The sequence below is a fragment of the Bacillus silvicola genome (genome assembly GCF_050524305.1).
GTDB lineage: Bacteria > Bacillota > Bacilli > Bacillales > Bacillaceae_G > Bacillus_A > Bacillus_A cereus_AT.
On record NZ_JBNGVC010000012.1, the window covers coordinates 1668450 to 1726120 of the forward strand.

The following is a 57671-nucleotide window of genomic DNA, read 5'->3' on the forward strand; positions in this document are numbered from 1 at the left end:
ATTACTCGCTTAAACAGAAAAACTCCCTTCAAAGAACGAAGGGAGTTTATTACATGGTCATAAATTTTAGTTTAATAAATGATACATAAGGTTAAATATTGCATTATTTCTATATTTATTATAACAAAAATAAACATAACTAAACAGACTTGTAACAAAAAACCATAAAAATTAATATATGGTTATACAGTATTTTTTACTGTATGGTGATTTTAAGAAATTCCCCTTAAAATCAATTTACTCACATATCTTTATACAGTAATTGTTCCCCAATTTCTGTATATCAAAAAACCTTTCATTCATTTGAAAGGTCTTTTTGAGCCTGCACATATTCTTCTTTCGTATTCACATTTATAAACCAATCTGCGTTCGCTTGTACATCTTCACCGGCAACATATTTCACATTACATTGTGATAAAAGCTGGCCCATACTTCTTTTTTCTTCCTGAAGTAAAGCGTAAATCTTTTCTTTCACGCGATTATGGTACGCTGCAAGTAACGGTTGTTTTCTTCCATTAATAATAGGTACAATCGCATCATATTCATTACTCGTTTGCTCTAGTAAAATGGTAAACCATTCTTGCGAAACATTTGGCGCATCGCAAGGCATAATAGCGTACCAATCTGCTTCTATATATTCCATTCCTGATACAATTCCAGCAAGTGGTCCATTTCCTTTATAATGCGGAATATCTTCTATAACAGGAACTTGTACGAATTGCTCTACTCGCTCTTTTATATCGGAGTGACTAATGACTACAACTTCTTGCAACGCAGTTGTCATCACTTTCACAATATGCTCAACGAAAGTAGTCCCCTTCCAAATCGCTAACGCTTTCGGCTCACCAAATCTACTCGACATACCGCCCGCTAATACAATTCCAGTGTGCTTACTCATTGGCGATGCAGCTCAAATGTAATATGGCCTAATTCCGGTAAAATTAATTTATTCATCGCAAGGCGAACTGCTCCGCTAGATCCCGGCATCGAAAAGACTACTTTACGCCCAATTGTACCGCCAATTGCTCTACTTAACATTGCGCTACTTCCGATATCTTCTAAGTAACTTATCATACGGAACAACTCACCAAACCCGACGATTTCTTTATCTAATAGAACTGACACTGCTTCAATCGTTACATCACGTTTCGTAATACCAGTACCGCCATTTGTTAACACGACATCAACATCTTCCCTGTGATAACCAGCTAACACCGCTTGCTGAATACTTTCTTTATCATCTTTCACAATTTCATAAGAGGTCACTTTATGTCCTGCTTCTATTAATAATGCATGTAACAATTGACCACTCTTATCCGTCTCTTCCGTACGTGTATCGGAAATCGTCACGATCTTGCAACGCACTTCTTTTGGAGCTTGTTTTTTATGTTCAGTTACGCTCATTTTTTATCTTTCCTTTCTTAAAGACTTTTCTTCATTTTATCATACATATCTTTACACAATTATGTATGAAGCCAACGATGCATCATGATACAATATAAGTATATACACCCACAAAAAGGAAAATGAAAATTATTTATACTCCTAGACTTCACATCATTAGCTACTCTTTAACTCCCCTTATATTTTCTACATAGTAGATTTTATTTTAAAACTTACATTATAAAATAATTTGGAGGTTCACACACTATGGAACTATACAAAAAATTAACAACAACATTCATCCTCTTATTCGTCGCTTCCATTACTGTCGGTTTTTCGCTAAAAGGCGCGATTCCATATGCTACATTAATAAGCATTATATTCGCAACACTCTTTTTACTATGCAGTGCATTTTGCGCAGGAAAAGCACGTCAGATAAAGCAATGATTGCATATGTTCCGTAAGAAACCGACAATTTGTAAATCATGTAAAAAGGAAATACAAACGTATGAAAAAGTATATTGAGCTAGACGGAGAAGTGTATTGCAACTCATGCATCCAAATCATAAATAAAACCAAATAAAAAAAGCTTTGCGCACACAGCGCAAAGCTTTTTTTCATATATTATAGACCAGCTTGCTCTTTTAAAGTAGCTGCTTTGTCTGTACGTTCCCATGAAAGATCTACATCAGTACGTCCGAAGTGGCCGTAAGCTGCTGTTTGTTTGTAAATTGGGCGACGTAAGTCTAGCATTTTAATAATACCAGCTGGGCGAAGATCGAAGTTGTTACGAACTAGTTCTACTAGTACGTCTTCAGATACTTTACCAGTGCCAAATGTATCAACTGAAATTGATACTGGTTGCGCTACGCCGATTGCGTATGCAAGTTGTACTTCTGCTTTGTCAGCAAGACCAGCTGCTACGATGTTTTTCGCAACATAACGAGCTGCATATGCTGCTGAACGGTCAACTTTCGTTGCATCTTTACCAGAGAATGCACCGCCACCGTGGCGAGCGTATCCACCGTAAGTATCAACGATGATTTTACGTCCTGTTAAACCAGCATCACCTTGTGGTCCACCAATTACGAAGCGGCCAGTTGGGTTAATGAAGAATTTCGTTTCTCCATCCATTAATTCTGCTGGAACTACAGCTTTAATTACATGCTCTTTTAAATCGCGATCGATTTCTTCCCATGTAACATCTGGATGATGCTGTGTAGAAATTACAATTGTATCTACACGTACAGGTTTACCATTTTCATCATACTCAACTGTAACTTGCGTTTTTCCATCCGGACGTAAGTATGATAAAGTGTCATCTTTACGTACTTCAGTTAAACGACGAGCTAATTTGTGAGCAAGCGAGATTGGAAGTGGCATTAATTCTTGTGTTTCATTACATGCGAAGCCAAACATTAAACCTTGGTCTCCTGCACCAATTGCCTCAATCTCAGCGTCAGTCATTTGACCTTCGCGTGCTTCTAGTGCTTGGTCAACACCCATAGCGATGTCAGCAGATTGCTCATCGATAGATGTTAAAACTGCACAAGTTTCTGCATCGAATCCATATTTTGCGCGTGTGTAACCAATGCCTTGAATTGTTTCACGAACGATTTTCGGAATATCTACATAAGTAGAAGTCGTAATTTCCCCCGCTACCAATACTAAACCAGTTGTTACAGTTGTTTCACAAGCTACACGTGCATTTGCGTCCTTTGATAAGATCGCATCTAAAATTGAATCAGAAATTTGGTCACAAATTTTATCTGGATGTCCTTCAGTTACAGACTCAGATGTGAACAGATGACGTTTTTTTGTCATGTGGTAAACCTCCCTACAGTAATTGTATATATTGTACGGAACTCATCCTTAATTTGCCACAAACTGCGACATACATTTATTCTCCCACACAAGCATACAGAAAAACCTTTCCTACTTTACATAGAGGAAAGGTTTAATTTGCTACTTGCATACTGCTTTTTGCCCTTTGCTCTTATCGTTCGAGACCATTAGCCTCGCACAGGTTTTAGCACCTATTCACCTGTATTTACCACTACAAGTGAGGTTGCTGGGCTTCATCGGGCCTGTCCCTCCGCCAGCTCGGGATAAGAGAGTATCCGTCCCAACCTATACTAAAGAAATGATATTCATTTGTCAATTAATATTCACATTTTCCTGAAAGTTTTTCTCAATACGTATTAGGATGAAATATTAATAAGGAACTAATCCATTCACACAAACAAAAATAAATAAATAGTATACATTATTTATATAATTGTGTTATACTCTTGATGGGGATTACGAGAAATATTTCATTAAATGAAAAGGATGGTATATAAATATGAGTACTGTGAATGTCCAAATTGGTTTACATGAATTATTGAACGGAAGCAATGCACAGATTCAACTAAGTGTTCCGCAATTAGTGGAAAAAGTATTAATGCGAAATGAAGGGAAATTAACTTCTACTGGTGCCGTTTCTGCTTCAACAGGAAAATACACAGGACGTTCTCCTAAAGATAAATTTATTGTGAAGGAAGCATCGGTTGCTGACAAAATTGCTTGGGGAGCTGTGAACCAACCGATTTCTGAAGAACATTTTAATAAATTATATACGAAAGTTTTAGAATACTTAAAAGAAAAAGAAGAGTTATTCGTCTTCAAAGGATTTGCTGGCGCTGACCGCAGCTATCGCCTACCAATTCAAGTTGTTAACGAATACGCATGGCATAATTTGTTCGTACATCAATTATTTATTCGTCCAACTGAAGAAGAATTAGCAACTCATGAATCAGAGTTCACAATTGTTTCTGCACCAAACTTTAAAGCAGATCCAGCAGTTGACGGTACAAATTCTGAAGCGTTCATTATGGTTTCATTTGAACAACGTATCGTGCTAATCGGTGGTACAGAATATGCTGGAGAAATGAAAAAATCAATCTTCTCTATTATGAACTTCTTACTACCTGAACAAGACATTCTTTCTATGCATTGCTCTGCAAACGTAGGTGAAGAAGGCGACGTAGCACTATTCTTCGGTTTATCTGGAACAGGTAAAACAACATTATCCGCTGATCCAAACCGTAAATTAATCGGTGATGATGAGCACGGTTGGTCTGATAACGGCGTATTCAATATTGAAGGCGGTTGCTACGCGAAATGTGTAAACCTTTCTCATGAGAAAGAGCCACAAATCTTCGATGCAATCAAATTCGGTTCAGTTTTAGAAAACGTTGTCATTGATGGTCAAACACGCATCGCTGACTATAACGATACTACTTTAACAGAAAATACACGTGCTGCATACCCTATGCATGCGATTGACAATATCGTACTGCCAAGTGTTGCAGGACATCCAAATACAATTATTTTCTTAACTGCTGATGCATCTGGCGTATTGCCTCCAATCAGTAAGTTATCAAAAGAGCAAGCTATGTACCATTTCTTAAGCGGTTACACTAGTAAACTAGCAGGAACAGAGCGCGGCGTTACATCTCCGCAAGCTACATTCTCAACTTGCTTCGGTTCACCGTTCTTACCACTTGATGCATCTCGCTATGCTGAAATGCTTGGTGAAAAAATCGAGAAACATGATGCGAAAGTATTCTTAGTAAACACTGGCTGGACTGGTGGCGAATACGGCGTTGGTAAACGTATGAACTTAGGTTATACTCGCGCAATGATTCAAGCAGCATTAAGCGGAGAACTTGCAAAAGCTGAAACTGCGAAACACGATATCTTCGGTCTTGAAGTTCCACTTCACGTACCAGGTGTACCTGACGAAGTATTAATGCCTGAACAAACTTGGGCTGATAAAGATGCTTACAAAGTGAAAGCAATTGAACTTGCAAACGAATTCAAAGCAAACTTCAAAAAGTTTGATAGCGTTTCTGAAGATATTATTAACTTAGGCGGCCCAATCGCTTAAGTATAAACTTTCTGTTGGAATAACCCTTTTACTCATATGAATAAGTGTCGTGTAACCGTAAAGTTCCGCGTACTCACCGACAAAACCCAATGCGGCTTAACGGTTACACACACTTACATAAAAAAGAAGCTTACGTGAAAAACGTAAGCTTCTTTCTATATCTTATATAAAGTGAAACTTTAATCTCTTCATCTGTGACTTAGCTCATAAAATTCCATACCAATAACTCATGAAATTACAGAAAATTCATTTTATAATCATTCATTTTTAATTTTTATGATAAATTTTACATATACAGGAAAGGAGGAGGACTATAAAAATTTTTTTCGTACAGGAAAAACTTTATTAAGTTATGGAGCGATCCAAATGTTTTGGGGACTTGTGATGCTTAATGTTAATTTATTTGAGCATACAAGTGAAACGATAAAATACATTATTCTAATTACCGGAATAGTTTGTTGTATTGTATCTAACTTTTTTAAAGAACCTAAGAGTCATACTAATAAGTGATTTACTGTTAACTTAGTGGAAGCAGAAACCTGCATTTTATGCAAAGTTACGCTTCCTGTTGTACTATCCATCCCTGGATCCTCTATTCTATCTAAAAAAGAGTTTTTTTATCTTTTTATCTTTTTTTAGCTCTTTGTTAATTCTTTCTCATCTTTCATACTATAATAGCCTAAATTAACAACAATTAAGAAATAACCGCCCAAAATGCCTACTGCAAATGCCCACATAACCATATGGTGCTCAATTTCGTACATAATCACAGCGCCCAAAATGGCAGCTGCAAAACGATTAAACATACCGAGCGTCGGCGCTTTTGTCTTCTTTACGATACTATCTCCAAGCTTTTCAATTCGTCTCCCTAAAAGCCAAACACAGTACATACTTACAATAAGTCCAATTCCAGCACCTAGAAAATGAGCTGAAAACGGTGTTAACATCCAGCCTAATAACAGAATACCTAGTAGATAATACGATTGAATTTTAAACGATCTTAATGACATACTAATCATGCTGTACCCCTCTTCAGTAGTTTTTATCTATCCAACAAAAGCTGTATAACTCATTTCTTTCGAGTTCATACTACTTAAAATTCATTCCAAATTAAAAACAACATAAACAATGTGTTTATGTTGTTCAAATATTTTCAGGAAATAATATTATACAAGATTTCAAACATTATATTCTCATGATTTGTGACGTTTTTCCAAACATTTTTCGTCCATTTATGAAAAAAGTGATATCAATCTATGAACATACGGATATGATGTAATAAGCACATAAATAAAGGGGGCGTCTAATGATTTATTTTTTAATGGCTCTCATTCACCTCATTATCCCTGCACTTATTGGACTTTCATTGTATTGGTACACGAAAAATCATAGTATTTTCTACGCTGTCCTCGGTGTTCTTCTTCCAGGTATTATTCTTATCACACTCTTCCGTATTCCATTTTTAAACTTAATTCCACTTATTACTGCTATCTTATTTCTCGTCTTCTTACCAAAAATAAAAAAATAGGAAAGCAGATCATAGGTGATCTGTTTTCCTATTTTGATATAGGTTCCCCCGCAGTAGGATGAACTTTTACTTTCTCCGATTTCACAAACCATAGACCGAAGAAAATAATAATTCCACCGATTATTTGTTGAAACGATACATATTCATTTGCCCATATGGCCGCAAATAAGACAGCAACGAGCGGCGTAATATACATATATACCATCGTATGTGATGCTCCAATTTTTTGAATACCAACATACCATATCACTAAACCAAATACTGTTACAAAGAAAATAGAATATAGTAAAGCAAATAGTGTCATTCCGTGCGTAATGTGAAATGGCATTAAAAATACATGTGGACCACTTAACAATAAGAGCGGAATCGCACCAACTAGTGCAGACCATGCAGTAACACGTAGTGCTGAATATTTTTTAATTAATGGTCCTGCTAAAACAGGATAAAGCCCCCAGCATATCGATGTAATTAGCCCAATTCCATTTCCATAAAAAGAACTAGCAAGTGAATGCCCTGCTACTAAAACTAATGCTACACCAAAAAAGGCAATCATTGAACCGATTAACTTTCGAGAAGAAAACTTTTCTTGTTTCAAAAAAATCGCAAATACAGTTGTAAAGATAGGTGAAATAGAAATGAGTAAAGAGGCATTTGTAGCGGATGTATATTTGACAGTTTCCATAAATAATGTTTGATACAGTACAATACCTACAACGCTAACGATGATTAATCTAGGTATATCCTTTCGCTCCATATAAACCGACTTTTCAATAAAAAATGTAAGGAGTAACATAAGCGGTGCTGCCGATATCATCCGAAGTGCAGTAAACTCAATTGCTGTAAATTCTAAAAGTCCATATTTCGCAATTGTAAAATTAATCCCCCAAATAATAACGACACTTAAAATTAATAACTCAATCCCCCATCTTTTCATGCGCAACCCCCTCCGCAAAGAAGATTATACAGAAAATTCAATCATATGTACATTTCATTATGTGAAAAAATTCATAAGAAAAAGGAGCATATTATACACTCCCTCTCTCTTCATTATACTCGAACATGTAACTTCATATTTGGATTATAAAACTGGCTTGGGCTCTTCAGCTGAAAAGTCCCTCCACCTTCATGCCAATCAACTGTTAACTTATCATCCATAAATACAAGCTTTGTGCGGTCTGCAATAAAATTTAGTACGCTTGATTCGATATCTACATCGCGCTCATCTTTCTCTGAAACGGCTACTAAATCAATAATCCCACTCATGACACAACCGCAACCTTCATTATCATAAAATAACTTTATATATTTCGTTTCACTTGGAATCGTATCCATAATCTTTTTATATGCTGCCTCTGTTACAGTAACGTACATGTGTGAACCTACATCCTCTCTTCTCGCATCATTTATATATTGTACCACCATTTTTCTTAAATTTTATATACAGAAAATTAAGACTACTATACAATATATGTGATAAAGTGAAACTTTAATCAGGGGGATATCCATCCCCCTCTGATTATTAGCCCTCGCCAATCAGGCTTTTACGGGCAGTTAATACACGATAACGGAGGTTGTATCACTGATGTTCAAACTACAGCGATATCCCACTTTCTTAGGTCTATTAGGTAGCTTTTTTATTTCTATCGGAATGGTATTACAACATATACTTCCCTATTCTCCTTCTATTGGCTGGATTCTAGGTTTTATTTGTTTCCTATCCGCTTCTTATTTTTCCATAAAAAACAAAAACAACTAACAAAGTAAGAATTATCTTAAGGAGGATTACTAAACATGCCAGCCTTAAAAGAAATAGAACAATCACTTAATCATTTATTCCAAATTAAAAAATACGGAAAAGACAGTGCCTTTAGTCGCTTCATTCCAGCTACATATGATCAAATCCAGTTTCCATGGCAACAATTTTTCGAAGCAAATTTTGTTGAGCTATTTAACGGTCTTATGATAAGAGGTGCTGAAAATGTAAACACAACCTTTTTAGCTGTGTTCCCAACTGATGATGTTCTCGAAAAATTCATTTCACAATCCATGCCAGGTGATTTACTCTTCATGCACCATCCACTTGTGATGGAGTGTGGTGATCCACTCGGAAAATCAGGGCACGGATTTATTCCAATTTCATCAAAATATTTGCAGGCAATAAAGGAAAAACAACTTTCTATATATACATGTCACGTTCCAATGGATTTTCATCAAACGCATGGAACTAGCATTTCAATCGCAAAAGCACTACAAGCCAATGTAATTGACGGATTTGCTTACGGTGGTCCAGATAACGAACCGGTCGGTCTCATTTGTGAAATAGATGAAACAACAACAGAAAAACTCCAAAAACGTCTAAAAAAGCTCTTTAATATTCCTTATATAGACTTCGAAGGTAAACAACACGATTCCATCAAGAAAATTGCAATTATCGCTGGCTGCGGCGATGTCGTATCTTTAATGAAAGAAGCAGAAGAAAAAGGTGCTGAAGCATATATTACAGGAGAAATCCATTGTCATATCGACAATGATTACGGCAAGCATAAATACTCGCTCATTATGGATTACGTAAAAGAAACAAACATGTCACTCATCGGTGTGTCACACTCTGCCTCTGAATATTTAGTGAAAGAGACATTGATGTATGATTGGTTTAAAGAGAATTTTGATGCGGACGTTACTTTGCTTCCACAGGAAAAATGGTGGTTATAAAACCTTAGTTATCGAACTAATAAGACCTCCCCTATTTTTAAAATCTATATACACAATACAATTGACCACACAAAAATATAGAATCTACAATATATATATAGTGGTTCTACTTTTATAATAGATTTTCAAAAATATAGAAAGGAGAAAGTACATGTATCAACGCAATTGTTTTAGCTGTGACGGTAGACGTAACAGTAGTTCTATCGGAAGCACTGGACCTACTGGCGCTACAGGACCCACTGGTGCTACAGGACCTACTGGCAATGCCGGACCTACTGGGGCCGGTTTGCAAAGTACTACCGCTTTTAGTCTAGCAGCCGCTCCTAACTATAAAACGGGACAAGTTGTGACTTACACGAGTAGCGGCTATGTTGTAAAAAAAGATGCACCTCAAGGTTTTCCGAATGTATCTCCAGATTATATCGTATTAGTAGAAGCTGGTCCTACTGGAAGCACTGGACCTACCGGCATTACTGGGACTACCGGGGGCACTGGACCTACTGGCATTACTGGTCCTACTGGAAGCACTGGACCTACCGGCATTACTGGGACTACCGGGGGCACTGGACCTACTGGCATTACTGGACCTACTGGCATCACTGGGACTACCGGGAGCACTGGACCTACTGGAAACACTGGGACTACCGGGAGCACTGGACCTACTGGCATCACTGGGACTACCGGGAGCACTGGACCTACTGGCATCACTGGGACTACCGGGAGCACTGGACCTACTGGCATTACTGGACCTACTGGAAACACTGGATCTACCGGAATCACTGGGACTACCGGGAGCACTGGACCTACTGGCATTACTGGACCTACCGGAAACACTGGATCTACCGGAATCACTGGGACTACCGGGAGCACTGGACCTACTGGCATTACTGGATCTACTGGAAACACTGGATCTACCGGAATCACTGGGACTACCGGGAGCACTGGACCTACTGGCATTACTGGACCTACTGGAAACACTGGATCTACCGGAATCATTGGGACTACCGGGAGCACTGGACCTACCGGCATTACTGGACCTACTGGAAACACTGGATCTACCGGAATCACTGGACCTACTGGCATTACTGGACCTACTGGAAACACTGGATCTACCGGAATCACTGGACCTACCGGGAGCACTGGACCTACCGGAATCACTGGGACTACCGGGAGCACTGGACCTACTGGCATCACTGGGACTACCGGGAGCACTGGACCTACCGGCATTACTGGGACTACCGGAATCACTGGACCTACCGGGAGCACCGGACCTACCGGGAACACCGGACCCGCTGGAAGCAGTTCAGCAAAAAGCATCCTTTTCCAAGGAACTAACACTGAGTTTCAACGTATAGCAGGTGCTCCAGCAGTTGATTCCAATATTATTCCTTATGTAGTTGCTGGATCTGGAAATATAGCTGGTTTTTCTGCATCTATAAATGTAAATAATTTGCCTATAGAAGTTTATACAATTCAAATCTGCACTAATGTCCCAACAAACCTTTCCGCCCCTACCTCTAATCACGTTATATCTACTATTACTTTTACCACTACGGCCAAAATCACTGGAACAATCACATTTACTATTACTCCTTCAGACGTTGGATCACAGCTAGTCCAAGTGTATGATCCTACCCCTTTACCAGGACCTGCCACTGTTATTTGGACTAGTACAACAACTGGAAATCCAGTTTCCAGAGGAGATGCATTATGCCTTTATATTAGCCCTGGGATTACTGACAGTGCTATATACTCCATTTTTCTAATTACCTCTATTTAAACTGTACTCTATAGAAAAAACTTTAATCAGTAGGGGGATCCCTTCCCTACTGATTATTGGTTCAACCAATTGGATCTTAGCGCAAGATAAATCAAAAAAACATCACTTTTGATTAAGTGATGTTTTCTATTTATCTCTTACACTATCATTAAATCGGCAACATAATCTCAACAGTCGTTCCAACTCCAACTTCACTTTCAAAGTTCAATTTACCGTGGTGATCTTTAATAATTTTTTCCGTAACTACTAATCCTAAGCCTGTTCCAGTTTCTTTCGTTGTGTAAAAAGCTTCATTTAGCTTCGGAATTTTATCTTTTGGAATGCCGCATCCCTCATCTATAATTTGAACAATTATCACATCTTCCACTATAACTTTTACAGTAATAGTTCCGCCAACTGACATTGCTTCAATCGCATTTTTTATTAAATTAAAAAATACTTGTTTCAATCGTTTTTCATCACATGTAATTGAAGGTATATCTTTACTATAAATAGCATGGATCTTTATCCCTTGTTCTAAAGCTGGCTTTTCCATAACTCTGATAACATAAGAGATGATTTCTTTAATATTATGAGTTTCGGATTCTACCGATTTAGATTTCTCAAACCCATTTAGTTCTGTAGCAATCGTATGAATTCGCTCTACTTCCTGTCTCATAATTTCACTATAAATCTTATCTTCTGGATATTTTTTCGCTTGCTTATTTACAAGTTTTTTCAATTTTTCTAACGGTCTTCTAATCTTATCACCAATTACTGTTGCCATTTTTCCAACCATCGCCAATTTTTCTACCTTTTGTATTTCTTTGTCCATCATTTCAAGTGTACGAACGTAAGATTGGAATCTTAAAAATATAATCCAACATATAATAACAAACACGCTATATAATGCTATTGGGATAAGAATAATAAAGGATTGAACAACGAATCCCATAAGTGCATATTTTCCAACAATAGTTCCGGCAACTAACCAAAAGTACCTCTTATTCACAAATATCGGTGCAAATAAAATAAAGAATCCTTCTACTATATTCCCGCCATCAAATTCCATATCACTTCCGTAATAAATAGTGAAGTTATTAATAAAATCCAATATATTATAGCCAATTAAAATAATATACTTCACAATATAAGGCTTTTTCCGTTTCATAAAATAAAGTCCTATAAAGAATAATCCAATCATCAAACTATATAGCCATAGACCTAAGCCTTCTCCAAAAACATCTGCTAGTTTTTGATTTTCATCTGATAAAAGGACACTAGCCTTTTCAGTAAAATCATACGCAAAAAATATAACGAAGAATAAGCTTAAAAACATTTTTAATGCCTTTATCTCTTCTTTTTCAAATATATTGTCTTTTTCCATATGATAACTCCTTTAACAACACCTCTTAATCTTGTGTCACATCGCGCCCACATTTTTTCGGGAGCAGTATTTCTACTCTCGTTCCTTTCTTTACTTCACTAGAAATGTGTAATTCTCCAAGATGCTCCGTAATAATTCGCTCTGCTACCGTAAGACCTAATCCAATTCTATCTTGCTTTGTTGTATAAAAAGCATTCTTAACTCTTCCTAAATTATCTTTTTTTATCCCAAAGCCACTATCTACTATACTTACTATTACGTAATCTCTTTTTTTATTTTCAACTTGTATTTTTAATGTTCCACCATGTTCCATTGCCTCTAAAGCATTTTTAATAACATACAAAAATACTCCTTTTAATTTGCGTTTATCACATTCAATTTCACTTCTATTTTGCTCTTCATTAAAGGTGCAATTTATATTTAACTCTTCCATTTTTCCGCGCATGTTTTCTACCGCTTGTACTAAAACATCACTTACAATGTGTTTTTCATAAACAGAAGGTTTACATGTAGCAACCTCCATTAATTCACTAATCATATTATTCATATTTTCTATTTCAAGAATCATTTGTCCATATGTTGCATCTTTTTCGTGTTTCTCTTTTTGTAATTGCGTAAACCCTTTTAATGAAGCAAGTGGATTTTTAATTTCATGTCCGACTGTCGCTGCCATTTTTCCGATAACCGCCAATTTTTGTGACTGACTTGCCTCTGCAATACGTCCCTTTACCGCTGAAAGATATTCTAAAAATCGATTTAAAATAATAAATGACACGAAAAGTAACACCATATTTATAACAAGAGGTATAAACAAGTTAAGTTCTCCAAATACAAATAGGTATATCATATATTTCCCTATAAGAAATGGTGCTAAGACAAATAAATATCTTTTACTCAAAAATATCGGTACGAAGAAAATGAAAATATATTCAATTACATTCCCTTCATCAAATGCTATTGTATTATGAAAAGCATACCATCCAATATTAAAAATCTCTGCGATCATGTATGCAAATAAATATGTATATTTAACTAAATATGCTTTTCCTCTCTCAAATAAATAAACACTAATACCTAATATAGCCATAATATATGCAAGCTTCCATATCACTTTATACCAATTTCCTAAAGGCATTTTATTTTCTAATATAATCACGTATGCAACCTCGTATACAATTAAAATAACATGCATTACCCATAAGAAAATCTGAGCGTTTTTCTTTTCTTCTTTAGCTGATAGAAAACTCTCTCCCACTTCAACACCCCTTCAAAAGAATACCATTTATTATAATAAATGATTTTCATAGACAAACAAAGATAAATTGAACAAATGAGGAAAATCAATCCATAGATAATATACTTCTTCAGACCATATGTAAGCATAAAAATCATGAAAAATAATACGTATAATATGGGAGGTGCTTTATATGGACGGTCGTGAAAATAAAAAAATAGAACAGTTACAATCCTTTACAAAAGACAATGAAGGAAAAGAGATGACAACAAATACAGGTGTCAAAATTTCAAATGATGAAAACTCTTTAACCGCCGGCGATCGTGGTCCTACACTTTTAGAAGATTTCCTTATGCGAGAAAAACTCGCTCATTTTGACCGCGAACGAATTCCTGAGAGAGTCGTGCACGCCCGCGGTTACGGAGCACATGGTGTTTTTGAGCTATATGAATCTTTAGAAGACTTAACAATGGCTCATTTTTTACAAGACCCATCTAAAAAAACACCTATTTTTATTCGTTTTTCCGAAGTTGCTGGATCAAAAGGTGCAAATGAAACGAACCGAGATGTACGAGGGTTTGCTGTTAAGTTTTATACAGAAGAAGGAAATTTCGATTTAGTAGGAAACAACATTCCAATTTTCTTCATTCAAGATGGTATTAAATTTCCGGATCTTATTCATGCTCTTAAACCCGAGCCACATAATGAGATTCCCCAGGGGCAAACAGCACATGATACTTTTTGGGACTTTATCGCCAATAATCAAGAATCAGCTGCGATGATGATGTGGATTATGTCGGATCGCTCAATTCCGAGAAGTTTTCGAATGATGCAAGGATTCGGCGTTCATACATTTCGCTTAGTTAATACGCACGGAAAGTCCCGATTCGTAAAATTTCACTGGAAGCCTAAGCTTGGCGTTCACTCGTTAATTTGGGATGAAGCTCAAAAACTAGGCGGTGCTGATCCAGATTATCATCGCCGTGATTTATGGGAAAATATTAATGCTGGAAACTACCCTGAGTATGAACTTGGCATTCAAATTTTAGAAGAAGAGGATGAATTTAAATACGATTTCGATATATTAGATGCAACAAAAATTTGGCCGGAAGAAGACTTCCCTGTTAAAATCATCGGAAAAATGACGTTAAATCGGAACGTTGATAACGTATTTGCTGAAACAGAACAAGTCGCACTGCATCCTGGAAGCATTGTCCGTGGTATTGATTTTACAAATGATCCTCTCTTACAAGGTAGGCTCTTTTCTTATACAGATACACAATTGGCGCGCGTCGGTACAAACTATCAAGAATTACCGATTAATCGTCCGATATGCCCGTTTCATAACAACCAAAGAGATGGTGCTTCTAAATATATAATTGATAAAGGGAAAGTCGCTTATCATAATAACTCCTTAGCTAATAATTCTCCTTACACTGTCCCTGGAACAAAGGGTGGATTTGTTACATACCCTTCTACTGTATCTGGGCATAAAACGAGAGAAACAGCTGCAAGTTTTAAAGACCACTTCTCACAAGCACGCTTATTTTGGAATAGTATGAGTCACGTCGAAAAAATCCATATTATACAAGCCTTCTCCTTTGAATTAGGAAAAGTAAAAAGTAAATCTGTTCGCCAACAAGTCGTAAGTATGATTGGTCATATTAGTACAGAATTGGCTACTTTAGTCGCAGAAGCGGTCGGGGTAACAGTACCCAATGTTCAAGAATCCAATGTCACAAAATCATCTCCAGCACTCAGTATGGCAAATACAACATTTAGTCCAAGTACATTACGGGTAGGTGTCATTGTTGCAAACGGGTATGACGGACAAAACGCACAATCTATGCTTCAGCAATTCAAACGAGTCGGTCTGCAGCCAGTAATTATTTCTGAACGATTAGGTATAGTGCAAGGAACACAAAATGTACAGTGGGATGTAAATGATACTTTTTTAACAGGATCTCCACTTCTTTACGATGGCCTACTTCTTATTGGTGGAAATATTGATGATCATTTTCTTAATAAAGCAAATTCATTTGTAGTAGAATCATATAACCACTTTAAGCCAATCGGGGCTTTCCAAAATGGAACTACTATTATTCAATCTTTAAATATTGAAGGAAAACCTGGCGTTATAACAGAACAAAACCCTACTCTATTTGCGAATGAATTTATTCAGGCAATGACAAAACGGCGCTTTTGGGAGAGAGCCTATTAAAATGTATGAGGAGGATATATCATGTTCGTTACAGTGGAAAAAGATGTACATATTTTTGTGCAAGATATGAACCCAGATCCTGACAGTAAAACTGTTTTCTTCGTACACGGATGGCCTTTGAATCACCAAATGTTTCAATATCAATTCAATGTTTTACCACAGCACGGTTTTCGCTGCGTCGCCATGGACATTCGCGGAAACGGGCAATCTGATAAACCATGGACCGGTTACACATACGATCGTTTAGCTGACGATATCGCAATTGTATTAGAAGCACTTCAAATACAAAATGCTACGTTAGTTGGTTTCTCAGTCGGCGGTGCTCTTTCTATTCGATACATGTCCCGATATAACGGTCGCCATATTTCTAAACTTGCATTAATCGATGCCGTCTCCCCCTCTTTCGTAAAAAACCAACAATCCCCTTACGGCGTACCGAAAGAACAAGCAGATACCCTTATTAATCAAATGTATGTAAATTTGCCTAAATTTCTAAATGATGTATCTTTATCATTTTTTAATAGGAACTTAGGAGCCGCTACGTTAGAATGGTTTTCTTATCTCGGTATGCAGTCCGCTTCCTATGCTCTCATCAAAATTTTGCAAGCTGCTGCAAACGAAGACGTAACGAAGGACTTAAGTAAAATTAACGTCCCAACAAAAATATTCCACGGTGTTCACGATCAACTTATTCCTTATAAAAGCGCTGAGCTAACAAAAGAGCGAATTAAAAACTCTGAAATATACCCTCTTACAAATAGCGGGCACGGCTCTCCTATCGATCAAGCGGATGAGTTAAATAAAGAACTTATTAAATTTTTAAATTCATAGTTACTTTACAAAAAAAGAATTTGCCCTTACGGCAAATTCTTTTTCTTAACTACCTTTTTCTATCGATTTAGAAGACACCGGAATGAACAATGATTTATCTATTTCCTTCTTTTCCTGTCTTTGTTCATATGGCTCTTTCTTTGTCTTTTTATACATAGAATATAGATTACTACCTTGCTCTTTCTTTATTCCTTTGATCATCATATGTAAAACGAATATAGAAACAGTAAAGAATAGTCATAGAATACGTATACGGTTCAATAATTCGTTCAAAAAAGGGAATTGACTGCATAGTGTTCGTATCAATATGTGCAATCTCCTTTGGAGAAGCTAACCTCTGTAAAAATGTAATAAAGTCAAGCTTATTCCCTAGAAACAAATCATCTAATTATACACTAAACGAAAGATTCACACACTTCTCACAAATCAATCAATAAATCGATTCTATTTTAATTTATACTAAATGTACAGGTAATACTCCCTAAACCCAGACTGTCTGGTTACCCCGTTAAATACTATGAAAAAAGAACTTGTATTGTATACAAGTTCTTTTTTTCGCTTATTTAAATAATATATCCTTACTATATTGCTTTCCGGCGAGTAAGTCATATTGAATAAACTCATATTGCTTTAACATTTCTTTTTGCTTCGCTGTTAAATTTTTTATTACTTCTCCGTCTTTTCCTATCATCAATTCGTCACGAAGTACGGGAACTTCTTCATATAACTTCGATAAAAATTGATAGAACGGTACCTTATTTAATCCAGCATAATCAAGGACAAGGTTTGAAAAATAAATTGGACTTACTAAACCTAAATTGTCATTTGGTATATCAAAATTGGCATACATTAATAATGGCGTTTGTGCCATTGCTAATCGTTCACTTGGCGTTTTTTCATTTGTTATATAGCCAGTCTCTTTATAAAGAGATTTATTTGTTCCTAGTGATGGGAGATGATCTCCAAAAAACACCAATAATGTAGGTCTATCTAGACTATCTAGTTGCTCTATTAAATATTGAAGAGCTTCATCTGAACGTCTTAAACCTTCTGTATAAGTCTCTAATTCAGCCCTCGATTCTTCATTTTCTAATCCACTAATCTCGATTTGATTTTCGCCAAATCTTCCTTCTGTAAATGGAAAATGATTTTGCATCGTAACTGCATGAACAAACGTAGGTTTCTTTTGTTTCTCTAATTCAGCTATTATCTCTTTACTTATAGATAAATCGCTAATATAATCTCCATCAACTTCTACATTTTCCATCGTATCTTGTGCATTAAAATTATCAAAACCTAACACTTTATATACATCATCGCGTTTAAAAAATGAGCGACCGAACGAATGAATAGCGCTCGTGTAATACCCTTCTTTTTTCAATGTTCGAGGAATGGATGGAATTTCTATTTTATTTGTAACGACTTGCTGATATGGTATAGATCCTGGTTTTAACAAACTCATTGAATAACTCGTTAACGCCTCAAATTCAACATTCGCAGTATTCCCTCCAAATGTTGGCGAAATAGTTTGTCCACCTGGAAAACTTTCTATATAATGATGCAAATTCGGTAAAGGATCTTCACTAAAGGAAAGATTCGTTAATTTCGTTGGATCCCAAAACGATTCACTCATTACAAAAATAATATTTGGTTTCTCTTCTTGTTTCTGTACCCCTATATTGCTACCATATTGTTTCTTTATGTCGTTTGCTATTTGAAGCATATTTTCTTTTGAATAATCTTTCGGCTTTTCAATGACTGTCGTATCTAAATTACTTATAAAGCCTAACACAAAACCATTCGAAGCATAATTTTCATTTTGATTCCACAAAACGAACTCTATACCCGACTTTTGAAACCATTTATTCATAAACGTATTCGTAAAATTACCATACGCATATAAAACAAAAACGGATCCTACTACTAATAAGGCTCTTACTCCTGGATGAATCTTTACACTTTGAATATATTTTCTAATATATATCCCCGCTATAATACAAGCTACAATACTTACGATAACGACAAAAATATAACTCCAACTAAAATATTCCATCACCATCGGTATAACAGATTGCATATGGCCAATCTGTGTAAAATCAGAAGGATATAGAGGCTCTCCTCTAAAAATAATTTTAAAGTGATTTACAATAGCCAAAATAATTAATACACTGCTTGTCAAAATAGTACTCAAAAAAACTTTTCCAAGTACGTTGTACACCAAGACATATATCGCATAAATTAAAATTAAGCTAAATATAAACTGTGCATTATAGCTGTAAATCCAATTCATTGTATTGAATAGGTCCATATTATTTTGCATAAAAATAAAAAGTAGAGTAACCGCATGAGCTACTAAAAAAGTTCTAATATAAATCCGAATAATCGGTTTAAATTTATTAACTATACCTTTATTTAAATATGCAACATACAGTAGTACAACCCACATCAAAATTGTCATTGTGCTTAAAACAATTTTTTGATTTAACATATCTTTCATCGCATCTAAACTAAAATATTTTAAAATCAAGAAAAGTGTGGGTACAACATATAAGGTTACTAAACCACTTAAAAGCGCTGAAATTAATATACTTCTTCTTGGCTGATGAAATGAAGAATTATCCCTCAATTCATTCCCTCTTTTCTGTTTATTAATTTCACCCCGCACCGTAATAAAATATTACTTATATAAACATAACATATTATGTACACAACGTCTTCTCATGTACACCCTCCGTATAGTGTCATCTGTTACCTTTTGTACATACCGAATAGAAAAAAGAGATTTCCTAAGAAAGGAAATCTCTTTTTCTTTTTCATTACCCAACACTTTGAACACGGCCAATTTGTCCATCTTGTAATCGAACTTTAATTCCGTACGTATGTGTTTCCGTGTTTGTTAAAATATCTTTCACAACACCGCTCACAGTTTTACTATAATCTTTATCTAATTGGATAACTACATGGGAACCGACCGAAATTTGTGATCTTGTCGGCTTCCCACCCGTTGCTTGTGTTGTTTTTTCTTGTTTCTGTGTTCTCTCTTGTTGTGCAGACTGTTGTTGCTGGATCTTCTGCTGTTCTTGCTTACGTTTTTCTTCTTCTACTCTTTGTTGCTCTTCTTGCTTACGCTTTTCTTCTTCTACTCTTTGCTGCTCTTCCTGCTTACGCTTTTCTTCTTCTACCCTTTGCTGTTCTTCTTGCTTACGCTTTTCTTCTTCTACTCTTTGCTGCTCTTCTTGCTTATGCTTCTCTTCTTCTACTCTTTGCTGCTCTTCCTGCTTACGCTTTTCTTCCGCTGCCTTTTGTTGTTCTTCTTGTTTACTTTCCTCTTCTACCTTCTTATCTTCTACTTTCTTCTCATCTATTTTCTGTTCTTCCGCTGCCTTCAGCTTGTCCTCTTCATCTTTACAAGCTGTTAAAACAACTACACATAAGCCCGTAAGTACAAATAATAATAATTTCTTTAACATTAAAAAATCCTCCTATATATACATTACAAATAATGACCTTTAATAGAATAACAAATATGTATGAACCCAATTGTCGTAATTTGTCGTATGCATTGAATTTCCCATGTAACACTATATGCTACAATTGGAAAAAGGGGGGCCAATGTGAATACACCTACATTCTCATTTCCCAAAATCATTTTCCTCATTATTTACTTCATGCTATATATTCCATTCTTCATTCGAATTACTTCTCACAAGCCGTTAGAATTTGGATTGCTTTCTCATACTCTTATCCTCTCTTCCTATTTAGCAATTACCATTTTAAATTACAAAAAGAAGAACAACAACAAATGGACTAATTGTAGAATGGATAAAGGCGCTTTCTGTGTCTTAATTAGTAAAAACAAAGAAAAGACACCCATATAAGAGTGTCTTTTCCGATAGTTTTTTAGCAGAAGCAAGAAGCTCCAACTATGATTAATAAAATAAATAATACAACTAATAAAGCAAAGCCGCCGCCACAACTACTACAACTACCACCAAAGCCCATAATAGTTCCTCCTTTAGATAAGAGGAGAAAACAAGGTGTCACTCATGTATTTTAACGGATTCAATTTACTTTATGTTTTTACTCATTAATTGAGCAGGTCCTTTAAGAAAAAAAGAAAAGACACCCTAAGGTGCCTTCCTCTGACTTGATAACCAAGTTTTATGTATTAAACTTCTATCCAATATTCTTGGAATTTCAATTCTTTTTTTTCGAAAATTTCCAATCATACACCTTATGAAGTTTACAATTATTCACAGGTTAATCATACCAAATAATCGTATAGACAACGAGACTTGTATTTAAATTCCAATAGCAATTTGTATCGCAGATTTAGTTATTTTATTTTGGTTTGTTGTAATGGTTCTAACACGAAATAAATAGATTTATAGTAATTTAAAAGTAATATTTTACTGATGTATAAACCTAAAAAACTCCCTTTAGATGCCTAAGGGGAGTTTTTTTAAAATCTATATTTTATATGGATTAAGGATAACGAGGTTTATTGATAAAAACACACAAAAACCCCGAATCATGGGCTTTTTTAAGTGCCCATGATTCGGGATACAGTTCAATGCGACAGGTTCTTTTTGTTACTTATTTATGAAAGGAAAAAATGATGAAATGATTAGCATGTTTACTATATAAGAGGAAGCATCCATATTTTCCATATGATACACACGATTACTATAAAGATAAAATCAAAAAAATCTAATCTCGGCCCCTTTTTCATAGTCATATCTAGCCACATATGAATCCATTTCATTTCCTTATACTTATGAATATTTTTCTTTGCAAATCGGTAAATGAGCACTTGCATAATGAAAACTCCGGCTACGCAAATACATAATAAGATGAGAAATCCAATCACGAAATTCCTCCTTATTTTTGCAGCGCTTTTTCTACGATATGGTTCCGGAGCACCCATTCTTCAAACTGTGCACTTCCAAATTCCCAGCTAAGATCACGAGCATGTACAGAAAAAACGTAATAACCGGCATATTCGTCCATAAACATTCCTGCCTCTACATCATCTTTCTGAATACCATATACTCCAAAATTAAAATATACATCCCACACGTCTTCATGCTTCCTCTTATAAGCAATCGATTCCATATCACATTCAGTTCCGAAATAATCAAGATGTAAATGTACGCTATCATCGTATTCGTAATCCATTTTATCACCCCTTATATTTGTACTTCTTTACTACCCCAAAAATTCCTGCTATATATACTCACATATGGGCACTTACCTACATATTATGCTTGTAGATTGACTTCTAGGAGGTGTCATATAGTGAAAAAATTAATTACCGTTTTTTGCATCATGTTATTAGCTGTTTTCACATTCACTGCTTGTAGTAGCACAAAGGAAAATACGAAAGAGCAAGATCAAAAAATTCGCGTTGGCGAAGTTACCCACTCTCTTTTCTACGCACCATTATATGTTGGAATTGAAAAAGGATTTTTTAAAGAGGAAGGTTTAAATATTGACTTACAAACAACAGCTGGCGGAGATAAAACGATGACCGCCCTTTTATCTGGCGGAATTGATATTGCGCTTGTTGGTTCAGAAACGTCTATTTATGTTCATCAACAAGGAGCAAAAGATCCTGTCATTAATTTTGCGCAGCTTACACAAACAGATGGCACATTTTTAGTTTCCCGTAAAAAATTAGATTCTTTTAATTGGAACGACGTAAAAGGCGTTACGTTTTTAGGACAGCGTAAAGGCGGCATGCCACAAATGGTTGGTGAATACGTTTTAAAGAAAAATGGCATTGACCCTCGCAAAGATACGAACTTAATTCAAAATATCGAGTTTGCTAATATTGCAAATGCCTTTTCATCTGGTACGGGAGAATTTGTACAGCTCTTTGAACCGACTGCAAGTATACTGGAAAAAGAGGGAAAAGGTTATATCGTCGCGTCTTTTGGAGCTGAATCTGGCACTGTTCCGTATACAACGTTTATGGCAAAAGAAAGTTTCTTAAAGAAAGATAAAGCTGCTGCTGAAAAATTCACGCGTGCACTATATAAAGCACAGCAATGGGTTGATACTCATAGTCCAGAAGAGATTGCCAATGCTGTTTCACCACTATTTAAAGACACTTCAAAAGACATTTCAGTGAAAGTAATTGAACGCTACAAAAAACAACATTCTTATGCAACAAATCCATTATTAGATGCTTCTGAATGGAAACAGCTCCAAACGATTATGAAAGAAGCTGGTGAATTGCAAAAAGAAGTTCCACATGAAACGCTCGTCAATACAAAAATTGCCGAAAGCGTTATTAAGAAATAGAGGCGAAGTGTATGAGCTTTTTACAAATACGTAACGTTTCTCACTGCTTTTTCGCAAAAGAAAATGCCAAACTTATTCTTGAAGATATGAGTTTACAAGTAGAAGAAGGAGAGTTTATTTCTATTCTTGGTCCGAGTGGTTGCGGAAAAACAACACTCCTCTCCATCATCGCAGGGCTACTTGATCCAATTGAAGGTATCGTATTTCTAGATGGTGAACCGATTACAACTAAGACCCCATCTATGGGCTATATGCTCCAGCAAGATTACTTGTTTCCATGGAAAACAATTGAAGAAAACATTATGCTCGGACTTCATATTCGGAAGATTTATGACGAATATACGAAAGAGCATACATTAAAGCTTTTACAACAAGTCGGTTTGCATGATATAGAACTGCAATATCCTCGTGAACTATCCGGCGGTATGCGCCAACGTGCAGCACTCGTTCGAACGTTAGCGACCGATCCAAAAATTTTATTGCTGGATGAACCATTTTCCGCACTCGATTATCAAACAAAGTTAAAACTAGAAGATCTCGTCTTCACATTATTACGTAACTATAAAAAAACATCTCTACTCGTGACACACGATATTGAAGAAGCAATCGCGATGAGTGATCGTATTTATTTACTGCAGGCAAACCCTGGAAAAATTGCAAAAACGTTCATCGTCCCAGAAAGTATTCGTTCCTTATCACCGTTAGAAGCACGCCACCACCATGACTTCCCATCCCTCTTCCAAGAAATATGGAAGGAGTTGGAACGACTTGGATAATATAAAACAACTACATGAACAGTTTCGAAAAAAAGAACGCAGGCGCGCATGGTTAGCACGTTCTTTACAGCTTTTACTGCTCATCCTCTTTTTTGCGCTATGGGAAATAGCTAGTAAAAAGGAGTGGATTGACCCTTTACTCTTTAGCTCTCCTTCGAGCATTTGGGATCTCTTCTTAGCGAAATGGATTGACGGTTCACTTTGGATTCACATATGGACGACATTACTGGAAACCGGAGTAGGTTTTATTCTCGGAACTGTACTCGGAGCTATTATCGCTACTTTCCTTTGGTGGATGCCACTTTTAGCCCGCGTACTTGATCCTTATCTCGTTGTCCTAAATGCAATGCCAAAAGTTGCACTCGGTCCAATTATCATTGTTATTTTTGGTCCAAACATTTCATCTTCTATCGCAATGGGAGTAATCATTTCCATCATCATTACCATTCTCGTTATTTACAGCGCATTTCAAGAAGTCGATTCCAACTATATAAAGGTCATGGACACATTTGGCGCAAATAAATGGCAATGCTATAAACACGTTATTCTTCCTTCATCTTTCCCTGCAATTATTTCAACGTTAAAAGTGAATGTTGGCTTATCGTGGGTCGGTGTTATTTTTGGGGAACTCCTCGTTTCTAAACAAGGACTTGGCTATTTAATTAGCTATGGATTCCAAGTCTTTAACTTCACACTCGTCTTGCTCAGTGTATTGCTCACTTGCGTCCTCGCAACTCTTATGTATGTATTTGTCGAGGCGTTTGAAAAACTCCTTATCGGAAAGCGAAAAAAAAGCTGACTTAGAGCGATACGCCAGAGTCAGCTTCTTTCTTTTATCTTTGATCGCACATTTTTGATTCATTTGTAACGTTTCCATTCGCAACCGTAACTGTATGGAAACAATCTTTCACACGCACTGTAACGACATTATCTTTTCGATCTATCACATGATAATCATTAAACTTTTTATCCAATGCACTACGAATTTGCTCTCCTTCAAAAATCGGAAAACCATGAGACATTACCCAAATGAGACCAGCAACCGCAAGAATCGTTTTCATACGCTTCATTACCTCCTCGAGAGTAAACTTATAGCCCCTATAATATGCGCATTATAATTGTGTCTAATTTGTGACATTTTTATACTAATTCTATTTTAAAGCTTCAGTTCCTTCTTCTTTTTTAAAAAAGACAGAATTTTCAATCTTATAAATATAAAGAAACGCAAAGAAGTAAAATTCTTCACGTTTTCCCTTGGCTAAAATATATCGAACACATCCATCGCATTAGTGTCCACTTTATTGTTCTATAGTTTTCGAAACATCATATAATCCCGCTAACACTTCCGCTCTCATTTTTACAAGCTCAGGGAATTGATAGAAGAAGGCAATTTTTTTATATTTTAATTCTGATCCTTCTTTCACCTTTTTTGAATCTTGTAATATAAACGCTGTAAATGTATCCGCAATATCCTCTGCTACATTTGTCGTTCCATACAGTGAAACAAACTCATCATGCTTTTCCTTAAAGAATTCAATTTGAGCTTCTTCGCTTTCTTCCACTTTCTTTTCTGTCCACTCCTGCTCAATTGGTTTCCAGAATAAATTATGGAATTGATTTATATAAGAGCTCTCTTTCGCACATCCTTCTTGTAAGAAAAGAGATTTACATTTATTTTGGTATGATGAAATATCTTTATCTTCTTCAAAAGCCTTTAAGTACTTTTCATTTACTGGTATTTGTTTATTCCCCAGCGTCAATACGTGAGCCGTCTCATGAATTAATGTTTTCATCACTTGATCGATATTTACTGCAGAATCAAGCGTATCTAAACTAATGGTCCACTCTTTCGGATACTCCACACTTGGCATAACGTGGGCGACAATTCCGTCGTAACCGTCTGTTACCATGTCAAACTCTTTTATATCAGTGCGATACTTAGCTGGAATAAGAGTGCTATACATCTCCCATAACGATTCATGATAATCCCTATCTTTACGTTGCTTTAATACTTCTTCTTTCGCTTCCTTATCATCCGCAAAAGCCTTATTCAATCGTTTACGATCTAGTTTGTCGAAATAAGGCTCTATAATTTCATTACCATCAATATAATACGAAGCTAAAAAGAAATAATTTTCATCATCCTCTTTTTTCATTCCTGCTTCTTTCATATCGTTATTTGTATGCTGTTCCACTACATAATCTTCTGGTACTTCAAGCTCTGAAAGTCCATCTATCTTTTTATATACTTTTTGAAGCGTTTTATCGCCTATTTGTGTGCATTCTTCTTTCGTTTCGCACACATCTTTCTTCTCTCTTTTCGAAGTTTGCTTCGTCATATCACATCCAGCCACTAAGCTAATTGAAATAATGAAACAAACTAACCTTCCATACAGTTCTTTCATATAAACCTCCGTCGTTTCATTCTACAAAAATATGATAATCATTTTCCAACGAATATGCGATAATTATTTATAAAACTTTGAGGAGGTTACATATGATTCGTGCAGTCCTATTCGACTTAGATGGAACACTATTAGATCGTCGTCAATCTTTAGAGCGATTTATTCACGACCAATACAATCGCTTTTCTCTTCATTTTATAAACATAGAACAAGCCGAGTATTGTTCTCGTTTTCTTGAACTCGACAATAATGGCTACACGTGGAAAGATAAAGTATATGCTACTCTCCTTTCCGAATACAACATTACCACTTTAACACCAGAGCAACTGTTGCACGACTACATTACAAATTTTCAACATCACTGTATTCCTTTCTCAAACATGCATGAATTACTTCAGCAACTAACTCAGCACAATATAAAAATTGGTATTATTACAAACGGCTTTACTGATTTTCAAACAAATAATATTCGTGCCTTAAACATACATACGTATACAAATACAATTCTCATTTCCGAAGCAGAAGAAATTAAAAAACCACATCGAGAAATTTTCGAACGAGCTTTGCAAAGGCTAAACGTAAAAGCGGAAGAATGTATTTACGTTGGGGATCATCCAGAAAACGATGTACTTGGGGCTGAAAACGTAGGAATTCGTGGCGTTTGGAAGAGAGATTTATTTTGGGGTGATTTTGAACATTCACATGTGGTGGATGATTTGTTGGAAGTACTCTTGTTTTTCGAGTTAGAAATTAAGTAAACTTTTTAAACAATACGATAGTAAATGAAATTATATCGACGTTTCGACAAGGAATATCGATTTACCGAAAAAAACTGATAATAGTAAGAGGAGACTTTGATTCAAAAAAAGAAATCGGCCACTTTACTTCGTAAAACAGCCGATTTCTTCTATATGTTTCATCGTACGCGCTAATACATCATCGCGCATAATAAAGCTAAATTTTCTATCCGTTTTAATGTTATCAGGAATGTCTGTTAATAAAACAGATCCTTTCGTTTCTTCGTAATGCGTATGTGCTTCTACCGCACTAATTGTTGCAAAATAAATGTTTTTAATGATTATTTTGTCTTTTCCGGATACTTTATATTGTCCTAAGTAAGTTAAATCAGAAACTATGCCGCCGGTTTCCTCATGAACTTCTCGAACTGCCGCTTCTTCCGGTGTTTCCCCGAGTTCTACTTTACCACCTGGAAATTCAAGACCGCGGCGTAAATGATGCGTTAATAACCATTGATCCCCGTACCGGCATACAACCCAAACATGCTTTGGCTCAGGAGAAAATGGGTAACGTTCAAACGATAATTGTACAGTGTTGTGGTAATAATCTTTAAATTTGTACATGCCATTACTCCCCTATTGATGGTTACAAGCTTTCCCTACCACAAATTGTAGCATATTCTCGCTTTTCTGCATAATATTATCCAATTATAATCCATTGATTATTCCCATTTGTGCGACTAATTCTTTCGTTTCGTGATTCCCTAAGTCATAAATCATTTTATATGCTTCTTGTAGTTGTTCATCATATCGATCATTATTTGAATCATGATGATACTCAACGAATGGAACGTGGGAGCGTACAAACGAACCTAGATCCTCTTCATATGCTTGATCAAAATACTCCCTTAACTTTGTAATCTCCTCGTCATTTGCATAAATTTCAAAATTATATGTGTCCGCCGTCTTCACTTGTGAAATTTGACCATTTCCAACTGATACATAATATGTTTTTTTATTCTCCATGTAACACCCTTCTTTCATCCTTTTAATTTCTATTGTTTTCATCAATTACAAAATTATGTAAAATAAAGAAAAGGAGGGGTTTCATGTTCAAAATATTAGTTATCGGGATTATAATCGTCCTAGTCATCCTAGTACTCTCCGTCATGACGATTAATAAAGGCTATGCATATAAAGTGAAACTATAATCAGTGGGGGTTTTGTTCATCCCCCACTGATTATTAGTTGAACCAATCGGGCGTTTACGGGCAGTTGATCTCCCGCCTAACTTCTTTGCTCCAGCCAAATCTTGAGGTGGGAGTTTTACTGCCCGTTAATGCGGGATAAACATTCCGTTGATAAACCAGAAGATAACCCTTATACAAAAAGCAGCAAGGAGAATTCATAATATGCTTCGTATACTTCGTTTACTAATTGCGTTCATTGTAATAATCATATCCACAATTGGTTTACTAACAGGCCAACATAACTTTCTACCACTTTCGCAATTTTTCTTAGGAGCTTTAATGTTTCTCATCGCAATTGAACAAATAAAGAAAAAGGATTCAGGAACCGGATTTATTTGTATTGTTGCTGGTGCTTTCTCTTGGATTGTTCTCATCATTACATACATAAGATAGAAGGAGAGTGACTTCATGCTAAAAGGATTACGGATTTTTCTCATACTTTTCATGATTCTCGTACTCTCTCTTTGCACTTATTCTCTTATTACCGGTAATTTCATACTTCTCCCATACATGCAATTTTCTCTTAGTTGCTTCTTTATTCTTATAGGAGTTAATGAACTGAAATCTGGACGAAAATCGATGAGTATTCCGTATTTTTTCGTTGCTAGTCTTATATTCTTCGTTTTAATATCAAACTACTTTCACTACATGTAAAATGTAATTTCAATCACCTACTGAATATATCACTTTCACCAATTTGGCTTTGTCGAACAGATAATAAATTTGAGGATAATCTAAACAAAAAAAGGTGGAGAATAGTATGCTAAAAGTATTTCGTATTATATCCGCACTCATCGTCATCGCCCTCGCTCTATATGGAATGTTTAGAAACCCACTTGTTACGATGCCCTATATGCTTATTGCCTTAGCTGTTATGAGTTTCATCATAAGTGCAGAAGAAAAACAGAAACAAAATAAAGTAAATAGTACACTCTCTTTCTTTTCTGGCGTCTTTATTTTAAGTATTGTCATCCTTATTCTTGTCTCTCGATAACAATACTTCTACTAAGGAGGATACCATGCTAACAAACCTTCGAATCTTACTATCTGCTATTGCTTTTATTCTTGCTTTATTTAGCCTCTTTGCACAGATTTCTATTCTTTTCCCATACGTATTTATCCTTTTAAGCATCATATTTATCCTTTGGGGTATTGATGAAATACAGCAAATACAAAAATCGAAAGCAATCGCTTGTTTTATAGTTGCGACAATCATTTTCTTCGTTGGAATTTCCGATATACTTCCATGAAAAAAGAAGAGCATTCCTGCTCTTCTTTTTTCAACTCCTATTAAAGTATTTCTCCATTAGAACTAATAACATCTTTATACCAGAAGAATGAGTTTTTCTTTTTGCGCTCTAATGTCCCAGTTCCATCATCATGCTTATCAACATAAATGTAACCGTAGCGTTTAGACATCTCTCCTGTGGAAGCACTCACTAAATCAATATATCCCATGTCTACAAAAGAAAAAACTGCCCTTTAACAGGCAGTTTTCTTTTATCCAAACACTTTCTCAAGTTCATCTTTATCTTGGCTTAACCAGAAGTTCATTAAGCGTTGTGCTCCTTCTAAGTCATGAAGCTTCGCTTGGCCACACTGCGTTTCATTTGCAGCTGGAATTTCTGTAATTTGAACCGCATCTTTTAATGTTAGTTCTAATAAATCAATGATTTCTCGGACCGTCGGTGTTCCGCTTACTACAAGGTAATACCCTGTTTGGCAACCCATTGGTGAAATATCAATAATATCAAAATGCGGATAACGATCAATATATTTACGTAAATTAAATGCTAATAAATGCTCTAACGTATGAATAACATCTGGTTTCATCGCTTGTTTATTTGGTTGGCAAAAACGAATATCAAATTTATTTACAATACCGTCACTACCTACATTATGGACTCCGCAATGTCTTACATAAGGCGCTTTTACAATTGTATGATCTAATTCAAAGCTTTCTACTGATGGCATATAACATCTCTCCCGCTTTTAATTTAATTCCGTTATATCCAATATGATATAACGGAAATCGACATTAGTAAAGAATTATGTACGGTCGTGCTATAATACTTTAAGACTATGCTGAAAAGGAGACCATTATGAAACAGATTTTTATCGGTATTATACGCTTTTATCAAAAGTTCATTTCTCCAATGACACCACCAACATGTCGCTTTCATCCGACTTGTTCTCATTATGGATTAGAAGCGTTTCAAAAACATGGTGCACTCAAAGGATTTTGGCTTACATGTAAGCGTATATTAAAATGTCACCCTTTCCACCCGGGAGGATTTGATCCTGTCCCAGATAAAAAGGATGACAAAGTAAATTCTTAATTGTCGTAGCCATTCACAACTAAATCTAATTTTCCTGTGTCAGGATCTATAACAAGACCGTGAACAGGTACTTCTCCCGGAAGTAATGGATGGTTGCGAAGTATTGACACACTATGTTCTACACTTTCTTCTACACTAGAGAACCCTTGTAGGAATCTTTCTAAATCGATTCCAGAATAACGAAGTGTATCTAATTTCTCTTCTGTTACGCCGCGTTCTTTCATTTTTTCAATTGTACTGCTTGCTTGAATTTTTGCCATACCACAATCGTGATGACCAACTACACATACTTCATCAGCACCAAGTTCGTATACAGCAACTAAAATACTACGCATAATACTTCCGAATGGATGTGAAATAACAGCGCCCGCTACTTTAATAATTTTCACGTCACCGTTACGCATATTCATTGCTTTCGGTAATAGTTCAACAAGACGAGTATCCATACAAGAGATAATTACCATTTTTTTATTTGGAAATTTTCCTGTTTCATACTCTTCGTATTTTTTCTCTTCAACAAACTTTTCATTGTATTGTAAAATCTCTTCTAATGACTTCATAGTTAAAAACCCTCTTTTCTCTCATTTACACTACATAGATAGTGTACCAAAATATGAAAAACTCAAAAAGGATATTGTCTTATTATAAAAGCAATATATTTTCAGATAACCGACATAATTCTTTCAAAATATACACACAGCTTTGTAACAAGTCACATATACCTTACCCCTATTCACACTATAAACTAACTGTAGATAATGTAAAAAGGAGTGAATATTTATTATGTCCGACGTTCTGTTACTGAGTCGTTTTCAATTTGCAATTACTATTTTTTATCACTTTTTATTTGTACCTTTGACAATCGGACTTGTTATTTTAGTTGCATGTATGGAAACTCAATACGCCCGCACATTGAATCCAACATACCGCAAAATGGCAAATTTCTGGGGTAAATTATTTACAATTAACTTCGTAATGGGGATTATAACCGGGATTACGATGGAGTTCCAATTTGGCACAAACTGGTCTGAGTACTCCAAATATATGGGAGATATTTTCGGATCACCTCTCGCAATCGAAGCACTCGTTGCCTTCTTCTTAGAATCTACTTTCATGGGAATATGGTTATTCGGTAAAGACAAAATTTCACCAAAGTTCCGTGCTTTCTGTATGTGGATGGTTGCACTTGGAACAAATATTTCTGCCCTTTGGATTATTACTGCAAACGGATTCATGCAAAATCCTGTTGGGTACGTAGTACGTAACGGACGCGCTGAATTAAATGACTTCTGGGCTCTTGTTACAAATCCATATGCATGGAATATGTTCTTCCATACTGTAATTGGTTGTTATATTGTCGGTGCTTTCTTCGTTATGGCAATTAGTGCATATCATTTACTACGTAAAAACGAAGTAGAATTCTTCAAAAAGTCATTTAAGTTTGGTTTAATGTTAGGATTATTCGCAGCAACTGTTACACCTTTTATGGGACACCAATCTGGTGTATCAGCAGCTAAGTATCAACCAGCAAAAGGGGCTGCAATGGAAGCTGTTTGGGAAACTGGAAAAGGACAAGGTTTCTCAATCATTCAAATTCCTGATGTGAAAAATGAAAAGAACTTTGAACTACTTACAATTCCAAAACTCGGAAGTTTCTTCTATACAAACTCATTTGATGGAGAAATTGTTGGTTTAAAAGATATTCCGAAAGAAGATCGTCCAAACGTTAACCTCGTGTACTATAGCTTCCGCTTAATGGTTGCACTTGGCATGTTCTTTATGGCATTAACTTGGTTCGGTTTCTATTTAAACCGAAAAGGAAAACTAGAAAACTCAAAACGCTATTTAAAAATTACAATGTGGTCTGTCTTACTGCCGTACATTGCAATTAACGCTGGTTGGATTGTTGCTGAAGTAGGTCGTCAACCGTGGACAGTTTATAAACTAATGCGTACAGCAGAATCTGTATCACCTATATCAGTTCCACAAATTTGGTTCTCATTAATTAGTTTAATATTGTTCTACACTTTACTCTTAATTGCAGACGTATACTTAATGCTAAAGTTCGCGAAAAAAGGACCAGCAGCATTAGAAGAACCTGCTACTGAAGGAGGTACAGCTCATGTCTCATGATATGCTTGCAGTCATCTGGTTCGGTTTATGGGGCGTAATTTGGACAGTTTACTTTATTCTTGATGGCTACGCACTCGGTAACGGGATGATTTTCCCATTCGTTGCGAAAGACCGACAAGAACGAAATCAATTACAAGAAGCCATTGGCCCTTTCTGGGGTGGTAATGAAGTATGGTTAATTACAGCTGGCGGCGCAACATTCGCTGCCTTCCCAGTCACATATGCCAATATGTTTAGTTATCTATATACACCGTTATTCTTAGTATTACTTGCACTGTTTGCTCGTGCTGCTGGACTTGAATTTATGCATAAAGACGATTCACCAATTTGGCAAAAAACTTGTAAATGGGCATTTACAATTGGTAGTTTCCTAATCGCCTTCTTATTCGGGGTTACGTTCGCTAACCTTTATTACGGACTACAAATCGGAAAAAATGGCTATGAAGGAAATTTACTTAGCTTACTAAACCATTACGGTATTTTGGGAGGTCTGTTCTTCACCGCTATATTCGTCGTATCTGGTGCCCTTTGGGTTATGATCAAAACGACTGGTGAAGTATCTGATCGTGCTTATAAAATCGCAAGACCATTTTCAATGGCAGCTGCTATCATTTTAGCTATTTTCTATGTAGCAACTGCAAATCGTACAAACTTATTCCAAAACTTTACGGAATATCCGGTACTATTCATCCTTCCAGTACTCGCAATGTTAATGAGTGTACTCGCACTTATTATGGTGTATAAACACAAAATCGGCCTTGCATTTACATTCGTTTGCTTAACAATCGCAATGTTTATGACAACTGGCTTTGCAGGTATGTTCCCAAGAATGTTACCATCTCGCATTAACGACGCGTATAGTACAACGTTATACAACGCAGCTGGTAGTCAATTAAACTTAAAAATTATGTTCTTCGTTGCAATGGTTATGGTACCAATTGTTATTGGATATCAACTTTGGAGCTACAGTATCTTTAAAAATAAAATTCATAAAGACTCTGCTAAAGGATATCACTAAAATGCAAAAAGACACTTCGTTTGAAGTGTCTTTTTGGTACGTATGATTTTCGATAAGATGTTATATTTCCAATCTAACAACTATAATACAGAAGAATCATTAACAGCTCACAGTTAAATTGTATCACAGGACAAACACGTTACTTTATGCAACTTTGCATATAAAAATTATAACGTAGATTGGATTACTTGATCATACACATCGTTATCCCTTACATCCGCTGTACTAATACCACTAAACGTCCTCACATTAAATCCTGTATTCGATGATCCCGATCCATTATAAGCTTTCGTTTTTTCAATCGGCTGCACGTTATATTTATCCCCTAAATTAATCGTTCCATTACAGTTTTCAATAATAACCCCTTCCACAACTGACGGCATTTTGTCACCTACTTTCATCTCCTTACTTTCATTTTATGAAAAGCGCCTAAAAAAATAGCATGTTTCAATAAGAAAAAGCACTCAAATTGAGTGCTTTTTCTCTAAGCATGAATGGCAAGTTTGGAGACAGTTGACTTCTTCAAAATTTTATTAGGGGTAATATTTTGAAAAAGAAAGCCTTTCATATGTAGCTTAACATCGCTGGAATATATAGTGAATTGATAATCTTTATACGGAAGATTGCCAATGTTTAGTATAGATACTTTCCACTATACTAACAGTAAAAACTCACCTCCACTAAACAACAAAAAGTGCCCTCGAAGAAGACACTTTTCATAAACAGACACTATAAAACAGAATTATTTATTGTTATAGATTGTTAGATACAAAAAAGTAGAGGAAATGTTTGTACAAAATTCTGCTTTATAAAGCCTGTCTACAACTTATATTTTAATCCTCTTTTTTTGAAAAGAAATACAATATGCACAATTACATACAAAAAAGAAAAGACACTCTACTGAGTGCCTCTTCAACCACTTTACTTTTAATATATCGCCTTACATGCATTTTAACATATGTATCTATATATTTTGTTAAGAAAATTCAAAATCCTTTTTCTTTCATTTTCACTTATAAAATCATGTAATATAAAAGGTATGTCAAATTCTTATACAAGTTGAGGTGTACTATATTTATGCTGTATTTTGGAATTATTCCTCTTATATTGTTTATTATTTTTCTTATCTCGTATTTAAAAGATCCGCGAAAAATAATAAACGGCTTTTTATTTAATGCCTTTATCTGTTTTTTCCTTCTTTTTTGCGTGATCGTATCTTTGAACTCAGATAGTGCTGTCTTGCGTTACATTATATTTTTACCTTTTTTAGCACTCCTCATTATGCTTCCTTTCGGTATTATCGCTTTAATGTTTGGATTATTTCTTAATGCAAGAATTTTAATGAAGCGAGAAGGAAGACGGTTCACTAACTGTTTAACGCTCCTTGCTGCTTTAGGGATGTTATTCTTTATGTTACTCCCTATTATAAATCCAGCAAGTTTGGTCTCATCACATTTAGAGCCTATTTTTGCAGGTATTTCTCTTATAAGCGTATATTTCTTTATACACTTATCTAACTTCTTAAGCGCTTATTTTCTATACCAATTCAACAGACCAAGACGTAATCAGGATTTCATTATCGTTCTTGGTAGTGGCTTAATTAATGATAAAGTACCACCTTTACTTGCAAGTCGTATTAATAAAGCAATCGACTTTTATTGGAAACAAGCAGCTGTGAATACACCACCAACAATTATTTTCTCTGGTGGACAAGGTCCAGATGAAGGGCTTCCAGAAGCAGAAGCGATGCAAAATTATGCTGTTGAAAAAGGAATTCCTCTTGAACATACAGTGCAAGAAAATCGCTCTGTAAACACATATCAAAATATGTCGTTCTCTAAAGAAATTATGGATTCTTTAAAACCTGAAGGTAAGTATAGAAGTATCTTTACAACGAACAACTTCCATCTTTTCCGCGCTGGTATATATGCAAGACAAGCGGGTCTTAATAGCCAAGGAATCGGATCAAAAACTGCATTTTATTACTGGCCTAATGCAATGATTCGCGAATATGTCGCGATTATCGTAATGGGACGTAAGCGCCATATGAAAGTGTGCGGGACTATTTTAGGTTTCGCTTTATTCCTAACAGTCGTTAGTCTTATATTTTCTTAACAACACCCCATCCTTTAAAAGGATGGGATTTCCTATACCCATTTCAAAAATATTTTAAAGATAATATGGTGATAATATTCCCTGCATACATCCATTAAAGGAGAATTTTTTCAGATTAAATGTTAAAATAAAATTTAGGTGTGAATGATGTAACAAACAAGAAACTAGTTTGAAACGAGGAAATTACATGGAGAAAATTATCAAAAACAAGCCCAATAAGCTAAAAATCGCTTCAAAAGCTTTGATGATTATTATTGGGGCGTTTATCACAGCGTACGGATTAGAAGCAGTATTAATTCCAAATAACGTATCAGACGGTGGTGTGACTGGTTTAAGTATCGTTAGTTCAAGACTATTTGGATTGCCATTAGGGGCTCTAATCGCAGTTATTAACATTCCTTTCGTTTGGTTAGGATATAAACAAATTGGTAAAAGCTTTGCAATTTATTCTATTATCGGGATTGCTTCATTAGCAATAGGTACCGTTGTCATGCACGGAATACCAACTATTATTGAAGGCGATACACTACTCGTTACAGTTGTTGGTGGTATTATTATCGGTTTCGGTATGGGACTAGCACTACGTAACGGCGGCGCATTAGATGGAATCGATATGCTAGCTGTATTACTTTCTCGCAAGTTACCTTTTGGAACGAGTGACCTTATTTTATTCTTAAACATGTTCGTGTTTATTTTCGTATCAACAGTATTCGGTCTTCAAGGAGCTATTCTTTCGGCAATTGCTTACTTTATTGCTTCGAAAGTGATTCATATCGTTGAAGTTGGTTTAAGTGGTTCGAAAACATTTAAAATCATCACAAAAGAGCCTGAATTAATGGTAGAAACCATTCGCGATCGTTTAGGCCGAAGCGCAACGTATAACGAAGTATACGGTGGTTATTCAAGAGAGAAATTCAAAGAAATCTCTTGTGTAATTAACCGTTTAGAAGAAAGTAAAATGAAGGACCTGATTAATGAAATCGATCCTAATGCCTTCATTACAGTTTATGATGTAGCTGAAGTAAAAGGCGGTAATTTCAAGAAACGTGATATTCATTAATCGTTATACAAAAAAGAGGCAGTCCCCAAATTTCGGGACTACCTCTTTTTATTATTAAGTTGCTATCGTTGTCAGTTTTTGTCGGTAAGTCGATATATTTCAATAATCGCTGATATATTTTGAGTTGCGGTCGATATATTCTAATAATCGCTGATATATTTTGAGTTGCGGTCGATATATTCTAATAATCGCTGATATATTTTGAGTTGTGGTCGATATATTCTAATAATCGCCGATATACTTTTACTCCCCCCATCTTCCTCCATTCTTAATCCATGCCACGTATTTTTGAAAGACGGTTACTTCATGTTGAAAGCGAAGCGGAAAATACAAAAAGAGGGTACATGTACATAGTATCCATAGAATACCTACTACAAAGTGAAATTTCATCGTTGTGCTAATAAACAAGCTGAGGAATAAGACGAGGAACATAATCAAACTAAACCTTTTATATATAGTCATACTAATCTCCTCCTTATAACTTAATTGTACCAGCTAAAAGGAATTAATTCCCACACAACAAAAAAAAGACCGAAAAGCAACTTCCACCTCTCGGTCTCTCTACTATCTTCTTTTCGTAACTTTCCCTGAACCGCCAACCCTTGTTTTCGGGGGAGACGTATTCTTTGGCGGAGTTTTAATGGATGATTTCGGCTTCACATCAGATCCGCTCGATCCATCTGGCATTTTCGTAATTTTCCCTTTGCTTCCGGTAGAAGGTGGAGGCGTCGTATTACTTCCTTTTTCAGTAATACTTCCCTTATCACCTACTGATGATTTCGAATCTACATTATCGCCTCGCTTAATGATAGATCCTTTCCCTTCCTTCGTAATTGGAGGCGGGGTTTTCTTTTCTTCTTTCGTAGGTGGCCTTTCCGGGATAACCGGTTTATGATTTTGTCTATCGTTATATCCGCGATAATCACCGTATGATGATTTCCGTGAACCGAATATATCGTTTAATATACTCCCCATAATATATCCTTGTAAGAAGGATGGTTGGTAATTTTGACGAACAAATTCTTCATTACTTATTTCAATTAGCGTATCAGATGGTTTCTCTTTATCCTTTTGAAGATTATACATTTTATCAGAATAAACGAGGAACATTTGATTTTCGTCTTCTTTAGATGCTTGCTTCGGTTTCCTTTCGGCTATAAGTTCCTTTGCGACTTCAGGAACTGACCGATTGGCGGCCCTATACACGTAAGATTCTTGTTTACCTTCTTTTGCGACAGACTCAAGCGGATAACGGTCTTGAATTGACTTCGCTTGACCACTTTGACAGCCTGATAAAGCATAACCAGCAATAACAAGTAATGTAACGATAGCAAGTATAGGGATTACGAACGATTTAATCATGGTAAACAATCGGTTTGACATGATTACGCCCCCCTTATGTTGCTCTTATGATTTGTACATCAGCAGGAATAATTGTTTCTCCCTCATACATCATTGTGCGACCATTCTGCCATTCAATACGTAATAATTTTCGGTTATCAGATTGGAATTCCCATACGTGCTGTTCTTCTGAAGCAGCGAATGGTGTTTTCCCCATGACAACAACACGTCCGTTATATTGCTCTTCCATATGGTACTCTGTATCATCCATTTCAATTGTCGTCGGAATTTCATCAATTGAATCTAAACGACCATCAATCGGTGTATATAATTTGTAATACGTATTTTCACGGTCTTCAATTTTTAAATAGCGAATATCTTTCCCGTCCTGCAGGGTTAAAACAATCTCCTTACGAGAATGCATACTCGTTTTCCCAGTTAATTCGTACATTACTAACGAAACTTCGATCATATCGCCAGGAGCTAACGTTAAAAGACTCTTTTCTGGTTTCGGCGGTTCCGGGCTTTTCATTATATTTTTAATACGTTTAAATAAGCTCACAATCTACCCCTCCTTCTCTCTTTATAAACAAGCACCTAAAATAAGTGCACCAACAATATGTAATGAACCAGCTAACATCGCATGTGCTACGCTGCCTTCTTTCGTTCCTTCTTCTAAATCAAGACCTGCCATTTTTCTTAAAACAAATTCAATAAACATTTCTACAACTAATAAAATAACGAAAGAAACTGCTGAAGCAAGAAGTGCCTGCCATAAATCATTCGCTTTCGTAATCGATTGGGATAAAATATAACCTTGCGCAAATAATTTCATAACGAAACGAGTTGTTACAGCTGTATTCCCGTTTTTTATTTCTTTTAAATCATTGTATTTTGTAAAAATCGAATCAACCCACATAATTGCAAATAAAAGTACTGCACTTGCTCCAGTCCATACAAGCATGGCTAAAACATTCGTCCACGTCATTGCAAAACCTCCTCTAAAAGGTAATAGAAAACCGACATGAATTCTCTTCAGACATGTCGGCTTCTTTGTCTATTCTATATTATTTCTCATACTGCTTCATAATACGAGCTAATTCATCGTCAACAGCAGAATTTTTGTTTAAGCTTGCGAACTCATCGTCTAATGACTTTTCTTTCTTGTAAATTTCACCGCTTGCTTCTGCTTCAGCCTCTAATTGAAGAGCTTTCTCTTCCATACGGCTTAAACCAGCTTTTGCTGTATTTGAGTCAAATCCAGACATCGCCTGATTAATATTCTTTTGTGCTTTCGCCGCATTTACACGTGCTACAAGTGTTTCACGTTTATTTTTCAGCTCTGTTAATTGCTTACGCATTTCTTCTAGTTTCAGGCGAAGATTATCAGCAGCAGCTTTATTTTGCTCATAGCTCGCTTTATATTCATTCATCTTTTGCTCTGCATTTTGTTTTTCTTCAAGAGCACGACGCGCAAGATCAAGATTGCTTGCTTGAACAGCCATATGAGCTTGCTCTTCACGTTTTTTCACAAGTGCTTCTTGCTCTTCAAATAATATTTTAAATTTCTTCTCAAGTGCGATTTGAGCTGCTACACTTTTCTCAGCTTCTTGTACATCCGCTTGCATATCGCGTAAATATTGATCCGTCATCTTAACTGGATCTTCAGCTTTTTCAATTAATGAATACACATTCGACATTGTTAAATCTCTTAATCGTTTAAATACAGACATCCAAATTCCTCCTATGATATACCTCATATTTCAAATTCACTACTTGGAAATTTAAAAATCTCCCTTTACAGTAAGAATATTCATTTTTACGACCTATGTGTTTATTATAACAAAACAAAGATGTCCTTACATGTTATTTCCAAAATACATACAATATAATATGACATTCTAGATAGAATATTGTATTCCTACTATATTCTTATTATTTCTTTTCTCAAAATTAACTTATTTTTACGTACTTTCACTAAATTACATAATTGTAATGTTACTGTAAGCTAACTCGATAGTTACGTTTCAACATTTCTTATACACTAATACCAGAGGCAACACAATAACAAACATGCTTCTCATCATTTAAGGACTAATACAAAAAGTGTATTTACTATAAAACATACAAAGAGGAGAAATCATCATGAAAAAATTAGTAGGAATCGGGTTAGCTGCAGCAATTTCATTCGGAGCATTATCAGGTTGTTCTTTATTAGGAGAAAAGGCGAACGGCTTTGTACTGTACGGATCAGAAGAGCAAGTCACGCAAATTGCAGATAAAAACAAAAAAGAAGTAAAAGAAAAAGATATGTATAAAATGAAACTTACAACACTTGAAGATAAAAAAGTTCTTGTAATGGATAAAAAAACTGGTGAAGAGTTTGTTAAAAAAGAATTACTGAAAAAAGTCGATAAAAATGACGACACAAAAGCAATTGATAAATTACCAGCTGTAACAGCAGACCAAGGTGTATTATTTGCAAAAGATAAAGTAGAAAATGCTACACTTGATGGAGCAAAATTAAAATATGAAGGCAACACAATTATCGGAAGTGGCCGCGCATATGCAGATATGTTCGCAATAGTTGACGATACAACTTACGGAAATGTAAAAGGTGAGGAAAAATCTGTAGGTGTACTAAAATTCGATAAAGACCCTAGTAAAGAGTTCCCTGGAAAAGTTGGTGTAGAATCCGCTCAACTTGTTACAATTAAAAAATAAGTAAAAAAGCTTTGCGAAATTCGCAAAGCTTTTTTCTATTTATGAGCAATTTGCTCCATATCAGGACTACAAGTTTGTGACTGACATGATTTATTTAAAGAACATGCTGCGCATTTTCCTTTTTTACTTCTCTTTACAAAATTCACTAGCGTATATGTTGCATAACCAAAAATGATAGCTCCAATTATAATATTGACCATCATCGTAATACATCTCCTTCTAGAATCCGAGTAAGGACCCAACTTGGTATATAATGAACGTTAATACATAAGCAACAACTAATGGATACGCGACTGAGAAAATTGTCCATTTCATCGATCCTGTTTCGCGTCTAATAACAGCTACTGTCGCTAAGCATGGAACATATAATAAGACAAAGAACATAAATGCGTACGCTGATAAAGCAGTATAATGTGCCCCCATTACATTTCCTAGCACATCTTCTTTAACCGCATAAATAATTGCCATTGTAGAAACAACAACTTCTTTTGCTAAAAATCCTGTTAAAAGAGATGCCCCAGCTTGCCAAGTTCCAAAACCGAGCGGTGCAAATAGTGGCGCGATAAATCCACCAATCATCGCTAAGAAACTATCTCCCATATCAACACCAAATCCTGATGGACCTGCATAGTTTAATAACCAAATAACAACCGAACCACCGAAGATGAATGTACCTGCTTTACGAACAAATCCTTTACCTTTCTCCCACGTGCTGAGCCATAACGTTTTCGCTTGCGGCACACGGTAAGGAGGTAATTCAATTACGAAAATAGATTTTTCCGCTTTTAAAATAGTAAGAGACATAATTTTTGTAACTAATAGGGCAAGAACTATACCCGCCACATATAAAGAAAATACAACAGTCGCCTGACTATGAGGGAAGAACACTCCCGCAAATAATGCATATACAGGTAAACGTGCTGAACAAGACATAAACGGTGTTACAAGGATTGTAAGTAAACGTTCTTTTTCCTGTTCAATCGTTCTCGCTGCCATAATCCCCGGAACGTTACATCCAAAACCGATAATCATCGGAATGAACGCTTTTCCGTTTAAACCGAAAAATTCCATAATTCTATCCATAACAACTGCAATTCGTGCCATATATCCCGAGTCTTCTAATAATGAAATGAAAAAGAATAGTGCAAAGATTTGTGGAACGAATACTAATACCGCACCAACACCGGCAATAATACCTTCTGTAACGAGTGCTTGAATAAAATCAGAAGCCCCAACACTTGTGAGCCCAGCTGTAACCCAATCAGTAAGTTGTCCGCCAAAAAATCCATCAAGCGTATCAGATAAAGGCGTACCAATCCACGTAAACGTAACCTGAAAAATAAAAAACATAACTGCTAAAAAGATTGGAAGTCCTAAAATTTTATGTGTAATTAACTTATCGATTTTTTCCGAAAAAGGAATTTTTCCTTCTTTCTCATGCTGAATGACATTTGTTTTTAACTTTTCAATATACGCTTCACGAGTTTTGTAAATGTGCTCTTCTAACGTACAATCAAGTTTTCCTTCTAAACGAGATCGAATGGCTACAAGTTCCTTATAAATTGGTAATGCTTTCATTTCTTTTTCTACTACTTCGTTATTGCTTAAAAATTGAAGGGCTAACCATCTTGGATGCTCATAATTCGCTGTCTCTAAAAGAGCAATTACCTCTCCGATTCCTTCATCCAATTGTACACCATATGAAATAATGAATGACTTTTTCTCTTTTTGTTTCTCTTCATGAAGAGTAGCAAGTAATTCTTCACAGCCTTTTCCGCTTCTTGCAACGACAGGAACGACTGTTACACCTAATATTTCTGATAATCGTTTTACATTAATAACAATTCCTCTTTGCTTTGCCACATCAATCATATTTAAACCAATTGAAACCGGCTTACCAAATTCAAGTAATTGTAATGTTAAATGCATATTTCGCTCAAATTGCGAAGAATCCACTATATTTAACATATGATGAAATTCGTCTGTTAGTAGAAAGTTTGTAACGACACCTTCATCACGTGAAACTGGATTTAAATCATAAACGCCTGGTAAATCAATTAGTGTTCCTTGCTTATCTTTTAATTTACCAACCTTCTTTTCTACTGTTACACCGCTCCAATTTCCTACATATTCATAAGAACCAGTGAGCGCATTAAATAATGATGTTTTCCCTGTATTTGGATTCCCTAGCAAAGCAACCTTATTCACGCTAATTCCACCTTTATCATTTTCGCGTCACAATGACGAATACTAATTAACTGTCCGCGACACTCCAATGTACAAGGACCTTTAAACATCGCTTTCTGTTTCAGGCGAAGTTCGCTTCCTTCCGCGAGACCGAAAGCAGCCAGTCTTCTCTTTAGTAAATTATCTAACGACTGAATACTTTTTACTAACACTTTCTCACCAATTTTAATATCTACTAAGCTCATAACCTTCCCCCTCAGAAGAGAATGATAATTATTTTCAAAAAAATTATATCATACTCTATTTCAATTGGACTATATCTTTTTGCTTCATATTTATTAACATTTCAATACAATTATATTTCACTTATTGTCATACGAGGTTCATTTGCCATTCTCATCCATTTCGCTTACAATAAAAAATAGCAAATAAAGAATCTCGTTATCACAGGGGGAGCCTTATCGCTGAGAGGGAACACTTCGTTCCGACCCTTAGAACCTGTTAGTTAATGCTAACGCAGGGATTGTGCAAACGTCCGAAATACATACCTCTTTTTCATTTACGTATTTCGTATCCTCCTATGATAATGTTCTTTTTTGTGCAACTTGGATTTAGGGGGAGACAACATGCGTAACACCAATTTACAAGCGATGATCGAATCTGCTATTCTTGCAGCCTTCGCCTTGATTATCGACATTTTACCATTATCAATTAAACTTCCAACAGGCGGTTCCATCTCATTTGCTATGATTCCTATTTTTATTATTGCATACCGCTGGGGCTTCAAAATGGCTTTCTTAGGTGGCTTAATTTGGGGACTATTACAAATTGTCGTAGGTGATGCCTACATTCTAACACCAGTGCAAGCATTCATTGAGTACTTCGTTGCCTTTGCCTTTATCGGCTTTGCTGGTTTATTCTATCGTCCAATTCAAAAAACACTTGCCTCAGAAAACAATAATGCAGAGCATTCAAGTTTCGGTAATCGCAAAGATAAACCAAAACAAAACAAGGGAAAAAAAGCACTCGTTTACATTATCCTTGCCACATTTGTCGGCAGCTTTGCACGTTATTTCTGTCACTTTATTGCTGGTATTATTTTCTTTGGTCAATATGCACCTAAAGGACAATCAGCTGTCTTATATTCATTAATTGTAAACGGCAGTACAATGATCGGCTCTTTCATACTATGTACTGTATTACTAATTCTTTTATTTACAACTTCACCACGCTTATTCAAAAGCATCGGTGCTTATCAAATGAATAGAGCAAAGAAGAGCGCTTAATGAGCGCTCTTTTTTCACATCGTAATATCAATTAAAAATACAATAAATGCACAAAAGAAAATAAATACCATTATACTTAGCCAATTGCTATGCACGGTTCATCGACTCCTTACATAACCTCATTTTCTATTCAAAGTATACTGCTCCAAAATAAAGATTAGGTAAAGATAATATGAAAATAAATTAAAAAAGCGTAGATTATATTGTCTACGCTTTTTTCGGTAAATAGAAGTAAAATAACACACCATCTTCGGTATTCTTCACCCCATATTCAGCATTATGCAGTTCTAAAATATTCTTTGAAATTGCAAGACCAAGCCCTGTTCCACCTTGTGAACGCTGGCGAGCTGCATCCACTCGATAAAAACGATCCCAAATTTTATCTAATTGTTCTTCTTCAATGTGAGTACCTTTATTTTCGATACACACTTTTATATGATTCGTCTCGTCTATTGTGGAAATAATAATATCTTCTTTTTCTGGTGTATAACGTATTGCATTCGTAATAAAATTCACAATTACTTGTTCAATTCTATTTTGATTTCCAATGACTTCTGCTGGACATATATGTTTGTGCACACTCAGTTCTTTTTTCTCTATCTCCGGTGAAAGCTGTTCACATATTTCTTCAATCGCTCCATCTATATAGAAAGAATCCATCTTCATGTTATACGTGCCAGACTCGAATTTAGCTAATTCAAGCATATCCACAATTAGTATATCCATCTTGTCTACTTCTTTTTCCATTGCCTGAAAATAGTAGTCTTTCTTATGTTCAGCTACCCCATCTTTTAAAATGGAAATACAGCTTTTCATAATACTAAGCGGCGTTTTTAGTTCATGCGATACACCTGCAATAAATTCTTTCCTTGTGTTTTCTAACTTTCTTTCTTTTTCAATATCTTGCTCTAACTGTCCAATATGTGAATGTAGTTTATTAGATAATGTATTAATATTTTGCGATAAATCACCAATTTCATCTTTTGAAGTTATCGGAATTTTTTCTGTGAAATCCAAATGTGCTATTTTCTTCGTTGTATTATTTATTTTTAATAATGGTTTTGCAATTTGTTTTGAGTAATAGAACGAAGCTAGAAAAATAAGAATGACTACAAATGCAATAATGTAAATGTAGTAATCTTGCACCATTTGCACAGCCTCGTCTACAGGTTGTAAAGAAGCCATCGCATATATATATGTTACTGATCCGTCTTTTTCTTTTATTGGTTTAATTAATAATTTATATTTTATATCATTCTTTTCATAGTCCATTGTTTGTGTTGCATATTTTATTTGATTGCTTTCTTTTAATAATAAATTAGCTTGAAATTCTTTTATATTATCCAAAAATAAATTATTTTTATAAATTGGATTTACAGGTCCTTTTACATCAGGGAACTGTACTTTCGTAACACGTCCTCCTATATAAACATCTGATTCCTGAGCAGCTTGTTCCTGAACGGCCGGCTTCTTTTCCTTAGCAAATTGTTCTTGAGCCGCTTTCTTTTTCTCCTCATTTAATTTAATCACTTTCCCCTGAAACGCTTTTTCTAACGGTTTATTAGATCCATTTAAATTTTGCTTACTTAACGTGAAAGAGAATGGAATGAAACTATCTTCTTGTTTCACTCCAGAAACATAAATTTCTTGTCCTAAAAACTGATCTGATGATTTATTATCAATCTCCTCTATATTGACGAGATTGTATAAGGGAACCTTGAATATTTGTTGTCCAAAGTTCTTTTGTTGCCTACGGTCTATCGTTACCTCAAAATAAAAATCATCCGCATGTTTTAAATTCCCATTCTGATCTAACGTCGTAATCCACGTATTATTTTCTCTTAAAAAATCTTGCTCCAGCTTCTGAATTCCATCTGCACTTCCTGCATAATTTAAATAGTTCTTTACAAAAGAATTTAAATTTACTTTAATACCTTCCACTTTTCGATTCGCATAATATTGCTTAAAAAATATCGTTTGTCCAATAAATATCGTCGCTAAAATCAACATGCACAATGCTGTTGTGAGAGTAAATAATTTTAATACAATCCCTTTTCTCATACATTCCCCTCGAATTTATAACCGGTTCGCACTACAGTTGTAATGTACTTTGCTTTCTCTCCTAATTTATTTCGCAAATTACGAATATGGCTATTAACAGTTCGATCATCACCAGCAAACTCATATCCCCAAATTCTTGAAATTAATTGCTCTCTTGTTAGTACAATTCCTTGGTTTTTGATGAAATACACTAATATTTCAAATTCTGTATGTGTTAAAGTAATATTTACTTCATCAACAGTAACAGTACGTGACGGGAAATGGACATGAATGCCGTGAATTGATAACGTATCATCTTCATTCTCTAAAGGTTTCTTTGTTGCTTTTCTACTTTCCAACAACCTTTTCGCTCTCGCTAATAAAATAGGCGGACTATATGGTTTCGCAACATAATCATCTGCCCCAAGCTCAAACCCAAGTAACGTATCATCTTCATCTACACGTGCCGTCAGCATAATAATTGGAACCCCGGACGTCTTACGAATTCTTCGGCAAACAGACCATCCATCTAGTTCTGGTAACATAATATCAAGTATAACTAAATCGACCTCTTCTTCTTCAAATAAGACTAAAGCTTCTTTTCCGTCTCTCGCTTCAAGCACTTTATATTGTTCACTCAAAAAGTAATCCTTTAATATTTCACGTAAAATATCTTCATCTTCAACAATTAAAATGTTTTTTGACATAATCTATGTCTCCCCCTCTCGCTTTAAGAAATTACTATTCAAAGCTCTATAATTTATTTTGAATTACTCGTAATTAACTTTGCCTCGATAATATATCGATCCGGTGCATCCCCTATATAATCAAATGGATAACAAGTCGTCAATGTTAATGTCGGTTCTTCTTTTTTTACAATAACAGTGCGATCATCCGCATGTGTAATCCACATCTTTTGAATTTCATATGTGTACATTGTATTGTCATATTCTAAAATGAGATTGTCTTTTTCTTTAAGCTCCCCTAATTCTGTAAATACAGTATCCCTATGCCCGCTCAGTACAGTATGCCCGCCTCCAGATGGCGTTGTCGTTAAATCACTAACAAACATACCTACTCCTTTTTTCAATGTTGCATCATTTGCTCCCCAATATATAGAAAACTTCTTCTTTATTTTCGGTATATTTAACATTGCTACCTTTTCTCCTTCTTTATGCTGTATTTGAGAAGAAGGTACTTGCGCATTTACTGGTACCTCACTAGAAGGCTGCTTATATGTTTGCTGCTCAAAATTTTTAATTTCTTCTGTCGTTAAATCTTGTGCAGAACTTTTTCCTTTATACCATTCAAAAGCGTAATAGGCTCCCATTAATAGGCCTACTATCATTAACGTAAATCCAATACGATTTAGAACTGTCACTGTGAATCCCTCCATGCAAAAAATGGTAGGAGTAACCTACCATTTTTAATATATGAAATTATCCCATTCTTTATAGGCTAATATTTTATTTACGCTTTAACCTTATTGCGACGATTCAATCCAAATAATGTCCCTATCGCTACAAGACATGCGCTTAATGCCATCATTGCTACATTACCTGATGCTGTGTTTGGTAATTTTTCACCTTTTACAGCTGGTTTCGCTACTTCTTTTTTCTCTGCATCATTCTTTTGCCCGGCCTGAATTGCTGCTTCTTTTTTTGCAAGAGCTTCCTTTTCTTGCACTTGTGGTGTTACTTCTTTTTTCGCTGTATCATTCGTTTGTCCAGCTTTTATTGCTTCCTCTTTTTTAGCCATATCACTTTTTTCTTGTACTTGTGCTGCTTGCTTTTTCTCTGCATCATTTTTTTGCTGTGCCTTAATTGCTTCTTCCTTTTTAGCTACATCTGACTGCACTTGCGCTGCTTCTTCATTTGTCAGTGTCCCAGTTGAAGCGCTCGCTACCGAAGAATATCCTACTGTTAAAAGTGCCATCGCACAAATTGGTAATAGTTTTTTTTTCATTTTATTTCTCTCCTTTTATTCTAGGAATACATCACGTCGCACCGGATGTATTCCTAGAATAAACAAGAGATGTAAATATAAGATGCAGATGAAATGGAATTCTGTTAAAGATTTCATTATAAAAAAAGGTTATCCAAAAATAATCTTTTGGATAACCTTTTTTATTTAATCTACACTTAAAGCTTTCTTACCCATTTGGTTATAAATACTTGCAAACCAACTCTTACTTACTTTTACATTTTTCGTTCCATAAAAAGGATCATTATAATACACATAATTATCATCGGCACCTGTTAAAACGACCGCATGAGTATTCATTCGCCCATTAATTGTTTTTCCGCCTGGTGTTTTCCATGTTGTAATTGGTCTAGGATTATTTAGTGCTACAGTTACCCAAGTAACAACTGGTTTCCCATTTCGTACATAATCTTCTAGGACTGAAAAATCATTTCCTGTTAAGTTCGTTCCCCTTGCATACTTATCTAGCAATCTTTTTAATGGTTCTGGATTAATAGAATATCCTGGCGTATTTCCTGTCACATCACCTACAAACCCTACATCTGGATCTCCCCAAATTTGTGATGATGTTTTATAGTTCTTTAATTTCGTTTGATCAAAAGGCATTTCAAATGCAAATGCTACTTTATTTAATGAACGACCAATTTGATGTTCCACAAGCATTTGTAAAGAGACTACTTCACAGCCATTGTGTAATTCTGGGAATTGATAAATTGATGGTACGTTCAATATCACTTGACTACGATTAACATTGCCTTCATTAACCCATTTCAAACCATTATTAGTTTGTATTTGAATCCAACCGCCTTCTCTTTCGCCATAAACTTCTACTGTTTGCGGAGAATATTTCCCTGATACACGCGATACAAAACTAGGACTGTCATATGCAAAAAACACTTTAGATAAATACTTTGTCTCCCTTTTCGTGTCCAACCATTGGTATCCTGCATATGTACTTATTCGAAGCCACGTTCCTCTTTCTTCTACAACAGTTACTGTTTGTGGTCCATAATACGCTAAAATTTTCGCAGAGCGTGACGGAGCATCGTAAGTAGTAAAGTCTCTATCAATCTGTACTTTCTTTTCAGTTAGACATACCCATTTATAGCCTAAACTAGTATGAATTTTAATCCAATCGCCTTCTCTTTCTTCAACAACCGTCACTTCTTGCGGAGTATACTCGCCTGAAATACCCGACGATAATGACGATTCATTATATGTAACGAAGTTTTTCGCTATATTTACTTTCTTCTCAGTTAAGCACACCCACTTAAAACCCAGATCCGTATGAATTTTTATCCATCCACCGTCTCTTTCTTCATATACCTTTACTTCTTGTGATGCATACGCATTTGAAATACCTGATGATAATGATGGCTCGTTATACGTAAAGAAACTTTTCGTTATATTTACCTTTTTCACTTTTACTTCGCTATCTTTGGATTGATCTGTTACCGCAACAAGTCGCGCTGCCTCAGCACGTGTTATCGATTTGTCAGGTTGCCACTGTGTTCCATCAATACCATTTGATATACCTAATTCTACTAAAATATTAATGGATTTCTCACCCCAATGATCTTTCACATCATTAAATAATGTCGGTAATTCTCCATTAACTTTCGAATCTAATTGATATGCTCGTACAAGCATTGTTGCCATTGCCGCCCTTGTCATTTGACCGTACGGATTAAATTTCCCGTTTCCTTCACCTTTAATAACACCTGCTTTTTCCACCGCTGCAATGTAGGAAGATGCCCAATTATCTTTCGAATCTATAAAGGTCGGCTTGTCCCCTTCTTTAACTTCTAATCTTAAAACTTTAGCCATAATTGTAGCCGCTTCAGCCCTACTTAATACGTTATTCGGTGAAAATGTTCCATCCGGCATTCCTGTAATTACTTTTTTATTCACTAAATAATTAACAGACTCTTCCGCCCACCCTGGAACATCAGGGAATGATTGTGGTGCTGTTTGTAAATTACTCACTGCCCTTTTTAATTCTACTTCTCTTTTTTCCTGTTCTTCCTTTTGCTTTAACTCAAGCTCTTGTTTTTCTTGCTCTTCTTTTTGCTTTAACTCAAGTTCTTGTTTTTCTTGCTCTTCTTTTTGCTTTAATTCAAGTTCTTGTTTTTCTTTTTGCTTTAACTCAAGTTCTTGTTTTTCTTTTTGCTTTAACTCAAGTTCTTGTTTTTCTTGCTCTTCTTTTTGCTTTAATTCAAGTTCTTGTTTTTCTTTTTGCTTTAATTCAAGTTCTTGTTTTTCTCGCTCTTCTTTCTGCTTTAACTCTATTTGTTGCTGCTCCAATTGTTGCTGCGTTATTCTTAATTCTTCTTGCTGTTTCTTTAATTCCTCTCTCTTTTGTTTCTCTTTTAATTCAGGATTTGTTTCTTCTTGATTATTCTTTTCTTTTTCTTCTAATCGACTCTTCTCTTCAAGCTCTTTCTTCCTTTTTTGTTCCTCTAATTCATTCAAGTTTGTCTCTTCTTGGTTATTCTTTTCTTGTACTTCTAACGGATTTTTCTTTTCAAGTTCTTCTTGTTGTTTCTTTAATTCATCTAATTTTTGCTGAACTTCTTCTAATTTTTCTTTATCTTTACTATCTTGTTTTAGTAATTCTTCTTTTTTCTGCTTTAATTCGTCAACTTTATCAAATAACTCTTCCTGCTGTTTCAAAATACCTTTTCTTTTTTCTAATTCCATTTGTCTCTCTTTTATAGCATCAAATTGTTTTTGCAATTCACTCTGTCTATCACTATGTATACTCTGTAAAGCTTCTATATTATTTTCAATTTCCGCTAGCGAACTAGAAGGAAACGCTAATAGATTTGTTGTCAATAAACTGGCTACTGCAATTACACTATATTTTTTCATCATACACACCTTTTCTAATTTTACTAAAATCCCATTTCCTACCATACGTAAAATGTAAGATTCCTCCATAATCATAGCAAATCTGTTCTACGCAAAGGGACTTTTCGTAAAAATAAAAAAAGCATCGTATAATACAATGCTTTTTTTGATGTGCCTCGATATTTATTTGTTACTTTCACGTGACTTAGAAGTAGAAAGGGCCGGAGTGATAACTAATTGTCTCGGCTCAGTTTTCTTTAAGTGATTTTTGACGTTACACTTACGACGTTGAACAACCCACGCTTTAATAGGATTTGTCAAAATAATCTTTTGCTCTTCGTTAGGGGCCTCTTCTTCCAACCTACAACTTTCGCTCCATTTATTCCATTTCATTGTAAGTTTAGAAGAAGAATGATCGTCTTCTCGATCAAACAAGTGCAAAAAATCCATTTCGCCAGCTAGCATTACGGTGTTGCTAGTTGCTAAAAAAGAAAAGGTCGTCCAACGTTTCTCCATGCCCTCCTACTCCTTTTTCACATATAGAGTGCCTAAAACTTAATTTACCTAAAATATGCTTGCCTTTTACCTTACACTTATAGTTTATCCAAAACACTACTATGCAACTATCGATTTGCCTTACAACTACCTTACATTTTTGTAAGAAACAAAAAACCTTCACTCTCTATACGTGAAGGTTTCTCATTTCTCATCTATATGATCTTTCATATGATCGACTCCAGCTTCTTGTAGCTGTGACATCATACCGTGGGAAATTGCGCCTAATACTAAAGTCATTCCAATTAGTGAAATCCGAATCGCTGGTACATCAATTATGTAAGCCAAACTACCAAGAACAATTGTTAAAAGTAATGCTTTTATAAATGTTGCACTTGTATACTCTTTCTTTTTCATCATAATCACCCTTTATGGAAGCGTTTTCTTAATGTAATCAGTATATCATATCATCTGACTATTTTGTGGGGATTTCTGTAAAAACCTTATATCTTCTTTGACTTTTTTCTTTCTATCCTTTACAGTCGAAATGTTCACAAGTTTTACACTGTAGGAGGATTCAAATGAAAATTGAAATAAAAGACACTTTAATTTCTGAAGAACAATTACAAGAAAAAGTAAAAGAACTAGCGTTTCAAATCGAACGTGATTTTGAAGGAGAAGAAATCGTTGTAATCGCTGTATTAAAAGGATCTTTCGTATTCGCTGCTGATTTAATTCGTCATATTAAAAACGAAGTAACTATCGACTTTATCTCTGCATCTAGCTACGGAAATCAAACAGAAACAACTGGAAAAGTAAAACTATTAAAAGATATCGATGTAAACATTACTGGAAAAAACGTAATTGTCGTAGAAGACATTATCGATTCTGGTTTAACACTTCACTTCTTAAAAGATCACTTCTTTATGCATAAACCAAAAGCATTGAAATTCTGTACGTTACTTGATAAACCTCAGCGCCGTAAAGTGGACTTAAAAGCTGAGTATGTTGGCTTCCAAATTCCAGACGAATTTATCGTTGGCTACGGTATCGACTGCGCAGAAAAATATCGTAACTTACCATTTATCGCTTCAGTTGTAACGGAATAAATATAATAAAATAAACTTCCATCAATTATTGATGGAAGTTTATTTTCTATCACAATTCGTAAAAAACAAAGGGAGAGAATAAAAATGACAAAGACAAAATTTGAAAAAGTACTCCTCATCGTAAATCCGAAAGCCGGTCAAGGCGACTTACATACAAATTTAACGAAAATCGTACCACCTCTTGCCGCAATTTTTCCTGATCTACATATCCTTCATACGAAAAAGCAAGGTGATGCAACAAAATATTGTCAGAAGTTTGCTAGTAAAGTAGATTTAATTATCGTCTTCGGTGGTGACGGGACTGTATTTGAATGCACAAATGGCTTAGCCCCTCTTGAAACTAGACCTACACTTGCAATCATTCCAGGCGGAACTTGCAACGACTTCTCTCGCACACTTGGTGTTCCGCAAAATATTGCAGAAGCAGCGAAACTCATTACAAAAGGACATGTAAAACCAATTGATGTTGCAAAAGCAAACGGACAACACTTTTTAAACTTCTGGGGCATTGGACTCGTATCTGAAGTATCAAACAATATTGATGCAGAAGAGAAAGCAAAGCTTGGTAAAATCGGTTACTACTTAAGTACCATTCGAACTGTCAAAAACGCTGAAACATTCCCAGTAAAAATTACTTACGACGGACAAGTATATGAAGACGAAGCTGTCCTTGTTATGGTTGGAAACGGTGAATATCTTGGCGGTATCCCGTCCTTTATTCCGAACGTGAAATGTGATGACGGAACACTTGATATTTTCGTAGTCAAATCAACAGGCATTCAAGCCTTTAAAGATTATATCGGAAAGAAACTATTTGAAGACTCAAATGAAAATGACATCTTCCACGTCAAAGCTAAATCCATTCATATTGAAACAGAAGAAGAAAAAGAAGTAGATACAGATGGTGAAAGCTCTCTACATACACCGTGTCATATTGAATTGTTACAAGGGCACTTTACGATGATTTATAATCCTGCGGTTGTGTAATGCAAAAAGAAGAGCTAAAGTTTCAACACTTTGGCTCTTCTTTTTTATTAGCAAGGCATTTTAATCTACTCTTTAATTTTTAATATAAGTTTTCGTAATCAAACTCCACCCAATTTTTCCAGTGCGTATTAGCATCCTTATCTACAATAACACTTGGATCTTGCTTCTCTATCGCTGCAGCTACTGATTGGAAGAATTCATTTTCACTTACTTTCTCTTCTTCAACATGTTGCCACTCTTCCGTTTCATAAGCTACTTCCCAATCACCTTTTAAACCGAACTCTTCTAAAACTTCTTCTTTATCCCACCATAATAACTTTCTAGCTTCTTCATTAGTAGCCAGCATACGCATGAAATATATTGGATAAGACTCTTTCGTTTTCACTTCTATTCCATTATTCGCATAATCTTCTTCTGTAAATTGATATTCAAAATGATGATCACGAATTTTTAAACTACCGTTATGAATATCCGGTATAAATTCACCTTTATTATCAAATAATTCATAATCTCCATCATTTACTTGCAAAATACCGTCATCACCAATTGAATGATTCATTCTATCGCCATATACTTGAATATCATTAAATACACCTAATGAACCTACACCGAGAATTTGAAACACCATTAACCAATCCTTAGTACCTTTAAAGAAAAGAGAGAATTTCACTTGCGAAATATCCATATATTCATTATCAAAGGCAGGAAATTCATAGTTACTTTGCTTTCTATCTATATAAGTTGAATTAAAAGATTACAATCGAATGCATAATCGATCGATCACTTTTTCAGGTGTGCGATTTAATTCCTGAATAAAAGCCTGTACATTTTTTTGAATTTCATAAATCGATGAATAAAAAACATTATGAATGATGTCTGATTTGAGCCATTTCCATACCCCTTCAATTAAATTTAAATCGGGACTGTAGGGAGGTAAAAACACTAATTCTAAGCGATGACAGTGTTTCCTTAAAAGTGGTTGGATGAGCTTCGCATGATGAATACGCGCATTATCTAGAATAAGAGCTATTTTCCCGTTGGGATACAGTTCAAGTACATGCTGAAGAAAACGAAGAAATGCTTCGGCATCATACCGCTCCTCTTCTACACAAACTAACTCACCGGTTTCATAATTAAGTGTACCAATAAGTTTAACACCTTGGTGTTTCCCATAAGTAGGAATACTGCGTTGTTTTCCTTTTAAAAACCATGTATGCTGCAGTGCTTGGTAATCGCGGATCATGGACTCATCTTGAAACAGAAGATGGTCAATCTCCTCGTTTAAAAGTTTTTTTTTTATAGGCGGGGAAGGTAACTTCCCTAAACTCTTGTTGTTTCACCGGGTCTGCTTTCGCTAATGTATACGTCGGTTTTGTGTAACTAAGCCCTAAATCATGTAAAAGTCGAGACACCCCGCGAAGTGTGTAACTTACGTTCCATTCTCTTTTAATGAAAGAAGCGATAATGGATAAAGTCCAATTATGTTTAGCTGGAAATCCAACATCAACGGGTAGATGAGATGCAATCACTTGAACTAACTCCTGTTCTTGTTCAGGGGCTAATTTACGTGGTGCTCCTGTTGATTGTCCCATGAGTAAGCCATGCAATCCTTTTTCTTTGTAAGCATTCACATAATTATAGATTGTTTTTTCAGAACGACCAATCATGTTCATTATTTCTTTTATAGAAAAGCCTTGTACATAGAAATAGATCGTTTGATAACGTTCATACATTCGTTTCGTTTTAGTCGTTTTCATTGCTACAAGTAGGCTTTCTTTTTCGTTTTGGTGTACATGTGTCATTTTGCTCCGCTCCATTTGTCAATATATGTTACTTATTATATTTCGACAAACAGTAGCTGTAACCTTTTAATTCAACTTATATAATAGCTTCAAAATATCTTTTTGCATATGTATCACCTTTTCTTCAATTTCTTCAATATAAACAAAATTTTTTTTGATTTCACTAGAGTATAACATAGACATACTTGCCTTTCATTTTCTAATAATACTACTAACAAAATGACAGAAAGGTCTGTTTGCATGGCCTAGTTCTTTTTAGGTACAATGAGGGAAAGAGGCAACCTGATATACAAGGGAGAGGAAAAGCTGTGTTCAACCAACAGTTAGTTAATTTACGCATTGATTTTGCATTTAAACAATTGTTTGGTACGAATGGTAGTGAAGATATTCTAATTGCATTTTTAAATGCAATGTTACAAGATTCTTTAGAATCACCCATCGCTTCTCTACAACTAGAAGATCCACATTTACACCGGGAACATGAAGAGGATAAGTTATCTATTTTAGACATTTCAGCGACATTAAACACAGGAATAAAAGTAAATGTAGAAATACAACTCAATAATAATCACGATATGATGAAACGCAGTTTATATTATTGGGGAAGACTATACACATCTCAATTACAAAAGGGCATGCCATATAGCTCACTTCATAAAACCATCACCATAAATTTATTAAACTTCATAATGTTTTCAGAACAAAAAGCCTTCCATTCGACAAGTATATTATGGAATACACAACAACAGAAACTACTAAGTGATGACATAGAAATCCACATTGTAGAAATTCCAAAATTAACACTGCAATGGCATGAAGAAAAAGTCAATCCGTGGAAAGACCCGTTTGCTCGTTGGCTCTTATTACTTCCAGCAAATGAGGATGAGCATTTAACTAAAACATTGGAGGATATTGCTATGAACCAAGATCCTATTTTACAAAAGGCATTAAATAAATGGGAACGTATGAGTCAAGACTCCTCTTTTCGCCAAGCCTATGAAGCGAGGGAAAAGGTTTTAATGGATGAGGCTGCAAAATTTGCCCACGCAGAGAAAGAAGGAATGAAAAGAGGCATAGAAAAGGGTATGGAAAAAGGCATGGAAAAAGGGATTCAACAAGGAAAAATACAAGTGATTAAAGGTATGTATGAACTTGGTATCCCTCTTGAAACGATTTCTCAAGCAAGCAAATTAAGTGTACATGAAGTTGAACGCATGTTAAGACATAAATAATGATGAAAAAGAGCTTGAATGGTTTCAAGCTCTTTTTCATCAACTTTCCTCAATTCTTTCCATCTTCCAAACTAAATTATCTGGATCGTTTTTCTCTAAAAAGGTTAACATCCACATAGTTTTCCCTTTGTCGTTCATCAACATCACTTTATGGTTTAACTTCCATGCCACGTCACTGACATGATTAAACATTTTATACATATCTTCTTCTCTAATAAGCTTTTCCTTTTTGATTAACCGTCTCGTTCTATACTCTCTTATTTCTAAGTAAATATCAGCATAAGCCACTTCATGTTGACAAATTATACTACATACATATTTTTTATTTGGACTACTCTTCTTTATATATACAAGTTCATTTTTATAATCCAAATCCAGTATCTTATTGTATGCTTTTTCTAACACCTCTATATCCCAATCATATTTTCCAGCTAAATTCTTCATTTCAGAGTGTACAATACGAAGAGCCAATTCTTTTTTCTCTCGATCTAATAAATACAAAAAATCCTT

General features: G+C 35.4%; 64 protein-coding genes, 3 pseudogenes and 2 riboswitches (2 of these 69 cut by a window edge). Of the genes and pseudogenes, 27 read left to right on the top strand and 40 right to left on the bottom strand.

The features are described 5' to 3' along the window. Positions 1–13: the final stretch of a glycosyltransferase family 4 protein gene (locus ACP6L7_RS20675; protein WP_097829601.1), read on the top strand. 1130 nt of this gene lie to the left of the window's left edge; the window shows 13 of its 1143 coding nt (coding positions 1131–1143); its start codon lies off the left edge, out of view; the stop codon is at positions 11–13. A gap of 282 nt (positions 14–295) precedes the next feature. On the opposite strand, the gene ACP6L7_RS20680 is transcribed toward ACP6L7_RS20675, so the two are convergent. Next, positions 296–898: a molybdenum cofactor guanylyltransferase gene (locus ACP6L7_RS20680; protein WP_097829600.1), complete on the bottom strand. Its 603-nt coding sequence runs from the start codon at positions 896–898 to the stop codon at positions 296–298. Continuing rightward, positions 895–1404: a MogA/MoaB family molybdenum cofactor biosynthesis protein gene (locus ACP6L7_RS20685; protein WP_002015669.1), complete on the bottom strand. Its 510-nt coding sequence runs from the start codon at positions 1402–1404 to the stop codon at positions 895–897. The genes ACP6L7_RS20680 and ACP6L7_RS20685 overlap by 4 nt, the downstream gene beginning before the upstream one ends. Positions 1405–1650: 246 nt before the next feature. On the opposite strand from ACP6L7_RS20685, the gene ACP6L7_RS20690 reads away from it, so the two are divergent. Then, on the top strand, positions 1651–1830 hold the full coding sequence (locus ACP6L7_RS20690; RefSeq protein WP_097829599.1) for a hypothetical protein: 180 nt from the start codon (positions 1651–1653) through the stop codon (positions 1828–1830). Between the two features lie 177 nt (positions 1831–2007). Here the strand turns inward: ACP6L7_RS20690 and metK are convergent, their stop codons facing one another. Further along, positions 2008–3207, bottom strand: coding sequence for a methionine adenosyltransferase (gene metK / locus ACP6L7_RS20695; protein ID WP_097829598.1), 1200 nt, complete (start codon positions 3205–3207; stop codon positions 2008–2010). A 169-nt stretch (positions 3208–3376) separates the two neighbouring features. Continuing rightward, positions 3377–3498, bottom strand: a riboswitch (SAM riboswitch). A gap of 229 nt (positions 3499–3727) precedes the next feature. Between metK and pckA the strand changes: the two genes are divergently transcribed. Together pckA and ACP6L7_RS20705 are read left to right on the top strand one after the other, a co-directional pair. Then, positions 3728–5314, top strand: a complete 1587-nt coding sequence (gene pckA / locus ACP6L7_RS20700; protein ID WP_097829597.1) for a phosphoenolpyruvate carboxykinase (ATP) — start codon at positions 3728–3730, stop codon at positions 5312–5314. Between the two features lie 276 nt (positions 5315–5590). Then, positions 5591–5824, top strand: a complete 234-nt coding sequence (locus ACP6L7_RS20705) for a hypothetical protein (RefSeq protein ID WP_097829596.1) — start codon at positions 5591–5593, stop codon at positions 5822–5824. 125 nt (positions 5825–5949) lie between these two features. Here the strand turns inward: ACP6L7_RS20705 and ACP6L7_RS20710 are convergent, their stop codons facing one another. Next, positions 5950–6333, bottom strand: a complete 384-nt coding sequence (locus ACP6L7_RS20710) for an ATP synthase subunit I (RefSeq protein WP_097829595.1) — start codon at positions 6331–6333, stop codon at positions 5950–5952. Between the two features lie 287 nt (positions 6334–6620). Between ACP6L7_RS20710 and ACP6L7_RS20715 the strand changes: the two genes are divergently transcribed. Continuing rightward, a complete protein-coding gene (locus ACP6L7_RS20715) occupies positions 6621–6842 on the top strand; it encodes a hypothetical protein (RefSeq protein WP_000639043.1) in 222 nt (73 codons plus the stop codon). A gap of 28 nt (positions 6843–6870) precedes the next feature. On the opposite strand, the gene ACP6L7_RS20720 is transcribed toward ACP6L7_RS20715, so the two are convergent. Further along, a complete protein-coding gene (locus tag ACP6L7_RS20720) occupies positions 6871–7776 on the bottom strand; it encodes a DMT family transporter (protein ID WP_097829594.1) in 906 nt (301 codons plus the stop codon). A gap of 113 nt (positions 7777–7889) precedes the next feature. Then, a complete protein-coding gene (locus ACP6L7_RS20725; protein WP_000289574.1) occupies positions 7890–8213 on the bottom strand; it encodes an iron-sulfur cluster biosynthesis family protein in 324 nt (107 codons plus the stop codon). Positions 8214–8633: 420 nt separating this feature from the next. On the opposite strand from ACP6L7_RS20725, the gene ACP6L7_RS20730 reads away from it, so the two are divergent. Then, positions 8634–9554 (top strand): Nif3-like dinuclear metal center hexameric protein, encoded by a 921-nt coding sequence (locus tag ACP6L7_RS20730; protein WP_097829592.1) that lies wholly within the window; start codon positions 8634–8636, stop codon positions 9552–9554. 151 nt (positions 9555–9705) lie between these two features. Next, on the top strand, positions 9706–11334 hold the full coding sequence (locus ACP6L7_RS20735) for a collagen-like protein (RefSeq protein WP_430529366.1): 1629 nt from the start codon (positions 9706–9708) through the stop codon (positions 11332–11334). A 148-nt stretch (positions 11335–11482) separates the two neighbouring features. Here the strand turns inward: ACP6L7_RS20735 and ACP6L7_RS20740 are convergent, their stop codons facing one another. Together ACP6L7_RS20740 and ACP6L7_RS20745 are read right to left on the bottom strand one after the other, a co-directional pair. Continuing rightward, entirely contained in the window at positions 11483–12700 is a 1218-nt protein-coding gene (locus ACP6L7_RS20740) for an ATP-binding protein (RefSeq protein ID WP_097829591.1), read from the bottom strand. A 25-nt stretch (positions 12701–12725) separates the two neighbouring features. Continuing rightward, entirely contained in the window at positions 12726–13955 is a 1230-nt protein-coding gene (locus tag ACP6L7_RS20745; protein ID WP_097829590.1) for an ATP-binding protein, read from the bottom strand. Between the two features lie 172 nt (positions 13956–14127). On the opposite strand from ACP6L7_RS20745, the gene ACP6L7_RS20750 reads away from it, so the two are divergent. Both ACP6L7_RS20750 and ACP6L7_RS20755 read left to right on the top strand, forming a co-directional pair. Continuing rightward, positions 14128–16155 (top strand): catalase, encoded by a 2028-nt coding sequence (locus tag ACP6L7_RS20750; RefSeq protein ID WP_098361862.1) that lies wholly within the window; start codon positions 14128–14130, stop codon positions 16153–16155. Positions 16156–16176: 21 nt separating this feature from the next. Next, positions 16177–16986 carry an alpha/beta fold hydrolase gene (locus ACP6L7_RS20755; protein WP_097829588.1) on the top strand — a complete coding sequence of 270 codons (810 nt, stop codon included), beginning with the start codon at positions 16177–16179 and terminating at the stop codon, positions 16984–16986. A gap of 45 nt (positions 16987–17031) precedes the next feature. On the opposite strand, the pseudogene ACP6L7_RS20760 reads toward ACP6L7_RS20755, so the two are convergent. The 6 genes and pseudogenes from ACP6L7_RS20760 to ACP6L7_RS20785 form a co-directional block, all read right to left on the bottom strand. Beyond that, positions 17032–17223, bottom strand: a pseudogene (locus ACP6L7_RS20760) (ABC transporter permease subunit); the annotation flags it as partial. A 322-nt stretch (positions 17224–17545) separates the two neighbouring features. Continuing rightward, complete coding sequence (locus ACP6L7_RS20765) at positions 17546–19612, bottom strand: LTA synthase family protein (protein ID WP_097829586.1); 2067 nt, start codon at positions 19610–19612, stop codon at positions 17546–17548. A gap of 190 nt (positions 19613–19802) precedes the next feature. Continuing rightward, a complete protein-coding gene (locus tag ACP6L7_RS20770) occupies positions 19803–20456 on the bottom strand; it encodes a YwbE family protein (RefSeq protein WP_097829585.1) in 654 nt (217 codons plus the stop codon). A 430-nt stretch (positions 20457–20886) separates the two neighbouring features. Beyond that, positions 20887–20988: a YjcZ family sporulation protein gene (locus ACP6L7_RS20775; protein ID WP_000505688.1), complete on the bottom strand. Its 102-nt coding sequence runs from the start codon at positions 20986–20988 to the stop codon at positions 20887–20889. A 637-nt stretch (positions 20989–21625) separates the two neighbouring features. Continuing rightward, positions 21626–21856, bottom strand: coding sequence for a hypothetical protein (locus ACP6L7_RS20780; protein WP_097829583.1), 231 nt, complete (start codon positions 21854–21856; stop codon positions 21626–21628). A gap of 11 nt (positions 21857–21867) precedes the next feature. Beyond that, positions 21868–22164, bottom strand: coding sequence for a DUF3986 family protein (locus ACP6L7_RS20785; RefSeq protein ID WP_097829582.1), 297 nt, complete (start codon positions 22162–22164; stop codon positions 21868–21870). 120 nt (positions 22165–22284) lie between these two features. Between ACP6L7_RS20785 and ACP6L7_RS20790 the strand changes: the two genes are divergently transcribed. From ACP6L7_RS20790 to ACP6L7_RS20800, 3 genes are read left to right on the top strand one after another with little or no spacing between them, the layout of a single operon-like run. Then, positions 22285–23292, top strand: a complete 1008-nt coding sequence (locus ACP6L7_RS20790) for an ABC transporter substrate-binding protein (RefSeq protein ID WP_097829581.1) — start codon at positions 22285–22287, stop codon at positions 23290–23292. An 11-nt stretch (positions 23293–23303) separates the two neighbouring features. Further along, a complete protein-coding gene (locus ACP6L7_RS20795; protein WP_097829580.1) occupies positions 23304–24068 on the top strand; it encodes an ABC transporter ATP-binding protein in 765 nt (254 codons plus the stop codon). Continuing rightward, positions 24061–24867 (top strand): ABC transporter permease, encoded by an 807-nt coding sequence (locus ACP6L7_RS20800; RefSeq protein WP_097829579.1) that lies wholly within the window; start codon positions 24061–24063, stop codon positions 24865–24867. Before ACP6L7_RS20795 ends, ACP6L7_RS20800 begins: the two co-directional genes overlap by 8 nt. A 34-nt stretch (positions 24868–24901) precedes the next feature. Here ACP6L7_RS20800 and ACP6L7_RS20805 read toward each other — a convergent pair whose 3' ends face one another. Next, positions 24902–25129 (bottom strand): hypothetical protein, encoded by a 228-nt coding sequence (locus ACP6L7_RS20805; protein WP_097829578.1) that lies wholly within the window; start codon positions 25127–25129, stop codon positions 24902–24904. 237 nt (positions 25130–25366) lie between these two features. Further along, positions 25367–26473, bottom strand: a complete 1107-nt coding sequence (locus ACP6L7_RS20810) for a hypothetical protein (protein WP_097829577.1) — start codon at positions 26471–26473, stop codon at positions 25367–25369. A gap of 92 nt (positions 26474–26565) precedes the next feature. Between ACP6L7_RS20810 and ACP6L7_RS20815 the strand changes: the two genes are divergently transcribed. After that, positions 26566–27231 (top strand): HAD family hydrolase, encoded by a 666-nt coding sequence (locus ACP6L7_RS20815; protein WP_097829576.1) that lies wholly within the window; start codon positions 26566–26568, stop codon positions 27229–27231. Between the two features lie 123 nt (positions 27232–27354). Here ACP6L7_RS20815 and mutTA read toward each other — a convergent pair whose 3' ends face one another. Both mutTA and ACP6L7_RS20825 read right to left on the bottom strand, forming a co-directional pair. Beyond that, positions 27355–27834, bottom strand: a complete 480-nt coding sequence (gene mutTA / locus ACP6L7_RS20820; RefSeq protein ID WP_000276383.1) for an antimutator 8-oxo-(dGTP/GTP)ase — start codon at positions 27832–27834, stop codon at positions 27355–27357. An 84-nt stretch (positions 27835–27918) separates the two neighbouring features. Beyond that, positions 27919–28236 (bottom strand): hydrolase, encoded by a 318-nt coding sequence (locus ACP6L7_RS20825; RefSeq protein ID WP_097829575.1) that lies wholly within the window; start codon positions 28234–28236, stop codon positions 27919–27921. 62 nt (positions 28237–28298) lie between these two features. Here ACP6L7_RS20825 and ytzI point away from each other — a divergent pair. The 4 genes and pseudogenes from ytzI to ACP6L7_RS20845 form a co-directional block, all read left to right on the top strand. Next, a pseudogene (gene ytzI, locus ACP6L7_RS20830) lies at positions 28299–28409 on the top strand (YtzI protein); the annotation flags it as partial. Between the two features lie 213 nt (positions 28410–28622). Beyond that, positions 28623–28853 carry a DUF3953 domain-containing protein gene (locus ACP6L7_RS20835; protein WP_097829573.1) on the top strand — a complete coding sequence of 77 codons (231 nt, stop codon included), beginning with the start codon at positions 28623–28625 and terminating at the stop codon, positions 28851–28853. Positions 28854–29220: 367 nt separating this feature from the next. Then, entirely contained in the window at positions 29221–29454 is a 234-nt protein-coding gene (locus ACP6L7_RS20840; protein WP_097829571.1) for a hypothetical protein, read from the top strand. A 25-nt stretch (positions 29455–29479) separates the two neighbouring features. Further along, positions 29480–29710, top strand: a complete 231-nt coding sequence (locus ACP6L7_RS20845) for a DUF3953 domain-containing protein (protein WP_097829570.1) — start codon at positions 29480–29482, stop codon at positions 29708–29710. Positions 29711–29750: 40 nt separating this feature from the next. Here ACP6L7_RS20845 and ACP6L7_RS20850 read toward each other — a convergent pair whose 3' ends face one another. Next, positions 29751–29918 (bottom strand): family 1 glycosylhydrolase, encoded by a 168-nt coding sequence (locus tag ACP6L7_RS20850; RefSeq protein WP_097829569.1) that lies wholly within the window; start codon positions 29916–29918, stop codon positions 29751–29753. A 42-nt stretch (positions 29919–29960) separates the two neighbouring features. Next, the gene (gene luxS / locus ACP6L7_RS20855; RefSeq protein ID WP_001141371.1) at positions 29961–30434 is read right to left on the bottom strand and encodes an S-ribosylhomocysteine lyase LuxS; all 474 of its coding nucleotides are present in this window, start codon (positions 30432–30434) and stop codon (positions 29961–29963) included. A 128-nt stretch (positions 30435–30562) separates the two neighbouring features. Between luxS and yidD the strand changes: the two genes are divergently transcribed. Then, positions 30563–30799, top strand: coding sequence for a membrane protein insertion efficiency factor YidD (gene yidD, locus ACP6L7_RS20860; protein WP_000809328.1), 237 nt, complete (start codon positions 30563–30565; stop codon positions 30797–30799). Here the strand turns inward: yidD and ACP6L7_RS20865 are convergent. Beyond that, positions 30796–31359 carry a beta-class carbonic anhydrase gene (locus ACP6L7_RS20865; RefSeq protein WP_000838171.1) on the bottom strand — a complete coding sequence of 188 codons (564 nt, stop codon included), beginning with the start codon at positions 31357–31359 and terminating at the stop codon, positions 30796–30798. The two genes, yidD and ACP6L7_RS20865, sit on opposite strands and share 4 nt — an antisense overlap. A 223-nt stretch (positions 31360–31582) precedes the next feature. Here ACP6L7_RS20865 and cydA point away from each other — a divergent pair, with 223 nt between their 5' ends. Together cydA and cydB are read left to right on the top strand one after the other, a co-directional pair. Beyond that, a complete protein-coding gene (cydA, locus tag ACP6L7_RS20870) occupies positions 31583–32932 on the top strand; it encodes a cytochrome ubiquinol oxidase subunit I (protein WP_097829568.1) in 1350 nt (449 codons plus the stop codon). Further along, a complete protein-coding gene (cydB, locus tag ACP6L7_RS20875; protein ID WP_000017673.1) occupies positions 32922–33950 on the top strand; it encodes a cytochrome d ubiquinol oxidase subunit II in 1029 nt (342 codons plus the stop codon). The genes cydA and cydB overlap by 11 nt, the downstream gene beginning before the upstream one ends. Before the next feature lie 167 nt (positions 33951–34117). On the opposite strand, the gene ACP6L7_RS20880 is transcribed toward cydB, so the two are convergent. Beyond that, positions 34118–34351, bottom strand: a complete 234-nt coding sequence (locus tag ACP6L7_RS20880; protein WP_098341958.1) for a spore germination protein — start codon at positions 34349–34351, stop codon at positions 34118–34120. Between the two features lie 676 nt (positions 34352–35027). On the opposite strand from ACP6L7_RS20880, the gene ACP6L7_RS20885 reads away from it, so the two are divergent. Both ACP6L7_RS20885 and ACP6L7_RS20890 read left to right on the top strand, forming a co-directional pair. Continuing rightward, positions 35028–36065, top strand: a complete 1038-nt coding sequence (locus ACP6L7_RS20885) for a YdcF family protein (protein ID WP_097829567.1) — start codon at positions 35028–35030, stop codon at positions 36063–36065. A 187-nt stretch (positions 36066–36252) separates the two neighbouring features. Further along, positions 36253–37125, top strand: coding sequence for a YitT family protein (locus ACP6L7_RS20890; protein WP_000411242.1), 873 nt, complete (start codon positions 36253–36255; stop codon positions 37123–37125). Between the two features lie 243 nt (positions 37126–37368). Here the strand turns inward: ACP6L7_RS20890 and ACP6L7_RS20895 are convergent, their stop codons facing one another. The 5 genes from ACP6L7_RS20895 to ACP6L7_RS20915 all read right to left on the bottom strand — a co-directional run bounded on the left by ACP6L7_RS20895 (position 37369) and on the right by ACP6L7_RS20915 (position 40199). Beyond that, positions 37369–37587, bottom strand: a complete 219-nt coding sequence (locus ACP6L7_RS20895; RefSeq protein ID WP_097829566.1) for a hypothetical protein — start codon at positions 37585–37587, stop codon at positions 37369–37371. A 102-nt stretch (positions 37588–37689) separates the two neighbouring features. Then, positions 37690–38508 carry a DUF4247 domain-containing protein gene (locus ACP6L7_RS20900; protein WP_098361805.1) on the bottom strand — a complete coding sequence of 273 codons (819 nt, stop codon included), beginning with the start codon at positions 38506–38508 and terminating at the stop codon, positions 37690–37692. Between the two features lie 13 nt (positions 38509–38521). After that, positions 38522–39028 carry a DUF4178 domain-containing protein gene (locus ACP6L7_RS20905; protein ID WP_016095930.1) on the bottom strand — a complete coding sequence of 169 codons (507 nt, stop codon included), beginning with the start codon at positions 39026–39028 and terminating at the stop codon, positions 38522–38524. 21 nt (positions 39029–39049) lie between these two features. Beyond that, entirely contained in the window at positions 39050–39454 is a 405-nt protein-coding gene (locus ACP6L7_RS20910) for a DUF350 domain-containing protein (protein WP_002067791.1), read from the bottom strand. A 79-nt stretch (positions 39455–39533) separates the two neighbouring features. Beyond that, positions 39534–40199 (bottom strand): PspA/IM30 family protein, encoded by a 666-nt coding sequence (locus tag ACP6L7_RS20915; protein ID WP_070145249.1) that lies wholly within the window; start codon positions 40197–40199, stop codon positions 39534–39536. A gap of 412 nt (positions 40200–40611) precedes the next feature. Here ACP6L7_RS20915 and ACP6L7_RS20920 point away from each other — a divergent pair, with 412 nt between their 5' ends. After that, positions 40612–41190 carry a lipoprotein BA_5634 family protein gene (locus ACP6L7_RS20920; protein WP_097829564.1) on the top strand — a complete coding sequence of 193 codons (579 nt, stop codon included), beginning with the start codon at positions 40612–40614 and terminating at the stop codon, positions 41188–41190. 35 nt (positions 41191–41225) lie between these two features. Here the strand turns inward: ACP6L7_RS20920 and ACP6L7_RS20925 are convergent, their stop codons facing one another. Genes ACP6L7_RS20925 through ACP6L7_RS20935 form a run of 3 tightly spaced genes read right to left on the bottom strand, consistent with a single transcriptional unit; the run spans position 41226 to position 43622 of the window. Then, positions 41226–41393 carry a FeoB-associated Cys-rich membrane protein gene (locus ACP6L7_RS20925; RefSeq protein WP_046956111.1) on the bottom strand — a complete coding sequence of 56 codons (168 nt, stop codon included), beginning with the start codon at positions 41391–41393 and terminating at the stop codon, positions 41226–41228. A 16-nt stretch (positions 41394–41409) separates the two neighbouring features. After that, positions 41410–43398 (bottom strand): ferrous iron transport protein B, encoded by a 1989-nt coding sequence (gene feoB, locus ACP6L7_RS20930; RefSeq protein ID WP_097829563.1) that lies wholly within the window; start codon positions 43396–43398, stop codon positions 41410–41412. Next, positions 43395–43622, bottom strand: a complete 228-nt coding sequence (locus ACP6L7_RS20935) for a FeoA family protein (protein WP_002145210.1) — start codon at positions 43620–43622, stop codon at positions 43395–43397. Before ACP6L7_RS20935 ends, feoB begins: the two co-directional genes overlap by 4 nt. Before the next feature lie 194 nt (positions 43623–43816). Then, a riboswitch (TPP riboswitch) is annotated at positions 43817–43918 on the top strand. An 85-nt stretch (positions 43919–44003) separates the two neighbouring features. On the opposite strand from ACP6L7_RS20935, the gene thiT reads away from it, so the two are divergent. Further along, positions 44004–44663 carry an energy-coupled thiamine transporter ThiT gene (thiT, locus tag ACP6L7_RS20940; RefSeq protein WP_097829562.1) on the top strand — a complete coding sequence of 220 codons (660 nt, stop codon included), beginning with the start codon at positions 44004–44006 and terminating at the stop codon, positions 44661–44663. Positions 44664–44870: 207 nt separating this feature from the next. Here thiT and ACP6L7_RS20945 read toward each other — a convergent pair whose 3' ends face one another. The 7 genes from ACP6L7_RS20945 to ACP6L7_RS20975 all read right to left on the bottom strand — a co-directional run bounded on the left by ACP6L7_RS20945 (position 44871) and on the right by ACP6L7_RS20975 (position 52451). Beyond that, positions 44871–46724, bottom strand: a complete 1854-nt coding sequence (locus ACP6L7_RS20945; RefSeq protein ID WP_097829561.1) for a sensor histidine kinase — start codon at positions 46722–46724, stop codon at positions 44871–44873. Next, positions 46721–47410: a response regulator transcription factor gene (locus ACP6L7_RS20950; RefSeq protein WP_097829560.1), complete on the bottom strand. Its 690-nt coding sequence runs from the start codon at positions 47408–47410 to the stop codon at positions 46721–46723. Before ACP6L7_RS20950 ends, ACP6L7_RS20945 begins: the two co-directional genes overlap by 4 nt. A 53-nt stretch (positions 47411–47463) precedes the next feature. After that, a complete protein-coding gene (locus ACP6L7_RS20955) occupies positions 47464–48084 on the bottom strand; it encodes a class D sortase (protein WP_097829559.1) in 621 nt (206 codons plus the stop codon). A gap of 89 nt (positions 48085–48173) precedes the next feature. After that, positions 48174–48668 carry an LPXTG cell wall anchor domain-containing protein gene (locus ACP6L7_RS20960; RefSeq protein ID WP_097829558.1) on the bottom strand — a complete coding sequence of 165 codons (495 nt, stop codon included), beginning with the start codon at positions 48666–48668 and terminating at the stop codon, positions 48174–48176. A 165-nt stretch (positions 48669–48833) separates the two neighbouring features. Beyond that, a complete protein-coding gene (locus tag ACP6L7_RS20965; protein ID WP_430529421.1) occupies positions 48834–51560 on the bottom strand; it encodes an S-layer homology domain-containing protein in 2727 nt (908 codons plus the stop codon). 159 nt (positions 51561–51719) lie between these two features. After that, positions 51720–52052 carry a hypothetical protein gene (locus tag ACP6L7_RS20970; RefSeq protein ID WP_097829557.1) on the bottom strand — a complete coding sequence of 111 codons (333 nt, stop codon included), beginning with the start codon at positions 52050–52052 and terminating at the stop codon, positions 51720–51722. Between the two features lie 183 nt (positions 52053–52235). Further along, positions 52236–52451, bottom strand: a complete 216-nt coding sequence (locus ACP6L7_RS20975; protein WP_002073368.1) for a hypothetical protein — start codon at positions 52449–52451, stop codon at positions 52236–52238. 161 nt (positions 52452–52612) lie between these two features. Here ACP6L7_RS20975 and hpt point away from each other — a divergent pair, with 161 nt between their 5' ends. Both hpt and ACP6L7_RS20985 read left to right on the top strand, forming a co-directional pair. Beyond that, a complete protein-coding gene (gene hpt, locus ACP6L7_RS20980; RefSeq protein ID WP_097829556.1) occupies positions 52613–53140 on the top strand; it encodes a hypoxanthine phosphoribosyltransferase in 528 nt (175 codons plus the stop codon). An 84-nt stretch (positions 53141–53224) separates the two neighbouring features. After that, entirely contained in the window at positions 53225–54127 is a 903-nt protein-coding gene (locus ACP6L7_RS20985) for a diacylglycerol/lipid kinase family protein (protein WP_097829555.1), read from the top strand. 79 nt (positions 54128–54206) lie between these two features. On the opposite strand, the gene ACP6L7_RS20990 is transcribed toward ACP6L7_RS20985, so the two are convergent. Together ACP6L7_RS20990 and ACP6L7_RS20995 are read right to left on the bottom strand one after the other, a co-directional pair. After that, a complete protein-coding gene (locus ACP6L7_RS20990) occupies positions 54207–54863 on the bottom strand; it encodes a DUF7003 family protein (protein WP_430529422.1) in 657 nt (218 codons plus the stop codon). 18 nt (positions 54864–54881) lie between these two features. Beyond that, positions 54882–55929 (bottom strand): annotated as a pseudogene (locus ACP6L7_RS20995) (IS630 family transposase). A gap of 308 nt (positions 55930–56237) precedes the next feature. Between ACP6L7_RS20995 and ACP6L7_RS21000 the strand changes: the two are divergent. Continuing rightward, the gene (locus ACP6L7_RS21000) at positions 56238–57161 is read left to right on the top strand and encodes an Rpn family recombination-promoting nuclease/putative transposase (RefSeq protein ID WP_097829554.1); all 924 of its coding nucleotides are present in this window, start codon (positions 56238–56240) and stop codon (positions 57159–57161) included. A 39-nt stretch (positions 57162–57200) separates the two neighbouring features. On the opposite strand, the gene ACP6L7_RS21005 is transcribed toward ACP6L7_RS21000, so the two are convergent. Beyond that, positions 57201–57671 carry the 3' portion of a hypothetical protein gene (locus tag ACP6L7_RS21005; protein WP_097829553.1) on the bottom strand. Its footprint extends 294 nt past the window's final position, so the window shows 471 of its 765 coding nt (coding positions 295–765); the start codon falls outside the window, past its right edge — the gene reads right to left on this strand; the stop codon is at positions 57201–57203.

Bases quoted from the DNA above. Each gene is read 5' to 3' on its own strand.
- ACP6L7_RS20680 (WP_097829600.1), bottom strand. From the start codon at position 898: ATGAGTAAGCACACTGGAATTGTATTAGCGGGCGGTATGTCGAGTAGA.
- ACP6L7_RS20685 (WP_002015669.1), bottom strand. From the start codon at position 1,404: ATGAGCGTAACTGAACATAAAAAACAAGCTCCAAAAGAAGTGCGTTGC.
- ACP6L7_RS20690 (WP_097829599.1), top strand. From the start codon at position 1,651: ATGGAACTATACAAAAAATTAACAACAACATTCATCCTCTTATTCGTC.
- metK (WP_097829598.1), bottom strand. From the start codon at position 3,207: ATGACAAAAAAACGTCATCTGTTCACATCTGAGTCTGTAACTGAAGGA.
- pckA (WP_097829597.1), top strand. From the start codon at position 3,728: ATGAGTACTGTGAATGTCCAAATTGGTTTACATGAATTATTGAACGGA.
- ACP6L7_RS20705 (WP_097829596.1), top strand. From the start codon at position 5,591: ATGATAAATTTTACATATACAGGAAAGGAGGAGGACTATAAAAATTTT.
- ACP6L7_RS20710 (WP_097829595.1), bottom strand. From the start codon at position 6,333: ATGATTAGTATGTCATTAAGATCGTTTAAAATTCAATCGTATTATCTA.
- ACP6L7_RS20715 (WP_000639043.1), top strand. From the start codon at position 6,621: ATGATTTATTTTTTAATGGCTCTCATTCACCTCATTATCCCTGCACTT.
- ACP6L7_RS20720 (WP_097829594.1), bottom strand. From the start codon at position 7,776: ATGAAAAGATGGGGGATTGAGTTATTAATTTTAAGTGTCGTTATTATT.
- ACP6L7_RS20725 (WP_000289574.1), bottom strand. From the start codon at position 8,213: ATGTACGTTACTGTAACAGAGGCAGCATATAAAAAGATTATGGATACG.
- ACP6L7_RS20730 (WP_097829592.1), top strand. From the start codon at position 8,634: ATGCCAGCCTTAAAAGAAATAGAACAATCACTTAATCATTTATTCCAA.
- ACP6L7_RS20735 (WP_430529366.1), top strand. From the start codon at position 9,706: ATGTATCAACGCAATTGTTTTAGCTGTGACGGTAGACGTAACAGTAGT.
- ACP6L7_RS20740 (WP_097829591.1), bottom strand. From the start codon at position 12,700: ATGGAAAAAGACAATATATTTGAAAAAGAAGAGATAAAGGCATTAAAA.
- ACP6L7_RS20750 (WP_098361862.1), top strand. From the start codon at position 14,128: ATGGACGGTCGTGAAAATAAAAAAATAGAACAGTTACAATCCTTTACA.
- ACP6L7_RS20755 (WP_097829588.1), top strand. From the start codon at position 16,177: ATGTTCGTTACAGTGGAAAAAGATGTACATATTTTTGTGCAAGATATG.
- ACP6L7_RS20770 (WP_097829585.1), bottom strand. From the start codon at position 20,456: ATGTTAAAGAAATTATTATTATTTGTACTTACGGGCTTATGTGTAGTT.
- ACP6L7_RS20775 (WP_000505688.1), bottom strand. From the start codon at position 20,988: ATGGGCTTTGGTGGTAGTTGTAGTAGTTGTGGCGGCGGCTTTGCTTTA.
- ACP6L7_RS20785 (WP_097829582.1), bottom strand. From the start codon at position 22,164: ATGGATTACGAATACGATGATAGCGTACATTTACATCTTGATTATTTC.
- ACP6L7_RS20795 (WP_097829580.1), top strand. From the start codon at position 23,304: ATGAGCTTTTTACAAATACGTAACGTTTCTCACTGCTTTTTCGCAAAA.
- ACP6L7_RS20805 (WP_097829578.1), bottom strand. From the start codon at position 25,129: ATGAAAACGATTCTTGCGGTTGCTGGTCTCATTTGGGTAATGTCTCAT.
- ACP6L7_RS20810 (WP_097829577.1), bottom strand. From the start codon at position 26,473: ATGAAAGAACTGTATGGAAGGTTAGTTTGTTTCATTATTTCAATTAGC.
- ACP6L7_RS20815 (WP_097829576.1), top strand. From the start codon at position 26,566: ATGATTCGTGCAGTCCTATTCGACTTAGATGGAACACTATTAGATCGT.
- mutTA (WP_000276383.1), bottom strand. From the start codon at position 27,834: ATGTACAAATTTAAAGATTATTACCACAACACTGTACAATTATCGTTT.
- ACP6L7_RS20825 (WP_097829575.1), bottom strand. From the start codon at position 28,236: ATGGAGAATAAAAAAACATATTATGTATCAGTTGGAAATGGTCAAATT.
- ACP6L7_RS20835 (WP_097829573.1), top strand. From the start codon at position 28,623: ATGCTTCGTATACTTCGTTTACTAATTGCGTTCATTGTAATAATCATA.
- ACP6L7_RS20840 (WP_097829571.1), top strand. From the start codon at position 29,221: ATGCTAAAAGTATTTCGTATTATATCCGCACTCATCGTCATCGCCCTC.
- ACP6L7_RS20845 (WP_097829570.1), top strand. From the start codon at position 29,480: ATGCTAACAAACCTTCGAATCTTACTATCTGCTATTGCTTTTATTCTT.
- ACP6L7_RS20850 (WP_097829569.1), bottom strand. From the start codon at position 29,918: ATGGGATATATTGATTTAGTGAGTGCTTCCACAGGAGAGATGTCTAAA.
- luxS (WP_001141371.1), bottom strand. From the start codon at position 30,434: ATGCCATCAGTAGAAAGCTTTGAATTAGATCATACAATTGTAAAAGCG.
- yidD (WP_000809328.1), top strand. From the start codon at position 30,563: ATGAAACAGATTTTTATCGGTATTATACGCTTTTATCAAAAGTTCATT.
- ACP6L7_RS20865 (WP_000838171.1), bottom strand. From the start codon at position 31,359: ATGAAGTCATTAGAAGAGATTTTACAATACAATGAAAAGTTTGTTGAA.
- cydA (WP_097829568.1), top strand. From the start codon at position 31,583: ATGTCCGACGTTCTGTTACTGAGTCGTTTTCAATTTGCAATTACTATT.
- cydB (WP_000017673.1), top strand. From the start codon at position 32,922: ATGTCTCATGATATGCTTGCAGTCATCTGGTTCGGTTTATGGGGCGTA.
- ACP6L7_RS20880 (WP_098341958.1), bottom strand. From the start codon at position 34,351: ATGAAAGTAGGTGACAAAATGCCGTCAGTTGTGGAAGGGGTTATTATT.
- ACP6L7_RS20885 (WP_097829567.1), top strand. From the start codon at position 35,028: ATGCTGTATTTTGGAATTATTCCTCTTATATTGTTTATTATTTTTCTT.
- ACP6L7_RS20890 (WP_000411242.1), top strand. From the start codon at position 36,253: ATGGAGAAAATTATCAAAAACAAGCCCAATAAGCTAAAAATCGCTTCA.
- ACP6L7_RS20895 (WP_097829566.1), bottom strand. From the start codon at position 37,587: ATGACTATATATAAAAGGTTTAGTTTGATTATGTTCCTCGTCTTATTC.
- ACP6L7_RS20900 (WP_098361805.1), bottom strand. From the start codon at position 38,508: ATGTCAAACCGATTGTTTACCATGATTAAATCGTTCGTAATCCCTATA.
- ACP6L7_RS20910 (WP_002067791.1), bottom strand. From the start codon at position 39,454: ATGACGTGGACGAATGTTTTAGCCATGCTTGTATGGACTGGAGCAAGT.
- ACP6L7_RS20915 (WP_070145249.1), bottom strand. From the start codon at position 40,199: ATGTCTGTATTTAAACGATTAAGAGATTTAACAATGTCGAATGTGTAT.
- ACP6L7_RS20920 (WP_097829564.1), top strand. From the start codon at position 40,612: ATGAAAAAATTAGTAGGAATCGGGTTAGCTGCAGCAATTTCATTCGGA.
- ACP6L7_RS20925 (WP_046956111.1), bottom strand. From the start codon at position 41,393: ATGATGGTCAATATTATAATTGGAGCTATCATTTTTGGTTATGCAACA.
- ACP6L7_RS20935 (WP_002145210.1), bottom strand. From the start codon at position 43,622: ATGAGCTTAGTAGATATTAAAATTGGTGAGAAAGTGTTAGTAAAAAGT.
- thiT (WP_097829562.1), top strand. From the start codon at position 44,004: ATGCGTAACACCAATTTACAAGCGATGATCGAATCTGCTATTCTTGCA.
- ACP6L7_RS20945 (WP_097829561.1), bottom strand. From the start codon at position 46,724: ATGAGAAAAGGGATTGTATTAAAATTATTTACTCTCACAACAGCATTG.
- ACP6L7_RS20950 (WP_097829560.1), bottom strand. From the start codon at position 47,410: ATGTCAAAAAACATTTTAATTGTTGAAGATGAAGATATTTTACGTGAA.
- ACP6L7_RS20960 (WP_097829558.1), bottom strand. From the start codon at position 48,668: ATGAAAAAAAAACTATTACCAATTTGTGCGATGGCACTTTTAACAGTA.
- ACP6L7_RS20965 (WP_430529421.1), bottom strand. From the start codon at position 51,560: ATGATGAAAAAATATAGTGTAATTGCAGTAGCCAGTTTATTGACAACA.
- ACP6L7_RS20970 (WP_097829557.1), bottom strand. From the start codon at position 52,052: ATGGAGAAACGTTGGACGACCTTTTCTTTTTTAGCAACTAGCAACACC.
- ACP6L7_RS20975 (WP_002073368.1), bottom strand. From the start codon at position 52,451: ATGATGAAAAAGAAAGAGTATACAAGTGCAACATTTATAAAAGCATTA.
- hpt (WP_097829556.1), top strand. From the start codon at position 52,613: ATGAAAATTGAAATAAAAGACACTTTAATTTCTGAAGAACAATTACAA.
- ACP6L7_RS20985 (WP_097829555.1), top strand. From the start codon at position 53,225: ATGACAAAGACAAAATTTGAAAAAGTACTCCTCATCGTAAATCCGAAA.